The sequence below is a fragment of the Streptomyces sp. NPDC051218 genome (assembly GCF_044455475.1).
Lineage (GTDB): Bacteria > Actinomycetota > Actinomycetes > Streptomycetales > Streptomycetaceae > Streptomyces.
The window spans coordinates 224694-273743 of the sequence record NZ_JBITEU010000009.1 but is presented as its reverse complement, the minus strand read 5'-3'; the positions used below and the strand labels follow the sequence as shown (position 1 = coordinate 273743).

General features: G+C 70.9%; 36 protein-coding genes and 1 riboswitch (1 of these 37 cut by a window edge). Of the genes, 12 read left to right on the top strand and 24 right to left on the bottom strand.

Going from position 1 to position 49050, the window contains the following annotated elements:
• Positions 1–235: 235 nt before the first annotated feature.
• The 7 genes from sucD to ACIBCK_RS26985 form a co-directional block, all read right to left on the bottom strand.
• Complete coding sequence (sucD, locus tag ACIBCK_RS27015) at positions 236–1120, bottom strand: succinate--CoA ligase subunit alpha (protein WP_160506736.1); 885 nt, start codon at positions 1118–1120, stop codon at positions 236–238.
• Positions 1121–1142: 22 nt separating this feature from the next.
• Positions 1143–2321: an ADP-forming succinate--CoA ligase subunit beta gene (sucC, locus tag ACIBCK_RS27010; protein WP_399394301.1), complete on the bottom strand. Its 1179-nt coding sequence runs from the start codon at positions 2319–2321 to the stop codon at positions 1143–1145.
• A gap of 337 nt (positions 2322–2658) precedes the next feature.
• Positions 2659–3576 (bottom strand): hypothetical protein, encoded by a 918-nt coding sequence (locus ACIBCK_RS27005; protein ID WP_399394299.1) that lies wholly within the window; start codon positions 3574–3576, stop codon positions 2659–2661.
• A gap of 139 nt (positions 3577–3715) precedes the next feature.
• Entirely contained in the window at positions 3716–4744 is a 1029-nt protein-coding gene (locus tag ACIBCK_RS27000; protein WP_399394298.1) for a hypothetical protein, read from the bottom strand.
• A gap of 131 nt (positions 4745–4875) precedes the next feature.
• Positions 4876–6018, bottom strand: a complete 1143-nt coding sequence (locus ACIBCK_RS26995; RefSeq protein WP_399394618.1) for a vWA domain-containing protein — start codon at positions 6016–6018, stop codon at positions 4876–4878.
• A gap of 71 nt (positions 6019–6089) precedes the next feature.
• A complete protein-coding gene (locus ACIBCK_RS26990; protein WP_399394296.1) occupies positions 6090–9065 on the bottom strand; it encodes a DUF5682 family protein in 2976 nt (991 codons plus the stop codon).
• 90 nt (positions 9066–9155) lie between these two features.
• Positions 9156–10358, bottom strand: coding sequence for an AAA family ATPase (locus tag ACIBCK_RS26985; protein ID WP_399394295.1), 1203 nt, complete (start codon positions 10356–10358; stop codon positions 9156–9158).
• Positions 10359–10513: 155 nt separating this feature from the next.
• On the opposite strand from ACIBCK_RS26985, the gene ACIBCK_RS26980 reads away from it, so the two are divergent.
• Positions 10514–11899: an SWIM zinc finger family protein gene (locus ACIBCK_RS26980; protein WP_399394294.1), complete on the top strand. Its 1386-nt coding sequence runs from the start codon at positions 10514–10516 to the stop codon at positions 11897–11899.
• Between the two features lie 732 nt (positions 11900–12631).
• Positions 12632–14431 (top strand): DUF5691 domain-containing protein, encoded by a 1800-nt coding sequence (locus tag ACIBCK_RS26975; protein ID WP_399394292.1) that lies wholly within the window; start codon positions 12632–12634, stop codon positions 14429–14431.
• 545 nt (positions 14432–14976) lie between these two features.
• Here the strand turns inward: ACIBCK_RS26975 and ACIBCK_RS26970 are convergent.
• Positions 14977–15393 (bottom strand): cobalamin B12-binding domain-containing protein, encoded by a 417-nt coding sequence (locus tag ACIBCK_RS26970; protein WP_160506729.1) that lies wholly within the window; start codon positions 15391–15393, stop codon positions 14977–14979.
• A 403-nt stretch (positions 15394–15796) separates the two neighbouring features.
• Between ACIBCK_RS26970 and ACIBCK_RS26965 the strand changes: the two genes are divergently transcribed.
• Positions 15797–16654, top strand: a complete 858-nt coding sequence (locus ACIBCK_RS26965) for a lipase family alpha/beta hydrolase (protein WP_399394290.1) — start codon at positions 15797–15799, stop codon at positions 16652–16654.
• Between the two features lie 206 nt (positions 16655–16860).
• The gene (locus ACIBCK_RS26960) at positions 16861–18480 is read left to right on the top strand and encodes a peptidoglycan DD-metalloendopeptidase family protein (RefSeq protein WP_399394288.1); all 1620 of its coding nucleotides are present in this window, start codon (positions 16861–16863) and stop codon (positions 18478–18480) included.
• A 28-nt stretch (positions 18481–18508) separates the two neighbouring features.
• Here the strand turns inward: ACIBCK_RS26960 and pcrA are convergent, their stop codons facing one another.
• Positions 18509–21025, bottom strand: a complete 2517-nt coding sequence (gene pcrA / locus ACIBCK_RS26955; RefSeq protein ID WP_399394286.1) for a DNA helicase PcrA — start codon at positions 21023–21025, stop codon at positions 18509–18511.
• 243 nt (positions 21026–21268) lie between these two features.
• Positions 21269–21426, top strand: a riboswitch (cyclic di-AMP (ydaO/yuaA leader).
• Between the two features lie 7 nt (positions 21427–21433).
• Between pcrA and ACIBCK_RS26950 the strand changes: the two genes are divergently transcribed.
• Positions 21434–22636, top strand: a complete 1203-nt coding sequence (locus tag ACIBCK_RS26950; RefSeq protein WP_399394284.1) for an NlpC/P60 family protein — start codon at positions 21434–21436, stop codon at positions 22634–22636.
• 81 nt (positions 22637–22717) lie between these two features.
• On the opposite strand, the gene ACIBCK_RS26945 is transcribed toward ACIBCK_RS26950, so the two are convergent.
• Positions 22718–23071 (bottom strand): hypothetical protein, encoded by a 354-nt coding sequence (locus ACIBCK_RS26945; protein ID WP_399394283.1) that lies wholly within the window; start codon positions 23069–23071, stop codon positions 22718–22720.
• Between the two features lie 319 nt (positions 23072–23390).
• Between ACIBCK_RS26945 and ACIBCK_RS26940 the strand changes: the two genes are divergently transcribed.
• Positions 23391–24443 carry an NlpC/P60 family protein gene (locus tag ACIBCK_RS26940; RefSeq protein ID WP_399394281.1) on the top strand — a complete coding sequence of 351 codons (1053 nt, stop codon included), beginning with the start codon at positions 23391–23393 and terminating at the stop codon, positions 24441–24443.
• A 55-nt stretch (positions 24444–24498) separates the two neighbouring features.
• Entirely contained in the window at positions 24499–25122 is a 624-nt protein-coding gene (locus tag ACIBCK_RS26935; RefSeq protein WP_399394279.1) for a hypothetical protein, read from the top strand.
• Positions 25123–25201: 79 nt separating this feature from the next.
• Here ACIBCK_RS26935 and ACIBCK_RS26930 read toward each other — a convergent pair whose 3' ends face one another.
• Positions 25202–26038, bottom strand: a complete 837-nt coding sequence (locus ACIBCK_RS26930) for a LuxR C-terminal-related transcriptional regulator (protein ID WP_399394277.1) — start codon at positions 26036–26038, stop codon at positions 25202–25204.
• Positions 26035–27324: a PspC domain-containing protein gene (locus ACIBCK_RS26925; protein ID WP_399394276.1), complete on the bottom strand. Its 1290-nt coding sequence runs from the start codon at positions 27322–27324 to the stop codon at positions 26035–26037. Before ACIBCK_RS26925 ends, ACIBCK_RS26930 begins: the two co-directional genes overlap by 4 nt.
• A 184-nt stretch (positions 27325–27508) precedes the next feature.
• On the opposite strand from ACIBCK_RS26925, the gene ACIBCK_RS26920 reads away from it, so the two are divergent.
• Together ACIBCK_RS26920 and ACIBCK_RS26915 are read left to right on the top strand one after the other, a co-directional pair.
• On the top strand, positions 27509–28846 hold the full coding sequence (locus ACIBCK_RS26920; protein ID WP_399394274.1) for a PspC domain-containing protein: 1338 nt from the start codon (positions 27509–27511) through the stop codon (positions 28844–28846).
• Positions 28833–29066 (top strand): hypothetical protein, encoded by a 234-nt coding sequence (locus tag ACIBCK_RS26915; RefSeq protein ID WP_399394273.1) that lies wholly within the window; start codon positions 28833–28835, stop codon positions 29064–29066. Before ACIBCK_RS26920 ends, ACIBCK_RS26915 begins: the two co-directional genes overlap by 14 nt.
• Positions 29067–29069: 3 nt before the next feature.
• Here ACIBCK_RS26915 and ACIBCK_RS26910 read toward each other — a convergent pair whose 3' ends face one another.
• The 3 genes from ACIBCK_RS26910 to ACIBCK_RS26900 all read right to left on the bottom strand — a co-directional run bounded on the left by ACIBCK_RS26910 (position 29070) and on the right by ACIBCK_RS26900 (position 31947).
• Positions 29070–29594, bottom strand: a complete 525-nt coding sequence (locus ACIBCK_RS26910; protein ID WP_399394271.1) for a DoxX family protein — start codon at positions 29592–29594, stop codon at positions 29070–29072.
• A gap of 132 nt (positions 29595–29726) precedes the next feature.
• Positions 29727–30992, bottom strand: a complete 1266-nt coding sequence (locus ACIBCK_RS26905) for a hypothetical protein (RefSeq protein ID WP_399394270.1) — start codon at positions 30990–30992, stop codon at positions 29727–29729.
• Positions 30993–31161: 169 nt separating this feature from the next.
• Positions 31162–31947, bottom strand: a complete 786-nt coding sequence (locus tag ACIBCK_RS26900; RefSeq protein WP_399394268.1) for a class II aldolase/adducin family protein — start codon at positions 31945–31947, stop codon at positions 31162–31164.
• Positions 31948–32110: 163 nt separating this feature from the next.
• Here ACIBCK_RS26900 and ACIBCK_RS26895 point away from each other — a divergent pair, with 163 nt between their 5' ends.
• Positions 32111–32626 (top strand): pyridoxamine 5'-phosphate oxidase family protein, encoded by a 516-nt coding sequence (locus tag ACIBCK_RS26895; RefSeq protein ID WP_399394266.1) that lies wholly within the window; start codon positions 32111–32113, stop codon positions 32624–32626.
• 74 nt (positions 32627–32700) lie between these two features.
• Here the strand turns inward: ACIBCK_RS26895 and guaA are convergent, their stop codons facing one another.
• Positions 32701–34287 (bottom strand): glutamine-hydrolyzing GMP synthase, encoded by a 1587-nt coding sequence (guaA, locus tag ACIBCK_RS26890; RefSeq protein ID WP_399394265.1) that lies wholly within the window; start codon positions 34285–34287, stop codon positions 32701–32703.
• A gap of 488 nt (positions 34288–34775) precedes the next feature.
• On the opposite strand from guaA, the gene ACIBCK_RS26885 reads away from it, so the two are divergent.
• Positions 34776–35099 (top strand): chorismate mutase, encoded by a 324-nt coding sequence (locus tag ACIBCK_RS26885; protein WP_399394263.1) that lies wholly within the window; start codon positions 34776–34778, stop codon positions 35097–35099.
• A gap of 781 nt (positions 35100–35880) precedes the next feature.
• On the opposite strand, the gene ACIBCK_RS26880 is transcribed toward ACIBCK_RS26885, so the two are convergent.
• Both ACIBCK_RS26880 and ACIBCK_RS26875 read right to left on the bottom strand, forming a co-directional pair.
• Positions 35881–36699 carry a hypothetical protein gene (locus ACIBCK_RS26880; protein WP_399394262.1) on the bottom strand — a complete coding sequence of 273 codons (819 nt, stop codon included), beginning with the start codon at positions 36697–36699 and terminating at the stop codon, positions 35881–35883.
• Positions 36700–36860: 161 nt separating this feature from the next.
• Positions 36861–37274: a hypothetical protein gene (locus ACIBCK_RS26875; protein ID WP_399394260.1), complete on the bottom strand. Its 414-nt coding sequence runs from the start codon at positions 37272–37274 to the stop codon at positions 36861–36863.
• Between the two features lie 236 nt (positions 37275–37510).
• On the opposite strand from ACIBCK_RS26875, the gene ACIBCK_RS26870 reads away from it, so the two are divergent.
• Positions 37511–38518 (top strand): LAETG motif-containing sortase-dependent surface protein, encoded by a 1008-nt coding sequence (locus ACIBCK_RS26870; protein ID WP_399394258.1) that lies wholly within the window; start codon positions 37511–37513, stop codon positions 38516–38518.
• 117 nt (positions 38519–38635) lie between these two features.
• Here the strand turns inward: ACIBCK_RS26870 and ACIBCK_RS26865 are convergent, their stop codons facing one another.
• The 6 genes from ACIBCK_RS26865 to ACIBCK_RS26840 all read right to left on the bottom strand — a co-directional run.
• Positions 38636–40480 (bottom strand): GMC oxidoreductase, encoded by a 1845-nt coding sequence (locus tag ACIBCK_RS26865; protein WP_399394257.1) that lies wholly within the window; start codon positions 40478–40480, stop codon positions 38636–38638.
• Positions 40481–40499: 19 nt separating this feature from the next.
• On the bottom strand, positions 40500–42116 hold the full coding sequence (locus ACIBCK_RS26860; RefSeq protein WP_399394255.1) for a succinic semialdehyde dehydrogenase: 1617 nt from the start codon (positions 42114–42116) through the stop codon (positions 40500–40502).
• 176 nt (positions 42117–42292) lie between these two features.
• Positions 42293–44005, bottom strand: a complete 1713-nt coding sequence (locus tag ACIBCK_RS26855; protein WP_399394254.1) for a serine/threonine-protein kinase — start codon at positions 44003–44005, stop codon at positions 42293–42295.
• A 107-nt stretch (positions 44006–44112) separates the two neighbouring features.
• The gene (locus ACIBCK_RS26850; RefSeq protein ID WP_399394252.1) at positions 44113–45747 is read right to left on the bottom strand and encodes a serine/threonine-protein kinase; all 1635 of its coding nucleotides are present in this window, start codon (positions 45745–45747) and stop codon (positions 44113–44115) included.
• Between the two features lie 103 nt (positions 45748–45850).
• The gene (locus ACIBCK_RS26845; protein ID WP_399394617.1) at positions 45851–47626 is read right to left on the bottom strand and encodes a serine/threonine-protein kinase; all 1776 of its coding nucleotides are present in this window, start codon (positions 47624–47626) and stop codon (positions 45851–45853) included.
• 133 nt (positions 47627–47759) lie between these two features.
• A protein-coding gene (locus ACIBCK_RS26840; protein WP_399394250.1) for a protein kinase crosses the window boundary here: on the bottom strand, positions 47760–49050 show its final stretch. The gene runs 1595 nt beyond the window's last position; only the last 1291 of its 2886 coding nucleotides appear in the window; its start codon lies off the right edge, out of view; the stop codon is at positions 47760–47762.

The following is a 49050-nucleotide window of genomic DNA, read 5'->3' as shown; positions in this document are numbered from 1 at the left end:
AGTCCTTAGGGGCGCGAGGAACTGCGCAGTCCTTAGGGGCGCGAGGAACTGCGCAGTCCTTAGGGGCGCGAGGAACTGCGCAGTCCTTAGGGGCGCGAGGAACTGCGCAGTCCTTAGGGGCGCGGGGAACTGCGCGACCAGCCGCGGACGGCCCGCAGACAAGAAGGTGGGCCCGCACCTCACTTGAGTGAGATGCGGGCCCACCTTCAAAGCTCGTCAAAGCTCAGGCCAAGCTTCAGCCGGCCAGAATCGCGCGCGCCAGCTTGGCCGTCTCGGTCGGCGTCTTGCCGACCTTGACGCCCGCGGCCTCAAGGGCCTCCTTCTTGGCGGCAGCCGTGCCGGAGGAGCCGGAGACGATGGCGCCGGCGTGGCCCATGGTCTTGCCCTCGGGCGCGGTGAAGCCGGCGACGTAGCCGACGACCGGCTTCGTCACGTTGGCCTTGATGTAGTCCGCCGCACGCTCCTCGGCGTCGCCGCCGATCTCGCCGATCATGACGATCAGGTCGGTGTCGGGGTCGGCCTCGAACGCCTCGAGGGCGTCGATGTGCGTCGTACCGATGACCGGGTCGCCACCGATGCCGACGGCCGACGAGAAGCCGATGTCACGGAGCTCGTACATCATCTGGTACGTCAGCGTGCCGGACTTCGAGACCAGGCCGATGCGGCCCGGCTTCGTGATGTCGCCCGGGATGATGCCGGCGTTCGACTGACCCGGGGTGATGAGACCGGGGCAGTTCGGGCCGATGATGCGGGTCTTGTTGCCCTTCGACTTCGCGTACGCCCAGAAGGCGGCGGAGTCGTGGACGGCGATGCCCTCGGTGATGACGACCGCGAGGGGGATCTCGGCGTCGATCGCCTCGACGACGGCGGCCTTGGAGAAGGCCGGCGGCACGAAGAGGACGGACACGTTGGCGCCCGTGGCCTCCATGGCCTCCTTGACCGAGCCGAAGACCGGTACCTCGGTGCCGTCGAAGTCGACCTTGGTGCCGGCCTTGCGCGGGTTCACGCCGCCGACGATGTTCGTGCCGTCACCCAGCATGAGCTTGGTGTGCTTCATGCCCGTGGCACCGGTCATGCCCTGGACGATGACCTTGCTGTCCTTGTTGAGGAAGATAGCCATGGTGGTGTCTTAACCTCTTCCCTTACTTCGCGGCCGCGAGCTCGGCGGCCTTGTCGGCCGCGCCGTCCATGGTGTCCACACGCTGCACGAGCGGGTGGTTGGCGTCGCTCAGGATCTTGCGACCCAGCTCCGCGTTGTTGCCGTCGAGGCGCACGACCAGGGGCTTGGTGACTTCCTCGCCCTTGGACTTGAGCAGCTCGAGCGCCTGGACGATGCCGTTGGCGACCTCGTCACAGGCGGTGATGCCACCGAAGACGTTGACGAAGACGGACTTGACGTCCGGGTCGCCGAGGATGATCTCCAGGCCGTTCGCCATGACCTCGGCCGAGGCGCCGCCGCCGATGTCGAGGAAGTTGGCCGGCTTGACGTTGTCGTGCGCCTCACCGGCGTACGCGACGACGTCCAGGGTGCTCATGACGAGACCCGCGCCGTTGCCGATGATGCCGACCTCGCCGTCGAGCTTCACGTAGTTGAGGTTCTTGGCCTTGGCGGCAGCCTCGAGCGGGTTGGCTGCGTCCTTGTCCTCGAGCGCCTCGTGGTCGGCCTGGCGGAAGTCGGCGTTCTCGTCGAGCGAGACCTTGCCGTCCAGGGCCAGGATGCGGCCGTCCTTGGTCTTGACGAGGGGGTTGACCTCGACGAGGAGCGCGTCCTCGGCGACGAAGGTGTCCCACAGGGTCACCATGGCCTCGGCGACACCCTCGGCCACCTCGGCCGGGAACTTCGCCTGGGCCACGATCTCGCGGGCCTTGTCGATGTTCACGCCCTCGACGGCGTTGACCGGGACCTTCGCGAGGGCCTCGGGGGTCTTCTCCGCGACCTCCTCGATGTCCATGCCGCCCTGCACCGACGCCATGGCGAGGAAGGTGCGGTTGGTGCGGTCGAGGAGGTACGAGACGTAGTACTCCGCCTCGATCTCCGGGGACAGCTCGGCGATCATCACCTTGTGGACCGTGTGGCCCTTGATGTCCATCCCGAGAATGTCCGTCGCGCGAGCGACGGCCTCGTCCGGGGTGTCGGCCAGCTTCACGCCGCCGGCCTTGCCGCGGCCACCGACCTTCACCTGTGCCTTGACGACCGACTTGCCGCCCAGCTTCTCGGTGGCCTCGCGCGCCGCCTCAGGCGTGTCGATGACTTCACCGGCCAGCACCGGTACACCGTGCTTGGCGAAGAGGTCCCTCGCCTGGTACTCGAACAGGTCCACGCGCGTCCGTCCCTTTTCCGTGATCTCGCTGCGATCTCGCTGCTTTGTGGTCAGCTGTCTGCGTGGGCGTGCCGCGGAGGGCAACGTGACTGCGCTGTCACAAGGGAGGCGTAGGACGGAGTCCGGTACGCGGCATGTCCGTCTCGCAGGTTATCGCCGTGGGCCTTGGGTCCCTAAATCGCAGATCACATTTGGGCGGTGATGACTGTCACAGATCGCGGGGGCGGTGGGCTGGGGGCGGAGCAGAGGGGGAGGGGTGGGGGGAGGGGGCGGGAGAAGGGAGCGGCTCCGCGCCGCCGCACGGATGCCGCCCCCGCTCCCTCCCCGGCTCCCGCTCTTAGAGGGCGTGCGTCGTGGGCAGGTAGCTCGGGGTGACCGAGCCGGCCACGCCGTGGACGCCCGTGACGGCGTTCCCGGCGAGCGACTGGGCGTCGGGAGCGACGGTGCCCGTCAGGTCCTGCGCGAAGGGCGCGACCTGGCCGACGACTCCACCGGCGAACGGCTGGACGTCGCCCGTGACGCCGTACGCGAGCTCGCCCGCGCTGCCTCCCACGCCCTGCACGACGGGCCGCACCTGGTCGGTGACGGTCTGCACGAGCGGCGATACGGAGTCGACGACTCCGCCGGCGAACGGCCGCACGTCCTCGCCGACGACACTCTGCACGAACGGCGGGACCTCACCGACGACCCCGTCGGCGAACGGCCGCACGTCACCGACCACGCCCTGCGCCAGGTAACCGACGTCGCCGACGGCCTGCCCGGCGACCGGCACCACACCGTCGACGGCCGTGGCGGCGACGGGCGGCAGCACGGCCGTGGCGGTCTCGTCCACTACGGGGGCGGCGGTCGCCTTGGTGTCGTCGAGGTCGGGGGCGAAGGCGGAGAGGGGGCCGAAGAGGTAGTCGACGGAGTCCTCGGGGGTGCTGACGTCGGCGGTGGTGACGTCCGGGGTGCTGATGTGCGGGGTGCTGACGTCCGGGGTGCTGACGTCCGGGGTGTCGACGGCGGGGGCCTTGGGGAGGTCGGCCTCGGGGGCCTTGGGGGCGGCGGCCTTGGCTTCCGTGACGGTGGACTTCGCCTTGCCCCGGACGGCGGTGACGTCCTCGGCCACGTCGGCGACCGTGTCGGACGCGTTGTCCGGCAGGGCGACGGAGTGCTGCGGCAGCTCGTCCGCGCTGGCCACGGCGGAACCGAGTGCCCAGGCGCCCGTGACACCGGCGGCTATGACGATGGAACGGCGGATGTTCTTGTTCATGCGTGCTTCAGATCCTTCGAACTCTGGCTGTGAATCCGGCCGGACGGGCCCATACGTCTCCATACGTATCGATACGTCCGGTCGGCTGGCAGACCTTTGCCACCCCCGCGCGGCAGGTCTTCGCGGGGAAAGGGCTGCCCTAGCCAGGGAATTCGGGAATGTCCCGGTGTCGTTCGCGGACCGGCGCGGGAACCTGACCGGCCCCGGCACCCTGCAGAAGCCGCACCGGCGCACGGCTGTCGAGCGAGGCGGCACACGGTTCACCGTGCCGCGTCGAACTCCCGTCACCGGCCGACTGCCCACCCAGCGTCCGCGCGGGATCGCCGGGCACCGACGGGAACGGCTCGTGCCCGGTGCGGTGCGCGTGGCCCGAGCCGCCGTCACCATCGCCGTCGCCGCCGGTAGCTGTCGGAATGCCAGTACCTGCGCGAGCGGCAAGGCCGGTGCCTGTGCCTATGCCTGCACCTGTGCCGTCGTACGTGGACTTGGCGCGAGCCCGAGCAGCCGCCTCCGCCTGACCGGCGTGGGGTGACTGCGACTCGGCGTCGACGTCCGCCCCGCTGCCAACCCCAGGCTCCGGAAGCTCAGGCGCGTCAGGCGCACCGGGAACGCCGGGCACGTCAGGGACGCCGGGGAAAGCGGGAATGCCGGGGACGGCAGGTGTGCCGGGCGCGGGCAGTTCAGGTGAGTCGGGAATGACCGGGGGCCTGTGCGCCTCGGGCAACACCCGCTGCGGCGCGCTCTCGACCACTCCGGCGGCCCCTGCCACGACCGGCCGCACGACACTCCGCGCCGTCCGGTCCACGGGCTCGGCGGCATCAGCCACAGGCTCAACGGCAGCACGGCGCACGACCTCACGCCTCTCCTGCCCCTCGCGCACAGCCTTGCGCGCCGTCCCGCCGACGGTCTCACGCACAGGCTCGGCAACCCGCTCACGCACCGGTCCCGCCGGCCACTCTGATGCCGACGCCGGCGTCGGCGTCGGCGGGGCCGCCGACACACGCCTCGCATCCGGCACACCATCCGCCGCATGCGCGCGCTCGCCGCAGAGGAATCCCAGCGCGAGCAACCCGGCGAGCAGCAGCACCACTTGCAGCGCACGCCGCCCGGCCACGGCGCGCGACATGCGCACAGCGGCATCGGGCGGAACGACTGCTGCGGGAGTCAAGACGAGGGATTCCTACTCCGGGAGGCGAGCGGAGGGCGAGCGGGGGGTACGCGGAGGGCGAGCGGAAGATGAGCGGGAGATAAAGCCCGGTGATCCTCGCACGGGCCGCCCGCCTTCGCGCAAGCCCCCTGTTACCGATGCGTATTCATGTCCGGTATGGGCAGTGGGCGCTTTTCGATCGCCGCTGCCATCACCTCCGGGAAGAGATCCGGGGTGCAGGCGAAGGCGGGCGCGTCCAGGGCCGAGAGCGCCGCCGCGTGTTCACGGTCGTACGCGGGTGCCCCCTCGTCGGAGAGCGCGAGCAGCGTCACGAACTGCACACCGGACGCCTTCATCGCCGCGACCCGCTTCAGCATCTCGTTGCGAATACCCCCTTCGTAGAGGTCGCTGATGAGGACGACGATGGTGTCGGCGGGACGGGTGATCTGCGACTGGCAGTACGCGAGCGCCCGGTTGATGTCGGTGCCGCCCCCCAACTGCGTGCCGAACAGGACGTCCACGGGGTCGTCGAGCTGATCGGTCAGGTCGACGACATTCGTGTCGAAGACGACGAGCCGTGTGTTGAGCGACCGCATCGAACCGAGCACGGCACCGAACACCGAGGCGTAGACGACGGACGCGGCCATCGAGCCCGACTGGTCGATGCAGAGGATGACCTCTTTCTTCACGGACTGCGAAGCCCGCCCGTACCCGATGAGGCGCTCGGGCACGATCGTCTTGTACTCCGGCAGGTAGTTCTTGAGGTTGGCCGCAATCGTGCGGTTCCAGTCGATGTCGTGGTGGCGCGGCCGGCTGACGCGGGCGCTGCGGTCGAGCGCGCCGGTGAGGGTGGCGCGGGTACGCGTGGCGAGCCGCTTCTCCAAGTCCTCGACGACCTTGCGTACGACGGCCCGCGCGGTCTCTTTGGTGGTCTCCGGCATGGCCTTGTTAAGGGAGAGAAGGGTCCCCACCAGATGGACGTCGGCCTCCACGGCTTCCAGCATCTCGGGCTCCAGGAGCAGGGTGGACAGCCCCAGCCGCTCGATGGCGTCACGCTGCATGACCTGGACCACGGAGGAGGGGAAGTACGTCCGAATGTCCCCGAGCCAACGCGCCACGGACGGCGCGGACGCCCCGAGCCCCGCCGAACGGTCCCGCCCCCGGTCCTTCGCCCCCGCATCCCCTCCCCCATAAAGAGCACCAAGCGCCCCATCCATCGCCGCATCCCGCCCCCCGAGCTCGCACCCGGTCCCATCGGCGGACCCCCCGCCCAACACAAGCCGCCACCGCCGCATCCGCTCCTGCACAGAATCCGTCACCAGCCCACTCCCCACTCCCGAGCCCACGCCCCGATCACCCCCTGCTGTCACGCCCGACACGATCCCCCCACCCCCACAACCCCGCACCCATCCCCGCCCCTGGCCCCGCCCCCGGCCCCGCCCCCGGCCTCAACTCCCTTCGCCACTCCCGAGCCAGGCGCCACCCTGAAGTCGAGCGCTACCCCGGAGCCCGGCGCCACCCCGGAGCCAGGCGCCACCCCGAAATCGGGCACTACCCCGGAATCGGGCACTACCCCGGAGCCAGGCGACACCCCGGAATCGAGCGTTACCCCTGGCCCAGCCACAGCCACAACCACAACACCAGCCCCAACACCGAACTCCACCCAGGAGCCCCGCACAGCCCCGGCCCGAGGCACAACCGCCGCCCCAGGCCCGGACTCAGCCCCGGAACCAGGCACAACCGTCGGCGCCGCGGACTCGGCCCCGGCACCAGGCACGCCCCCCGAGCCGGCCTCCACCCCGGAGCCACGCGCAGCCCCTAGCCCAGCTCCCGCCCCAGAGCCCCGCACAGCCTCGCCCCGAGCCACCACCCCGCCGCCGCCGGACGCACCCCCAGGGTCCGCACCCCCAGAATCCAGCCCAACCCCCAGCAGCAGACTCAGCACCGGCAGGACCGCGTCCGCGCGCTCGGTGTTCAGGGTCGGGCCGAAGCCAGGTATCCCGGTGGCCTCGGTCGGGCTCGCGTCGCCCGTTGTCGGGCCGCGCCGTACCAGCTCGCCAAGTGTGCGTCGCACTCCCGGTTCGTACGCCGAGAAGGTGCGCCGCAGCAGTGGCAGCACGTCGGTGAAGGCGCGGTCGGGGACGCCGGTCAGCCAGTCGTCGACCAGGCCGAGCAGCCGCTCGTCGTGCACGAGCAACATGCCGCCCCCTGACCCGCCGCCCACGAACCCCTCGATCCAGGCGGCGGCTTCAGCGGGTTCGGTTCCCCGTGACAGGGCGAGCCCCATGAACCGGGCGGCCTCGCCATCGGCCAACTCCCCGCCGTCCATCAAGATCCGCACGCACCGCCCCCGCACCACCCCCGCGACGCTCTCCCGCTCGCCCAGCACCCTCAGCACGCCGTACCACCGCCCCCGCATGCCGGCTCCCGGTGGAGACGGCCGCGGACCGGACGCCCCCGCATCCGCCGGTCCGGCGCCCAGCTCCCCCAGCAGGCCCACCGCCTGGTGGACCGCGTCCACATGCCCCCGCATCTCGAGCGCCGCGTCCTGGTCGAGCCCCGCGCACGCGGGCGGCAGCCCGACGAACACCCGCTCGGCCAGGCCCACGGCCACCTCGCCGAGCGCGGCCGTGTCCGTGCCCCGCACATCCCCGTACCGAAGTGACCGCACCAACGCGGGCAGCGCCTGCGCCAGATGCCCGACGTCCGCGTCCAGCGCCGCCCGGTCCGCGAGGACCCGCATCACCACAGGCAGCGCGTCCGGCAACTCGGCCAGCAGACACCGCTCGGCCAGCGCGGTGACATCGGCCAGCGCCCCGGCCCCGACGGCAGCGGACTCCGCCCGAGCGGTGGCCGCCGCCAGCACGGTCGTCCCCCACACCCCCGCCTCGGCCACCCGCACAGCAAGCTCCGGCTCCCACCGCAGCCGCCACGTCTCCCGGAACGTACCCGTACTCCCCCGCGACTCGACCTGCTCGCCCCAGCCGATCCCGAGCAGCCGGAGGCGGTGCAACAGCCTGCTGCGCGCCGCGTCCGTGTCCTTGCGCAGATCCAGCTCCAACTCCCGCTCCAGAGCCTCCGGTTTGAGCCGCAGCTTCCGCTGGAGGCGCGTGAGATCGCGCTGCAACGGCACCGCAGGCGCCGAGTCAGGCACCTCCCCGAGGACATCCCCGACGACGAGCTTGTCGTGCACGAGGGACAGCGGCACGTCCGAGCCCTCACACATCACCGCCCGGATCGCGTCCGTCGTCTCGGTGAGCCCAGGCAGCGGACGCCCGCGCATCGCGGCGAGCGTGTCCGCGAGGCGCACCGCCTCGATGACATGCGCGGACGATACGAGCCTGTCCTCGTCCCGAAGGAGCCGAGCGACCTTGGTCAGCCATCGCTCGACGGGCCGGTCGGGAGCGCTGAACAGATGCCCGTACCAACCGGGCGACGCGATTCCCGCGCCGTACCCACTGGCCCGCGAGAGGCGGCGGTGAGTCCAGGGCACCCAGGTCATGTCGACCTTCACCTTCGGCAGCCCTTTGAGCAGCGCGCGGTCGGCCGCGACCGTCACCTTCTGCCGCAGCGCGGGCACATGCCATGCCCCGCACACGACCGCGACGTGGTCCGCGCCGAACTCCCGCTGCGCCGCTCGCACCTGGACGCGCATGTACGCCTCGCGCACCAGGTCACGGTCGTGCCCACCCGTCCCGTACTCCTCACGCAGCACCCCCATCGCCTCGCCCAGCGCGTCGAATGGCGCGAAGGCGTCTTCGCTCGCCCCCCGGTGTTCGACCACGTCCTCCCACCACCGCTCCGGATCGTCGTACCCGGCGGTCTCGGCAAGTACCGCGAGCGGATCGATCCGCACCGCAGCCACATCCGCATGCACGTCAGCGCCCACATCCGCGTCCGCACCCGCGTCCGCACCCCCGTCGTCCGGAGCTTTGGACTCGTCCGGCGCGCCTTCCGCCGAATCCTCCGGCCCCTCGGCCACATCCGGCCGCGCCAGCGAATGCGCCGCCGGAAGATCCACGAACCGCACCGGGACCCCCGTCTCCGCAGCCCACTTGATCGCGACCCACTCCGGCGAGAAGTCGGCCAGCGGCCAGAACGCCGACCGACCGGGCTCGTCCACCACGTGCGCCAACAGCGCGACCGGCGGCCGCATCCCCTCCTCCGCCGCGAGCCCCACCAACGCGTCGGCCTCCGGCGGCCCCTCGATCAGCAGCACACGTGGCGCACCCTGCTCAAGCGCCGCACGCACCGCACGCGCCGACCCCGGCCCGTGATGCCTCACCCCGAGCAGCAAAGGCCCCTCGCCAGCCCGAGTCGTCCCCCGCGCCTCGCCGTTCATGTCCGCCCCTCCCCGTCTCCCGCGAACAACACACCGTCACATCACCCACACCCGCAACCGCACTCACACCAGCACCCGCACCCGCACCCGTCACGCACTCACCTCACGGCACGCGCGGTAGAAGTCCTTCCAACCGTCACGCTCACGAACCACCGCCTCCAGGTACTCCTGCCAGATCACCCGGTCCGCCGCCGGGTCGCGTACGACCGCGCCGAGGATTCCCGCCGCGACATCGCCCGGCCGCAGCACGCCGTCCCCGAAGTGCGCGGCCAGCGCGAGCCCGTTGGTCACGACGGATATCGCCTCGGCCGTCGAGAGCGTGCCGCTCGGCGACTTCACCTTCGTACGCCCGTCGGCCGTGACTCCGTCCCGCAGCTCGCGGAAGACGGTGACGACGCGGCGGATCTCGTCGATCCCCTCGGGCCCTGACGGCAGATCGAGCGAGCGCCCGATCTGGTCGACGCGCCGCGCGACGATGTCGACCTCGGCGTCGGCGCTCTCCGGCAGCGGAAGGATCACTGTGTTGAAGCGGCGACGCAGCGCGCTCGACAGATCGTTGACCCCGCGGTCGCGGTTGTTGGCCGTGGCGATGAGGTTGAAGCCGCGCACGGCCTGCACTTCCTGGCCCAACTCCGGTATGGGAAGGGTCTTTTCCGACAGGATCGTGATCAGCGTGTCCTGTACGTCCGCGGGGATGCGGGTCAGCTCCTCGACCCGCGCCGTCATGCCTTCGGACATGGCCCGCATGACAGGGCTCGGCACGAGCGCGTCGCGGCTGGGGCCGTGCGCGAGCAGCTGTGCGTAGTTCCAGCCGTACCGGATCGCCTCCTCCGGCGTTCCGGCCGTGCCCTGCACGAGCAGTGTCGAGTCGCCGCTGACGGCGGCCGCCAGATGCTCGGACACCCACGTCTTCGCGGTGCCGGGCACGCCGAGCAGAAGCAGGGCGCGATCGGTGGCGAGGGTGGTGACGGCGACCTCGACGATGCGGCGCGGCCCCACGTATTTCGGCGAGATCACCGTTCCGTCAGGCAGCGTGCCGCCGAGCAGATACGTCGCGACCGCCCATGGCGAGAGTCGCCAGCGGGCAGGCCGGGGCCGGTCGTCCTGCGCGGCGAGCGCGGCCAGTTCGGCGGCGAAGGCATGCTCGGCATGCGGCCGAAGCGCCTCCGCCTCCCCCGCGGGCGCGGTGGACACGGACGCGAGCTGGTTCTCGGCCGCCGCGGATGTCGAGGTCGCCGCGGTTGTCGAGGTCGTTGAGGTCGTTGAGGTCGTCGAGTCGACGGACACGGTCATGGAGCGATCCCCCTCCAACTCGTCCGGACGCATCTGGCCCGGATGTGATTCCAACCGTGCACCACGCCACTGACAATCGACCCTCGCACGCCGCTGACCTGCACAGACGAGGTGCTCGGGGTCGATTGTCAGTGGTGGGATCTACCTTCGATGACATGACTCAGCAGGGGGTGCGCTGGACGGCGGATCAGGTGCTGGCCTTGGCTCCTGACGCGCCATCACGCAAGGCGGGAAGCAAACTCGGCGTCGCCGGCCCATGGTCGGAGGCGGGTAGTTCGGGCGAGGGGACGGTGTGGGGACTGTGCAAGGGGAGTGGGAGCAGGCCGTATCAGACGGTCGTCGACGTCGCGGGCGTCACCGGCGCCGGGGGTCCGGCGTACAAGTGCAGTTGTCCGAGCCGCAAGTTCCCGTGCAAGCACGCGCTCGGGCTGCTGCTGCTCTGGGCGGGCGAGGACGGGACGGTCGGTGTGGCGCCGGACGCGCAGCCGCCGGGGTGGGCGGAGGAATGGCTGGCGGGGCGCCGTAAGAGAGCAGAGACGAAGCGGACTTCGGATGCGGCGCCGGGCTCGCCGGTCGCTGATCCCGAGGCCGCGCGCCGCAGGGCGGAGCGGCGGGCCGAGCGGGTCACGGTCGGGGTGATGGAGCTTGAGCAGCGCCTCTCCGATCTGCTGCGGGGCGGCATAGCCGCCGCCGAGCAGACGGGGTACGGGCTGTGGGAGGAGACAGCGGCCCGCATGGTCGACGCGCAGGCGCCGGGACTTGCCTCGCGCGTCAGGGAATTGGGCGCCATCCCCTCCTCCGGGCCCGGCTGGCCCGTGCGGATGCTGGAGGAGTGCGCGCTCCTTCACCTCCTCGACCAGGGCTGGCTGCACCGCGAGCGACTGCCGGAGGCCCTGGCCGCCACGGTCCGCTCCCGCATAGGCCTGCCCGCGCCGGCGGAGGGCCCACCGGTGCGGGACCGCTGGCTGGTCCTCGCGCAGTACGACGCGGCGGACAGCAAGCTCACCACCCGCCGGATCTGGCTGTACGGCGCGGAGTCCGGACGGCCGGCCCTACTCCTCTCTTACGGAGCCGCGGGCCGCGCGCCGTCACTCGCGCTGCCGGTGGGCCTCGCGCTGGACGCCGAGCTGACCTCGTACCCGGGCGCCGGTCAGTTGCGGGCCGACCTGGGCGAGCAATTCGGTACTCCCGCGCCGACGGCCATCCGGCCGCGGGGCGTACGAACGGAACAGGCCGCGCAACGCTACGGAGAGGTGCTGCGGGACGACCCATGGCTGGACGCCTGGCCGGTGACGCTGAGCGAAGTCATACCGACTCCGCTCTCGGGGCCCTCACCCGACAGCTGGCAACTGGTGGACGCGGAGGGCGACATGGCACTGCCCGTCACCCCCTCCGCCGCGTCCCGAGCGGGCCTGTGGCGGTTGGTGGCACTCTCCGGAGGCGCTCCGGTGACGGTCTTCGGCGAGTGCGGCCACGAGGGCTTCACCCCTCTTACGGCCTGGCCACCGCATGGAGCGGGGGAGGCGGTGTCCCTGTGCTAGCCGCAACGGGGCGCGCCGGGTCGGTGCGGCGGCACCAGGTATCCCCGAGGCCTGAGGGACCTGGGGGACCTGGCAGGCCTGAGGGACCTGGGGGACCTGGCAGGCCTGAGGGGCCTGGGGGACCTGGGGGGCCTGGCAGGCCTGAGGGACCTGGCGGGCCTGGCAGGCCTGAGGGACCTGGCGGGCCTGGCAGGCCTGAGGGACCTAGGGGACATGGCGGGCCTGAGGGGCTTGGGGGCTTGGGGGGCCTGACGGGCCTGAGAGGCCTGACGGGCCTGAGAGGCCTGGCGGGTCTGAGAGGCCTGGCGGGTCTGAAGGGCCTGGCGGGTCTGAGAGGCCTGGCGGGTCTGAAGGGCCTGGCGGGTCTGAGAGGCCTGGCGGGTCTGAAGGGCCTGGCGGGTCTGAAGGGTTACGGGCCCTGCGCATCCGACGTGCCTGAGGTGTCTACAGGACCGGCGAGACCCGCGGGATCTGAGGTGTCTACAGGGCCTGCGAGACCCGCGGGATCTGCAGGACCTACGGGATCTGCGGGACCTACAGGATCTGCGGGACCTACGGGATCTGCGGGACCTGCAAGGCCATAGCGCCATGGAGAACGGGCGAGGACCGGAGAGAACCGGAGCTGCCCATCCGCCTGAGCTGCCCACCCGCCTGGGCTACCCATCCGTCTGAGCTGCCCACCCGCCTGAGCTACTCGTCCACCTGAGCTACCCGTCCGGGAGAGGAGTCCCCATGACCGGCAACACCACACCCGCCGCGCCCATCTCACCCGCCACCCACCCCGCATCCGCCGCTCCCCCTGAGCCCACCGAAACGACCGGGCGCACCACACCCACAACAGCCACAACACACCCCAAGGCGACCGCACTCGCCGAAGCGGACGTCACCCCCTGGGAAGACCTCGTCACCGCCGCGCTCCTCGGCACCGACCGCCGCACTCCCCCCGTACGCACCCAGGACAAGGACGCACCGACCGTCCTCCTGGACGCGGCCGCAGTGCAGACCGTGCGGCGCAGAGCCGGGCTGTCCCCCGCGCCCGCCGCCACGCCTCCCGAGCCTGCGGCGGACGATCCCAGGCCGCTGGTGCCGCCCCCGGCACGACGCAGACTCGCCACGCTGCTCACGGATCACCCCGGAGCGGGCAGCGGCGGACGCCGGGGCGCGGTGCCAGACCTGATGGAACTTCTGCCCCAGTGGCTGGCGTTGGCCAACGACCGCGGCTTCGCGGCGCCGCCGGAGCTTCTTCCCGCTCTCCTGAACGCGGCCCGCGGGCGCACCGATCTCAGGCCGCAGGCCCTCGCCTTCGCGGGCCCGCGGGCCCTGTGGCTGGCCCGGCTCAACCCGGACTGGAAGTTCGCACTCCGCTCCACTCCGGGCGGCGGTGTGGCCCTGCCGGCCCCGGAAGAGACCGCACAGGTCCAGCAGCTCTGGGAGGAGGGTCTCTTCGCCGAGCGCGTCGCCCTGCTCGGCGCGGTACAGGCCCATGACCCGGCTGCCGCCCGGGGGTTGCTAGCTTCCACCTGGAGCACGGAGCGGGCGGAGGACCGCCTGATGTTCCTGGACTCCCTGCGCACCCACCTGCATGACGCCGACGAGCCGTTCCTGGAGCAGGCCCTCACCGACCGCAGCCGTAACGTACGCGCCACGGCGGCCGAGCTCCTCTCCGCGCTCCCCTCGTCCGCCCTTGCCGCACGGATGGCGGACCGGGCGGCGTCCTGCGTGGCCATCGATCATGCGCAGGGCACGAAGAGCTTGCCGACGCTCACCGTCGAGGCGCCGCACGAGTGCGACGCGGGCATGGAGCGAGACGGCGTCACCCCGAAGCCGCCGACAGGGCGGGGCGAACGCTCCTGGTGGCTGGGCCAGTTGGTGGAGTCCGCTCCGCTCGGCACCTGGCCGGAGCGGCTCGGTGGCCGTACCCCCGCCGAGATCGTGGCGCTTCCCGTGGCCGACGACTGGCGGAGCGAGCTGCACGCCGCGTGGTGCCGTGCGGCCGTGCGCATGCGCGACGCGGTCTGGTCCCGGGCGCTGCTCGGCGTCCCGTCGTCCCCCGACGCGGCGGGGCCCGGCGCGGCATCGCTCGCCGAGCGCGCGAAGCTCCTCGCCGCGCTGCCTGCCGGGGAGCGGGCCGACTGGGTCGCGGGGTTCATCGCGACGCACGGCCTCTCGGAGGCGTTCCAACTGCTCGGCGTGTGCGCGCTGCCCTGGTCGGAGCCGCTGGGCCGGGCGGTGGTGGACGCGCTGAACATCGCGCGGGACGCCGGGAGTTACCCCTGGAGCTTCAGCGGAGTGATGGGCCTGGCGGAGCGCTGCCTTGACCCGGCGGAGGCGGTCCGTCTCGACGCACTGACCGCGATACCGGACGAGCCGGAGGACGCGTCCCCCGGAGCGGGCGGCTACTGGTCGGAGGCCTTCCAGCGCTTGGTCAGTACGTTGCGACTACGCGCGGCAATGCGAGCGGAACTTGGCGCGCCCCCAGAGTCCGAGGGGCTCCCGGAGCACCCGGAGCCCCCGGAGGTGCCGCCATCCTAGAAAACCCGAAAAAGGCGCGAAGGCAGCCACCCACCACCCCCACCGCAACACGAAACCGCCCCCCACCCTGGAGCGAGAGAAGCCGGGCGGAACAACCGCAGCCCGGCGGCCATCAGCCACGCCCCGGCGAACATCAACCACAGCACCGTGGGCGTCAGCCACAGCCCGGAGCGCGGCACCGCAGCACGGCGGACCTCAATCGCAACCCGGCGGCCATCAGCCACACCCCGGCGAACATCAACCACAGCACCGCGGGCGTCAGCCACAACCCGGAGCGCGCCACCGCAGCACGGCGGACCATCAATCGCAACCCGGCGCCAACAGCCACGCCCCGGCGAACATCAACCACAGCACATTGGGCGTCAGCCACAGCCCGGAGCGCGGCACCGCAACCCGGCGGACTCCATCCGCAGCACGGCGGACGACAACCCCGACCCGGCGGGACCCAACCCCAGCCCGGCGGCCATCAGGCCCCCCGCCGGCGCCTGCCATTGCCCGGTGGCGTCACGCACCCCCAGCCCAGCACCGCCCCAGCCCCCCAACCGTCAGGCGCCCGCCGGCTGGCGGACGTTCGCCCTGACCCAGTCCACGATCGATGCCGTCGTCGCACCGGGGGTGAAGATCTCCGCGACGCCCTTCTCCTTTAGCGGCGCGATGTCCGCCTCGGGGATGATGCCGCCGCCGAAGACCTTGATGTCCTCTGCGTCACGCTCCTTGAGGAGCTCGATCACGCGCGCGAAGAGCGTGTTGTGCGCGCCGGAGAGGATGGACAGGCCGATCGCGTCGGCGTCCTCCTGGATCGCGGTGTCCACCACCTGCTCGGGCGTCTGATGCAGGCCGGTGTAGATGACCTCCATACCCGCGTCACGCAGTGCCCTCGCGATCACCTTGGCTCCGCGATCATGACCGTCGAGACCCGGCTTGGCCACCACCACGCGGATCGGACCGGCTGCCACACCCATCACTGCCTCCATGTACCGATATCCATCTGTCCGAGCACTGGCACCCCGTGCCGCACCGGCCGGGGAAGTGAACGAACGTTATCTCCAGCATCTCGCACCGGGCAGTTTCACGGTGGAGAGCGAGGGGGAAATCACACGATGGGACACGTTCACTGCGCGCCGCTCCCGTATTAAGCGGCATTTGGACCGCTCCGGGAGCGCGCAAGGGGAGCCGCAACGAGGTCACCGTGGCACCACGCCGTCAGCCGCACGCCGTGGTGACGCGGCGCATCGGCGATCGCGCCGGCCTGCGGGAAGCCACCGGCGCCGACGGAGCACCGTCGTACGACCTCCGCCACGCCTCCCCACTACGGGCACACGGGGGACAGAGCCGTCCTCCCGCGTGCCGACCGGGAGGTCGACCATGACCATCACGAGGGTCCTGCCCTTTCGCCCGCCCTGCCTCCAGCTGCCCGCCAGACTGGCGGGGCTCTCCATGGCTCTGCTGAAGGCGACCGCTCTCGAGGTGGCGATCCTTGCCGGACACCTCCTCCTCTACCCCTCGGGCATCGCCCAGGAACGCCGGATCATCGCCGAACTGCCGCCTCCCGACGCCGCCCCTCGCCTCCCCGCGGAGAGCCGGCCTCCGGTCGTACTCCTGCACGGCTTCATCGACAACCGCTCGGTCTTCGTCCTCCTGCGCCGCTCCCTGGCCCAGCACGGCGGCCAGCATGTGGAGTCCCTCAACTACTCCCCTCTCACCTGCGACATTCGCACCGCCGCCGAGCTGCTCGGCCGCCACATAGAGGAGATCTGCGAGCGCACGGGCCACCACCGGGTGGACATCGTCGGGCACAGTCTCGGCGGCCTGATAGCCCGCTATTACGCGCAGCGCCTCGGCGGCGACGAGCGCGTCCGCACGCTGGTCACCCTCGGCACCCCGCACGGGGGCACGCGGGTGGTGCCGCTGGCCGACGCGCATCCGATCGTGCGCCAGATGCGCCCCGGCTCCGACCTGATCGAGGAGCTGCGCGAGCCCGCACCGGGCTGCCGGACCCGTTTCGTGAGCTTCTGGAGCGATCTGGACCAGCTGATGGCCCCACTCGAGACCGCCTGCGTCAACCACCCCGACCTGGACGCACAGAACGTACGTGTCTCCGGTATCGGTCATCTCGCCCTGTCCGTGCACCCCGCGGTCGCCGCCGGGATCCGCCAAGCCCTCGATCCGCCCGCTCCGGGGACCGCCGCGACAGGTGCCGAGAACGGACTGACCGTGGCCTGAGGAGCAGCTTTCGCACCGCGCAGGGAAGACAATTCATCGAACGGAGCTCGAACGCAGGGCCAAAGCTGTGCCCGCAGTCCGCCGAAAGACGGCCGAATGCCCGTTTCCTGAGAGCGTGAAACCTGGCGAAGATTGTCGCGCCCGCATACCGCCGGGTACAGTCGCCGCACTGCTCTGCCCCTGCTGCCGAGGCGAAAGAGAAGTTGGTGAACGACCGTCACCCGTCGGGGAGCTCGACACCCCCGGCCTCGGCACCTGCCGACTATGCGCCCTACGCGGCGTATGACCTGCAGGGCACCGAGCACGGCGCCTACGCCGGGTACGACGGCTACGCCACAGGAAGCCTCGACATCACAGGCGGCTACGCGACCGCAGGACCGGACACCGGAAGCTTCGCGGCCGACCCCCTCTTCGGTGACATGCCCGGCAGTTCGTACGACACCGGCCAGTGGTCCACCACAGGGACGCAGCAGACGCTGAACCACGACCCGTACGCCGCGCAGCACCAAGCCGCGTACGACACCGGTGGTTACGAGACCGGCAGCTACGACACCGGCAGTTACGACACCGGCGCCATGTGGTCGACCGGCGGTTATCAGCATCTCGCCGCCGACATCCCCGCACAGCCCGGCGGCCTCGAAGCAACGAGCCAGTGGGACGCCACCGCCTGGAACCAGCCGCAGCAGACCGGCCAGTGGGAGACCCAGGCCTTCGACACCGGCACGTACGACGCGACCGCGTGGAACTCCGGCGGCCAGGACATGACGTACGGGGCCACAGGGACGCACGAGACGCTGGTCACGAACGATCCCCTCGGGACGTACGAAGATCAGGACACGCCCGGAGCGGCCGCCACGTACGAGGCCGACCCGTACGAACATTCGCCCTACGACACCGGGGCCTACGCGGTCGATCCGTACCTCTCCGAGTCACACTCCCCCGAGGCCTACGCCCAACCGACCTCCGCCGAACACGAGTTCACCCCCGACGAGGCTCCCGCCGATGCACTCGGTCCGGTCGAGCCGAGCCGCCGGGGCGCCGCGGGTGACGGCGAGCCGCCGGTCATGGACCGTTCGCACGGCTCCCGTTCGCGGGCCCGTCGCCGCTCCCCCGCCAAGCGCTCCGCGCTCTTCACCGTCGCCGTGCCCTCCGCCTGTGTGATGGGCGTCGCGGGTATCGCCGCCGCTTCCGTGGGTGACTTCGGCGGTGACGAGAAGGAGGCGCAGGCGGCATCGGCCCCTGACCCCGCGTCGGTTCAGCCATCGGCCGCCAACAACAAGCTCGACACGCAGTTGGCTAACCTCTCCGCGGACGCCGGTGACTTCGCCGACCGCGCGAGCCGCACCCAGGAGCGCATCGACCTCAAGGCGGAGAAGGTCGCCGCCGAGAAGAAGGCCGCCGAGGAAGCCGCGCGCAAGGAGCGCCTGCGCCCCAAGTTCGCGCTGCCGGTGAAGCAGCACGGCCTGAGCGCGTACTACGGCCAGGCGGGCATCAACTGGATGTCCGCGCACTCCGGCATCGACTTCCCGGTGTCGTACGGCACCGAGGTGCTCGCCGCCACCGACGGCACGGTCTCCACGAAGTGGAACAGCGCCTACGGCAACATGGCGATCGTGACCGCCAAGGACGGCACGGAGACGTGGTACTGCCACCTCTCCACGCACAAGGTCTCCAGCGGCCCCGTCAAGGCGGGCGACCCCATCGCCTTCTCCGGGAACTCCGGCAACTCCACCGGACCGCACCTGCACTTCGAGGTGCGCCCCGGCGGCGGCTCGGCGATCGACCCGCTGCCGTGGCTGCGCAGCCACGGCCTCGACCCGACGTAACTCCGGCCGCCCCCCGCGGGGTTGGGCGTTACAGCTTCTCCACCGGTGCGTACCGCAGCAGGAGCCGCTTCGGCTTCGGGTCTCCGAAGTCCACCGTCGCCTCGGCGTTGGCGCCCGTCCCCTTCACACCGACCACGGTCCCGAGACCGAACTGGTCGTGCGTGACCCGGTCCCCGACGGCCAGCGCGACCACCGGCTTCTCCGACGTACGGCGCGTGGCGAAGCCCTGCGCGCCCCCGGTGCGCGAGCGCGAGGACGACAAGGAGGAGGCGATCGAGGCCGCGGGCCCGGAGGAAGCCGGTGCGCCGACGGAACCCTTCCGCTTCCAGTCCAGGTGAACCTCCGGGATCTCCTCCAGGAAGCGCGAGGGCGGGTTGTACGAGGGCTGTCCCCAGGCGCTGCGCATCGAGGACCGCGTCAGATAGAGCCGCTCACGCGCGCGCGTGATGCCCACGTACGCGAGGCGGCGCTCCTCCTCCAGCTCCTTTACCTGCCCGAGGGCACGCATGTGCGGGAAGACGCCGTCCTCCATGCCGGTCAGGAAGACGACCGGGAACTCGAGGCCCTTGGCGGTGTGCAGCGTCATCAGCGTGATGACTCCGGAGCCGTCGTCCTCCTCGTCCGGGATCTGGTCCGAGTCGGCGACGAGCGCGACCCGCTCCAGGAACTCGGAGAGCGTGCCGGACACGCCTGTGGCCGCGGCCTCCTCGCCCTCGGTCTCCCCTTCGCCTTCCCCCTCGCCTCCAGCAGTGGCCTCGCCGCTGTCCTGCTCGAACTCCAGCGCCACGGCTGCCAGTTCCTGGAGGTTCTCGATGCGTGTCTCGTCCTGCGGGTCGGTCGAGGCCTGCAACTCGGCGAGATACCCGGTGCGTTCGAGCACGGCCTCCAGGACCACCGCGGGGCCCGCGCCGGACTCGACGACGGTCCGCAGCTCCTCCATCAGCACGTTGAACCGCTTGACGGCGTTGGCCGAGCGGGAGGCCATCCCGTACGCCTCGTCGACGCGCTTCAGCGCCTGCGGGAAGGAGATCTTCTCGCGCTGCGAGAGCGCGTCGATCATCGCTTCCGCGCGGTCGCCGATGCCCCTCTTCGGTACGTTCAGAATGCGCCGCAGCGGGACGGAGTCCTCCGGGTTGGCGAGCACCCGCAGATACGCGAGGACGTCCCGGACCTCCTTGCGCTCGTAGAAGCGGACGCCACCGACGACCTTGTAGGGCAGGCCGACACGGATGAAGATCTCTTCGAAGACACGGGACTGCGCGTTCGTCCGGTAGAAGATCGCGACGTCGCCCGCCTTCGCGTCGCCCGCGTCGGTGAGCCGGTCGATCTCGTCGGCGACGAACTGCGCCTCGTCGTGCTCGGTGTCGGCGACGTAACCCGTGATGCCGGCGCCCGCGCCCGCGTTGGTCCACAGGTTCTTGGGGCGGCGGCTTTCGTTGCGCTCGATGACGGCGTTGGCCGCGGTCAGGATCGTCTGCGTGGAGCGGTAGTTCTGCTCCAGGAGGATCGTCGTCGCGTTCGGGTAGTCCTCCTCGAACTGGAGGATGTTGCGGATCGTCGCGCCGCGGAAGGCGTAGATCGACTGGTCCGCGTCACCCACGACACACAGCTCGGCGGGGTCGTCCCCCTCGCCTCCGGAGGGGCCGACCAGCTCGCGCACCAGGGCGTACTGGGCGTGATTGGTGTCCTGGTACTCGTCGACCATCACGTGGCGGAAGCGGCGGCGGTAGTGCTCGGCGACGTCCGGGAACGCGCGGAACATGTGGACCGTCGTCATGATCAGGTCGTCGAAGTCGAGGGCGTTCGCCTCGCGCAGTCGCGACTGGTACATCGCGTACGCCTGGGCGAGCGTCTTCTCGAAGCCGTCGGCGGCCTGCCCGGCGAAGGCCTCCTCGTCGATCAGCTCGTTCTTCAGGTTCGAGATCTTGGCGCTGAAGGACTTCGGCGGGAACTTCTTCGGGTCGATGTCCAGATCGCGGCAGACCAGCGCCATCAGCCGCTTGGAGTCCGCGGCGTCGTAGATCGAGAAGGACGAGGTGAAGCCGAGCTTCTTCGACTCGCGGCGCAGGATGCGGACACACGCGCTGTGGAACGTCGACACCCACATCGCGTTGGCCCGCGGCCCGACGAGCTGCTCGACGCGCTCCTTCATCTCGCCCGCGGCCTTGTTCGTGAACGTGATCGCCAGGATCTGTCCCGGGTGCACGTGCCGCTCGGCCAGGAGATACGCGATGCGGTGCGTCAGGACCCGGGTCTTGCCGGAGCCGGCGCCCGCGACGATGAGCAGCGGGGAGTCCGCGTGCACGACGGCCGCGCGCTGGTTCTCGTTCAGCCCGTCGAGCAGGGCGGCCGGGTCCAGCACGGGGCGGGGGGCGCCGCCGCGGTAGTGCGCGTCCCGGGGCACGGGCGCGTCGAACTTCCCGTCGAACAGATCATGCGGAACGGATTCCGGCGCACTGTCCTCGGGCGGCGGCGGGGGCTCCCCCTCCGAGGCCCGCGAGGGCTGGAGGTCCGCCAGGAAGCTGTCATCAAAGAGGCTGCTCATCGCCTCCCGAGTCTAGGCGGCCCCACTGACAACCCGCCCCGGGTTCCGGTCACGTCACTCCGCTTACGCCCCGCTCGCGGACGGTAACTCTCCGCTTCGGCACGACGTGCGCGCGTCAAGAGCTTCGTAAAGTAACGAAAACGTATCGGGCATATCGAACATCAACCTTCACACGGGCCACACGAGTTGGCTAGCGTGCTCCGCGGGCTGCTCGTACTCCCACCGGCGAACCCCGCCGGGAACGGGTGGCCTCCGCCGAGTTCGATCTCCTCGGAGCCGGGGACCCACGATGAACTTGGGGTGAATCGGTCCCGTACGAAGTACGGGACTGTAGGGCAACCTTCCGGAACCACCCGCCCGAACCCGACAGCTAACCCGGTAGGCGGTCTACGGAAGGAGTCGCCTCCCTTGGCGTCGCACCGCAAGCCGCGGACCCGCATTGCCGGCCTACGCACCGCCCCCGCCCTCGGCATCACGACGGCGGCCCTGACCTCCGTGGCCCTCCTGTCGCAGAGCGCGCAGGCGGCACCGTCCGCGCCCGGGAAGCCCAGCCTCGAAGAGGTGCAGAAGAAGGTCGACGACCTCTACCAGCAGGCGGGTGTGGCCACCCAGAAGTACAACTCGGTCAAGGAGCGCACCGACAAGCAGCGCAAGAAGGTCGACACCCTTCTCGACGATGTGGCCGAGCGCACCGACAAGCTGAACGAGGCCCGCCAGGAGCTGGGCACGTTCGCCGCGGCCCAGTACCGCACCGGCGGGGTCTCCGACACCGCCACGATGATGCTCGCCGAAGACCCGCAGGGGTACTTCGCCCAGAACCACCTGTCGGACCGGCTGACCGCGCGCCAGAAGAAGGCGGTCGACGACTACCAGACGCAGCAGGCCTCGGCGACGAAGCAGCGTACGAAGGCAGCCGAGAGCCTGGAGACGCTGAGCGACTCGCGGGACGAGCTCAAGACGAGCAAGAAGACCGTCCAGAAGAAGCTGGGCCAGGCGCGCACGCTGCTCTCGGATCTGACGGCCGAGGAGAAGGCGCGGCTCGCGGCGATCGAGAAGAAGAAGGAAGAAGAGGCCAAGCGCAAGGCCGCCGAGCTGGCCCGCAAGCAGGAGGCCGAGGCGGAGGCCAAGCGCAAGGCGGCGGAAGAGGCCGCGGCCAAGGAGCGCGAGAAGGACAAGGAGACCCCTGACGCGGGCTCCGGTTCGGACACGGGCTCGGGCACCGGCTCCGGCGCGGGCTCCGGTGACACGGACAGCGGTTACGCGACGAAGGCCGCGAAGGTGATCAACTTCGCCGAGGCCCAGATCGGCAAGCCGTACGTGTGGGGCGCCACAGGCCCCGACTCCTACGACTGCTCCGGGCTCACCCAGGACGCGTGGAAGGCCGCGGGGATCTCCCTGCCGCGTACGACGTGGGACCAGGTGAAGGTCGGCTCGACCGTGAAGACCGCCGATGCCAAGCCGGGTGACCTGGTCTTCTTCTACGACGACATCAGCCACGTGGGGATCTACATCGGCGACGGCAAGATGATCCACGCCCCGAAGCCGGGTGCGAACGTCCGCGTCGAGTCGATCTACTACATGCCGATCCACAGCGTGGTCCGCCCCGCGTAACCGGCACACCCTCGCTCCGTCACACCCTCACGAGAAACGGCCCTCCACGCGCGCGTGGAGGGCCGTTTCTCGTCGGTGGCGTCAGGTCCACAGGACCGCGATGAAGATGTTCACGACGGTCAGCAACCCGACGGCGCCGAACATCCCCTTGTCCACCTTCTCCTCGTCGCGCTTCACGTAGACCAGCGCGAGGATCACGATCAGGACGGCCATCTTGATGCCGATCTTGATGTTGTTGACGGGGTTGTCGTCCGCCTGGTTCAGGCCCACCAGGATCACGCCCGTGACGAGCATCGTGAGCGCGCCGTGCAGCATCGCGGGGCTGAAGCGGGCCGTGCCTTGGCCCATCTGCTTCATCTGGGTGAGGAAGCCGCCCAGGAGGGAGGCGATGCCGATGATGTGCAGGCCGACGAAGAGATGGGTGAGAACGTCCATGGTTCCGGAGCCTAGCCGGGGCCTTATCACCGCCCCGTAGCCAGGTGGGTCCCGAGCACCGCATCGGTCACGCGCCGATGCGAAGGGCGCCGGTCCGGCGGTTCGCACGGTCACGCGTGGCCACTGGACAACGCACTTCCGTCAGTTGCGCACAATCCGTCACTAACCCGTGACGGTCAGGTTTAGCGTCCTTCGTCAGGTGACCGGCTCCCCACCGCCGTCCGGACCAGGGGCGGCAGTCGGCCACCACCGCCGAGAATCCGGCGGCGGCCCGCTCCCCCTGTGCGGGCCGCTGCCGGAACCATAAGGAGCCCTCTACGTGGCAGCGCACCGCAAGCCGAAACAGCGCTCGCTCAGTGGCCATACGGCCCGCACCGCCGCCACCATCGCCCTCGCCGGGGCCGCCACGGCCACCGCCTTCGACGGCACGGGACATGCGGACCCGCGGCTCGGCCCGGCCGAGGTGAAGGCCAAGGTCGACGCGCTCTACCGCGAGGCCGAGGTCGCCACCGAGAAGTACAACGGCGCCAAGGAGAAGGCCGAGAGCGCCGAGAAGTCCCTGAGCGAGCTGCGTGACGAAGCGGCCCGCAAGACGGAGAAGCTCAACTCGGCGCGGGAGGGGCTCGGTTCGATCGCCACCGCGCAGTACCGGAGCGGCGGCATCGACCCGTCCGTCCAGCTCGCGCTCTCCTCCGACCCCGACCAGTACCTCGAACGCGCCGCGCTCGCCGACCGGGCCGACAGCCGCCAGGCCGCGACCGTCGCCGGCGTACAGAAGCAGCTCCAGGAGATCGACCAGCTGCGCACCGAGGCCGACGGCACCCTGACGCATCTCAAGTCCCGCCAGGCGGAGCTGAGCAAGCACAAGAAGACGGTCAACGGAAAGCTCGGCGCGGCCAAGCGGCTCCTGGCGCAGCTCACCGACGACCAGCGGGCGGAGCTCACGGGCGGGGACCGGGCATCCCGCGACGCGGGCCGTGACGGCGCTGCGGGCGCCCCTGACGCCCCCGCCAAGGCCCCCAACTCCCGTGCCTCAGCGGCCGTCTCGTACGCCTACAGCGCGCTCGGCAGCCCGTACGTGTGGGGAGCCACCGGACCCAACGCCTTCGACTGCTCGGGGCTCACTCAGGCCGCCTACCGGTCGGCGGGGGTCGGTCTGCCGCGCACGACATACGCGCAGATCGCCGCGGGCGAACGCATCCCGCGCTCCCAACTCCAGCCAGGCGACCTGGTCTTCTTCTACCAGGGCATCAGCCACGTGGGCCTGTATGTGGGCAATGGCCAGATGATCCACGCCCCGAACCCGAGCGCGCCGGTACGCCTCGCACCGATCAGCCAGATGCCGTTCGCGGGGGCTACGCGGGTGGCGTGAGGAGGGGGGTGGGCAACGGGCAGGGGGACGCAGGTCCGCAGGTACTGTCAGGGCCATGCCCCGCCGTACGCTGCCGCCACCTCCGCCACCCGCCTACCTGCGCACCTGGCCGGACCGCAACGCGCTCCTGCACGACCGCGGCAGGGCGCTGGAGGAACTGCGCAGGCGGATCCTGGGCGTGCACCGCCTCCTGCTGCTCTGGCTGTTCGCGCTCGGCTGCGTCAGCGGCTGGGCACTCCTGACGGTGCCCCTCGAGATGATCGAGGACCAGGATGTGATGGCCGTCGTCATGGTCCCGCTCTGCGCGATCCTGGGTCTGGGAGCCATGGCCCCCTGTGTCTACGGAGTCGTCGCCGGCATCCGCAACGACCGCAAGGCCCGCGAACTCACCGACAGCTGGCTGGCGCTCGACAGCGACCCGGCATCGGACTCCGCGCTGCGCTCCCCCGGCCTCAGCCTCTGCTGGCTCCTCTCGTCCCTCCTCGTGTGCGCGCTCGGCCTGTGGGCGTCCTTCGCGGCCGCCGCCTACGCCGAGCCCGGCCGGGACTCGTACAGCGACGTCGTACTCGGCATGGGAACAGGCCTCATCCTGTGGCTGACGGGCCTCATCGGCATCACCAAGGCGGCGGGCCACTACCGCTGGGCGATACGGAAGTTGGCGCCCGCCCCCGGCCGCTGACGGCGCGCAACGCCGCTAGCCGAACAGGTCAGCCAGCCGGGCACCCGGGGAGCCGGGCAAGGCCGCGCCGCCCCGGCCCTCAGACCAGCCGCCTCGCCGTCGCCCACCGCGTCAGCTCGTGCCGGTTGGACAGCTGGAGCTTGCGCAGGACCGCCGACACATGCGACTCGACCGTCTTCACGGAGATGAACAGCTGCTTGGCGATCTCCTTGTACGCGTACCCACGCGCGATGAGCCGCAGCACCTCGCGCTCGCGCTGCGTGAGGCGGTCCAGGTCCTCGTCGACCGGGGGCGCGTCGGTCGACGCGAAGGCGTCGAGGACGAACCCGGCGAGCCGCGGCGAGAACACCGCGTCCCCGTCCTGCACACGGAAGATGGAGTCGACCAGGTCGGTGCCGGTGATCGTCTTGGTGACGTAGCCGCGGGCGCCACCTCGGATGACCCCGATGACGTCCTCCGCGGCATCCGACACGGAGAGCGCGAGGAACCGCACAGGCCGCTCGGCATCGGACATCAACGGCGCGCAGCGGCGCAGCACTTCGACACCGCCGCCGCCCGGAAGATGCACATCGAGGAGGACGACCTCGGGGCGCGTCGTCGTGATGACCGTGACCGCCTGGTCGACGTCCGCGGCCTCGCCGACGACCTCGACGCCGGTGATCGCGGTCCTGCCGATCTCCGCCTGGACGCCCGTACGGAACATCCGGTGGTCGTCGACGAGGACGACACGCGCACGGCGGCCTTCCTGATCCCCGCCTACGCCGGCACCGGCACCGGCACCGGCTGCAGCGTCGGCAGGCGCGTCAGCGGGCTGAGCCGACTCGGGCGCCCCTGCCGACGTGTTCGGTTCGGCCGCGGACGGCTCCGCCGTGCCCTCTCCACCCCTGCATACCCCGGGCCCACTCGCGTCGCTCATGTCGTCGCCGTCCTCTCCATCTCCAGCTCGACTTCCGTGCCGCCCCCCGGCACCGCGCGCAGCCGCGCCGTGCCGCCGTTGCGCTGCATACGGCCGATGATCGATTCTCGTACGCCCATGCGGTCGTCCGGCACGGAATCCAGATCGAAGCCGGGGCCACGGTCCCGGACGGACACGAACACCGTCTCCCCGTCGACTTCGGCGAAGACCTGCACCGCGCCGCCCTCGCCACCGTACTTGGCGGCGTTCACCATTGCTTCGCGCGCGGCCTGCATCTGCGCCGTGAGCGGGTCGTCCAGCGGACAGTCGCCGACGATGACGACCTCGATGGGAACGCCGTGCTTGTCCTCCACCTCCGCCGCGTTCCGCCGGACCGCTTCGGCGAGGGTGTCGGGCTCGTCCGCCTCGTCCTTGCCCGTGCCCTCCGGTTTGTAGAGCCACTGACGCAGGTCGCGCTCCTGGGCGCGGGCCAGGCGGCGCACCTCTCCGGCGTTCTCCGCGTTGCGCTGGATCAGGGTCAGGGTGTGCAGGACCGAGTCGTGCACATGAGCGGCGACCTCCGCCCGCTCCTGGGCACGGATGCGCATCAGCCGCTCCTCGGAGAGGTCCTGCATCATGCGCACGAGATAGGGGCCGGCGAGCAGCGCGACGCCGACGAGGACGGCGAGCGCGGCCTGCAGCACCGAGCTGAGGTGCGAGGTGGACCCCTGCAGCACGACTATGCCGGAGACTCCGGCGCCGACCAGCAGCACTCCCGCCCCGGCGCGGGCGATGGTCAGGGTGCGCCTGCGACGGCCGACGGCCATCCAGCGGGCCCGGCGGGCGTTGTCGGCCTGACGCCAGACCAGGGCGACACCGGCGGCGACGAGCAGCGTCGGCCAGAGATAGGCCTTGGTCGAACTGCCCAGGTCCACGTTGCCGACGAAGACCATGGCGACGATGACCATCGCGAGCAACGCGACGAGCTGCCCCTTGTCCGGCTTGCGGGCCACGAGTCTGCGTCGCCCGTCGGGCGATATCTCCGCGGTGACGGGTGAGGGCGGCCGCTGGGCGTCGACGCCGCCGACTCCCAGCGGCACGAAGAACCAGAACGCCGCGTACAACAGCGCGCCGAGCCCGTCCGCCATGAAAAGGCCGACGAAGATCAGCCGCACCCACACGACGGGAAGACCGAGATGGCCTGCGAGGCCGCGCGCGACACCGCCGAGCCAACGGCCGTCACCGCTGCGATAGAGCTTTCGCAGCGGCCGTTCGTCTTCGATGGATACTGCTGCGGCTTCCGGCATGTCTCCGATATTCACACGCGTACGCGTGCGCGGGCATCAGGGTCGACCCCCGAGACGTCCCTGATCTACGACCCGGACGGCAGGGGTCCGGAGGTCGGGGCAGGGGTGTGTCAGGGACGATCTCAGGGTTCGGCCAGGGTTGTCCCGACTGCCGCGGCGGCCTTTGGCCCGTCACCATGGACACATGACAGACGAGCAGCCCGCCGGGACGGGCCCGCAGGCCGCGCCGCGCGATCCCCTCACCGCCACGCCGCGGGAGCCGGGCGGGCCGATGGTCGTGCGGACCTTCCGCCGCGACCGCCGGCACAAAAAGCTGGGCGGCGTGTGCGCGGGGCTCGGTCAGCACTGCGACATGGATCCGGTGATCTTCCGGATCGGGCTCGCGCTCCTCTCCGTCACCAGCGGGCTCGGCCTTGTCTTCTACGGCTTCGCGTGGCTGTTCGTCCCCTTCGACGACGAGGAGGAGAACGAGGCGCGCAGGCTCCTCTCCGGCCGGGTGGACGGCCAGGCCCTGACGGCCGTGCTCTTCGCGCTCGTCGGCTGCGGGGTCTTCCTCTCCCTCCTGAACAACGGCGGTGCGCTCACCTTCGCGACCGGCCTCGCGCTGCTCCTCGCGGGTGCGGGGTATTGGTCGCAGCAGCGCGGCACGACCGACCCCGACCCGGTGGCGGCCCAGGCCGCGGCGGATGCCCCGCCCGAGGCGAAGGCGCCACCGGTGGCAGGCGCCCCCTCCTGGTGGCGGGACCCGATCATCAAGGACGGCACGCACGACGGGATCTCGGGCTATTTCTGGGGGCCCGAGGGAGTGACCGTCGAGTATCAGCCCGACCCCCCGCACGGGCCGATACGGCCGCGGCAGCCCGATGCGCCGCAGCCGCCCAAGCCACGGGGCCCGCGCTGGATCGGCGGCCTCATCTTCCTGGGAGCGCTGCTCGCCGGCGGTCTCGGCACCGGCCTCACGTGGGCGGATCAGTCGCTCGGCACCAGCCTGCAGACCGGCCTCGCGCTCGCGCTCGCTGTGTTCGGCATCGGCATCGCGCTCAGCGCCTTCCTCGGGCGCACCGGCGTGGGCTCGATCGTGCTCGCGGTGATCACGGCCGGGCTGCTCGCGGGCTCGGCCGCACTGCCCAAGGACATCACCACCACCTGGGCGGAGACGGAGTGGAAACCGACGGCGGTGGAGCAGGTCCGGCCCCAGTACGAACTGGGGACAGGTGTCGGCACGCTCGACCTGACCCGCGCCGGCCCCGGCAAGGGACAGACCCTGAGCACCAGCGCCGAGGCGGGAGCAGGCCGGCTGAAGGTGATCCTGCCGCGGAGCAGCACGGTGGAGCTGGACATCGAAGTGGGCGTCGGCGACATCCAGTTGCCGGACGACCGCAAGGGGGACGTGGACATCACTCCGGGCAAGGAGAAGTCGGTGACGTTGGACCCGGCCGCGGGCAGCAAGGACGGCGGCACGCTCGAGCTGCACGTCGAGGTGGGCATCGGACAGGTGGAGGTGAGCCGTGCTACGTCATGAGTTCCATCCCGGCAAGCTGGTCCTTGGTCTGTTCCTGCTGATAGCGGCCATCGCCTACGCGGGCGACGCGGGCGGCATCTGGGAGACGCCCTGGTTCGTGGCGTTCCCGCTCCTGCTGGCGGGGCTGCTGCTCGCGGGCGCGGCGGCTGCGGTGTCGTACGGCATACGCGGGCGGCCCACCGCCCGCGCGAAGGGCCGGGCGGACTCCACGGAGGCCTGACGCTCAGCCGAGCCCCGAGCGGTATCTGCGACGGGTCGCGATCATCGCGTCGACCGAGAAGATGGCGGCTCCGGCCAGGATCAGGGGGAGCCACGCCATCAGGTAGGCCAGGTCGTTGCCGTAGTAGTACGGCTCGATGGACCAGCTCATGGTCAGCCAGAGGCTGAGCGAGATCAGCGCGCCGCCGAGCGCGGCGATCCGGGCGAACAGGCCGATGAGGGTGCCGATGCCGACGGCGAGTTCACCGAGGGCGATGGCGTAGCCGAAGCCGACGGGGCTCTTGAGGGCGAGGTCGACGAGTTCCGGGATGGCGGAGAGGCCGCGGATGTCCCGCATCTGCTGGCCGATGGACCCGTCTCCGTCGGCCGACATGAAGGCGCTGTCGGTGAGCTTGTCCAGGCCCGCGTAGATGAAGGTGACGCCGAGGAAGATCCGGAGCGGGAGCAGGGCGTATCGGGAGGCGCTCTCCCTCCAGCCGGTGCTTCTGACGTAGCTGGTGTGGCTGTCGGTGCGCATGCCGTGAGCCATCGCTCTCGCCGCCTCTCCCGTTGACCCGCTTCGCCCATGAACCCGTCTTCTGACGATACGTACGAACAGGGGGGCCTGCTCAGTGGCTTGCACCGAATTCGCGAGGACCGGCCCGGCGTCGGGCCGGGGCGCTCAGTCCGTGACGTCGATCGTGCAGCGGTTCGTCTCCACACCCGCCGCGGTGATCACCTGGACGTCGACGCGCCCCGGCTCCACGTCGACCGGAACGGGGACGGTCAGGGCCGTGTCGGTCGGGTTGGTGAACCCGCCGGGGACGGGGACCAGTGGCACATGGACGTGGACGGTTCCGATGCGAACGACCATCCGGGCGAGACGATCGGCGGTCTGTGCGCCGGGAGGCACGAATCCGGCGCCGCGGACCTCGATGTCGTCGCCCGTACGAATGGGGGCGTCGAGATCACCCGCCTCCCGGGCGCGCACCACGGAGAGGATCACGGGCCGGCCGCCCTCGGCGTACTTGCCCGCGAGGTACGTCGCCGCCGACACCAGGACGAGGAGGGCGAGCCCCCACGGCAGGTCGGGCAGCTGCTCGGGGCGGCGCGCGAGGCGTACGGCCGCGAAGATCATGGCTGCCGCGCTGACCAGGATGTACTGCGCGTCCGCGAAGCTGCCGCGGCCCGCGTCGTCGGTGAGCAGGTCGGCGGCCCGGGGCCGGTCGGCGGGCACCTTCTGCAGCCGCTGGCCCAGGACGCGCAGGCCCACCACACGGCGTACGAGCACAGCGACCCCGCAGGCCACGGCGAGGACGGTCAGGGCGCCGGCGGCGCGGCCGAGGTCGAGCCCGGCGATCAGCTCGTCGCGCTCACGGTGTCCCGAGGCCCCCGCGAGCTCCCCGACGAGGACGAGTACGGCGAAGACGACGAGGATGACCCAACAGGCGGCCACCGCGCGGGAGGTGGAGAGGCGGTTGTCCTCCCCGACCAACGGCGCGAGCATGCCGCCGCGCGCCCGGTGCACGTATCCGGCGCCGGTCAGGAGACCACCGACGACCACGGCCGCGAGCAACCCGGCGGTCCGGGCGATGCTCCACCCGGTGCCGATCGCGGTGAGCGCCTGGACCAGGAGCAGCACACCCACGGCCACCCAGATCACGGCGGCCGTACGGCGCCAGAGCAGGCCGAGCCAGGCCTCGCCCTCGGCCCTTCCCCGTTCGGCGACGGCGCGCGCGGACTGGGTCAGCTCGTCCGACACCCACTGCCGGGAAGCGCCCGCCGAGTGGGCGACCGCCGCGGGCAGCCCCTGCCCCGCCGCCAGCTCGTCACGCTTGGCGAGGAACGCCGCCACGGCACGCCGATGCCCCTCGCGTGCGCCGTGCGGGCAGTCGCCGCATGTGCAGCCGCCCCCGTGTGCGCCCTGCCGCGCCTCCTGCACCGCCACCGCGTACGCCGCCTTCCCCGCCCTCGTTCGAGCACCGAAACGTGAACTTCCTTGCGATGAAAGGGGATTGTGCCGTACTGGAAGACGATCGGGTTCCCCGGGTCAGGTCAGCGAGGGTGATTTCCCCGTACGCGCGTTGACGGCGGGGGCTGTCGGCTCGGGGTTGGGCTCAGGCCAGCAGATCGGGTTCGCTGCGGCTGATGTCCTGCCAGAGGGACTGGTAGTTGATCCACGCGACGAGATCGCTGCCGAGCTGCTCGCGCGTCGCCACCGCCTGCTTGTGGCCGATGAGGATCGGGCGGCCCGCGGCCCGAGCGCTCAGCTGTACCTGGCAGGAGCGCTCCATCGTGAGGAACCACCAGGCGGCGGCGTCGACGGAGTCGCCGACCGTGAGCAGCCCGTGGTTGCGCAGGATGACGGCCTTGTGGTCGCCGAGCGCGGTGGCGATCCGCCGGCCCTCGTCGGCGTCCACGACGACGCCTGTGTAGCCGTCGTACAGCGCATGGCTCTCGTAGAAGGCGCAGGACTCCTGGGTGATCGGGTCGAGGAGTTCGCCGAGTGTGGACAGGGCGCGGCCGTGCAGCGAGTGGCAGTGTGCGACGGCGACGACGTCCGGCCGTGCCAGGTGCGCCTGCGCGTGGACGGTGAAGGCGGCCTGATTGACGTGGTGGCGGCCCTCGACGACCTGCCCCTCCGCGTTGGCGAGGACCAGATCGCCCACGGTGACGTGCTTGAAGGGCATCCCGAAGGGGTTCACCCAGAAACAGTCCTCGTGCTCCGGGTCCCGCGCCGTGATGTGCCCGGACACCCCGTCCTCGTATCCGAGGCGCCCGAAGATGCGCAGTGCCCCCGCGAGCCGTTCCTTGCGGTGCCGCCGTTCGTCCGCCAACGAGTCGTGCACCGGCGGCATCGCGAACTGCAACCGCTCGACGGGTATCGGTGTGGGCGCCTGCATGTGTCCTCCATTCCTGACTGTACGGAGCGGAAGTTACCGCCGGTCAGCGCAGGAAGACAGGGGATCCCTGTGAAGAGAGTGCGCAATCGGGGCGCGGGGCCGGGGCCGGATCGGCGCGACAAGCCGGACAGGAGGTGTCAGGTATCGACGCGACACTCACCGTATGACGACGAACACGGCGACCAACACGAGGAAGCACACCACGACGAACTGGGCATTCTTCAGCGCGGCGGAACCGCCCTTCGCGCGGACGGCCGAGGAGCGGTTCGGCCTGTTCACGCATCACGTCCTCGCCACACTCCGCAAGGACGGATCACCGCGGACGACCGGACTCGAAGTGCGTTTCCTGTACGGGGAGTTGTGGCTCGGCATGATGCCGGGCTCGATGAAGGCCCTCGACCTGCGCCGCGATCCGCGCTTCTCGATCCAGGCGAACCCGGGGCCGGGCACGGAGATGGCCAGCGGCGACATCCGGATCTCGGGGCTGGCGATCGAGGTGAAGGACCCCAAGGTCATCGCGCGGTACACGGGCGAGGTGGACCCGCCGGACCCGGACGCGTTCCACCTCTTCCGTACGGAGCTGACGGAGGTGGTCCGGACGTCGATCGAGGACGAGAAGTACATGGTGGTGCAGGTGTGGAAGCCGGGCGCCCCGACGTGGACGACCAGGCGGGCCTGACGTACGGAGACGGCGCCGCCCACCACGGTGGACGGCGCCGTATCAGCGCTGCGGGATGGCTCGCGCCGGGAGTGCTACTCCCACTCGATGGTGCCCGGCGGCTTGCTCGTCACGTCGAGGACGACGCGGTTGACGTCGGCGACCTCGTTCGTGATGCGCGTCGAGATCTTCGCGAGGACCTCGTACGGCATGCGGGTCCAGTCGGCCGTCATGGCGTCCTCGGAGGAGACGGGCCGCAGCACGATCGGGTGGCCGTACGTCCGGCCGTCGCCCTGCACGCCCACGCTGCGCACGTCCGCGAGCAGCACGACCGGGCACTGCCAGATCTCACGGTCGAGACCGGCCGCGGTCAGCTCCTCGCGGGCGATCGCGTCGGCGTCACGGAGCAGGTCCAGGCGCTCCTTGGTGACGTCACCGACGATGCGGATGCCGAGACCGGGGCCCGGGAAGGGCTGGCGCTGGACGATCTCGTCCGGCAGGCCGAGCTCCTGGCCGACCATGCGCACCTCGTCCTTGAAGAGCTGGCGCAGCGGCTCGATCAGCTGGAACTCGAGGTCCTCGGGGAGGCCGCCCACGTTGTGGTGGGACTTGATGTTCGCGGTGCCGGTGCCGCCGCCGGACTCGACGACGTCGGGGTAGAGCGTGCCCTGGACGAGGAACTCGACGGGCTGGTCGTTCGGCGCCTCGGCGATGATCTCCGCCTGGGCCTGCTCGAAGACGCGGATGAACTCGCGACCGATGATCTTCCGCTTCTCCTCGGGGTCGGAGACACCGGCGAGGGCGCTGAGGAAGCGCTCCTGCGCGTCGACGACCTTGAGCTGCACGCCAGTGGCCGCGACGAAGTCCTTCTCGACCTGCTCGGTCTCGCCCTTGCGCATCAGACCGTGGTCGACGTACACGCAGGTCAGCTGCGAACCGATGGCCTTCTGCACCAGGGCGGCGGCCACGGCGGAGTCGACGCCGCCGGACAGGCCGCAGATCGCGCGCTTGTTGCCGACCTGCTCGCGGATCGCGGCGAGCTGCTCCTCGACGATGTTGCCGGTGGTCCAGTCGGGCTTCAGGCCCGCGCCCCGATAGAGGAAGTGCTCGAGCACCTGCTGGCCGTGCGTGGAGTGCATGACCTCGGGGTGGTACTGCACGCCGTACAGCTTCTTCTCGTCGTCCTCGAAGGCCGCGACCGGCACGACGTCCGTGGACGCGGTGACGGAGAAGCCCTCGGGCGCCGCGCTGCACGCGTCGCCGTGCGACATCCAGACGGACTGCTCGGTCGGAGTGCCCTCGAAGAGCGTCGAGCCGGGCTTGGAGACGGCCAGCGGCGTACGGCCGTACTCCCGCGCCCCGGTGTTGTCGACGGTGCCGCCGAGGGTGGTCGCCATCAGCTGGAAGCCGTAGCACATGCCGAAGACGGGGACGCCGGCCTCGAAGATCGCGCGGTCCAGGCGCGGGGCCTCGTCCGCGTACACCGACGAGGGGCCACCGGAGAGGATGATCGCGGCAGGCTTCTTGGCGAGCATCTCGGAGACCGGCATGCTGCTCGGCACGATCTCGCTGTAGATGCGGGCCTCACGGACGCGGCGGGCGATGAGCTGGGCGTACTGCGCTCCGAAGTCGACGACCAGAACGGTGTCGGGGGCGGCGGCAGCGGGGGACGCTGATGGCACGGCGGCGGCCTTCCGGCGTTGAGCGTGAGCTTGAGCGATGAGCTGGGGCTCGTGCGTGAGCAGGGGGTCTGTTTTGTCGATTCTAACGGGCTCACGGACACCCCATTCGTCGCATCCGACGGAGCGCACCCGTCCCGCTCCCCGGGGCGACCCGGGGCAGCCGCGCGCCCGTGGCTCAGCGCGATGCGGTCTGTGCGCTGCGTGGCGGCTCGGATGCTGAGACGTCGACGCCGACGTCTCAGCATCCGAGCCGCCACGGAACCCGTGTTGACCGGGCACGCGCACGTGGGGGCATACTGGCCTCGTGACCAAGCACCTCAGCTTCCTCTTTACCTATGGCAACCGGCCCGCCGGCTGCCATGGTCGAGCTGCTTGATCCACTGACAAGCGACTTCCCAGGCGCCCCGGGCCGACAAGGCCCGGGGCGTTCTGTCATTTCCGGACCTTGTCGCTCCGGGGCACTCCACTCCACCGACGAGGAGCCCCACATGACCACCGCCACCACCGCCACCATCGCCACGACCGCCACGACCGGTAAGACCGACAAGACCGGCGCCCGCACCCCCGAGGCCGCCGATGTGATCGAAGGCGCACGTGACCGCATCGACGCACTCGACGACCGCATCATCGGTCTCGTCCAGGAACGGATGGCCGTGTCGGCCGTCATCCAGGAGGCCCGCATCAGTTCCGGCGGCCGTCGGGTCAACCTCTCCCGCGAGATGGAGGTCCTCGCCCACTACAGGGACGCGCTCGGCAAGCCCGGTACGTCGCTCGCGATGACGCTCCTCGAACTGTGCAGGGGCCGGGTCTGAGCGCCTCCCGGCACGGCACCTCCCGGCGCACTGCGGTCACCCTCCCGGCACACCGCGGTCACCACGGTCACCACCGGATCTGAGTTCGGGTCCGCTCTCACCCGTACGGCGCGTGACCAGGCCCGGAGGGGCTTCGTTGGTCCCGATGTCCGTGCCAGCCAGGGGCGGGCACGGAAAAACCACGCGTGGCTCCGCTGGAGCGATGAGGCGCACACCTCGTGTGCGCCGTGGGACCTCGCTCCAGAGACGTGACCGGACGGCAGGGGACAGCAGCCCGGTCACCCAGGGAACGGTCGGCTTCGGGGACGCCCGAAGCCGACCGGCCTCGACCGGCCTCTCCCAGCCGGTCACCCTCCCAACCGTCTCCCGGTCCCCAAGTCCCTCAGCTGATTCGGCTCCTCCGTCCCCACACGAAGACCCGGCTGTCCCGATTCGTCTGGATCATGCCGAACTGGTTGCGCGGGTCACGGCGCATCCAGCACGATGCGTAGCAGAACCGGCGCGCGTACAGCACTGCACAACTTTATTGCCATTGGTCGAGACCACCCGTGCGCCCCTCGTGCGCCGGGTAGGCCACCGGCGCTCCTCAGGCCCGCGGCGCACTCCCCCCGGCGCCGCTCCGTGGCACCGACGCTGCCCTGACGTCGGTGCTGACGGCCAAGGGCCCCGCGGATCCGTCCCGCGGGGCCCTTCGCTCTGCCCGCCGGTCTCACTGCTCCGGCGTCGCTGCTTGTCTCCGACCTTCGCTACTTCTCTCCGGCCTGCACTACTCCAGCCGTCGCTACTTCGCTCCGGCCTTCCCCGCCAGCTTCGCGAGCTGGGCGGTGACGATCGCGTCGGCCACCTTCGGATCGCCCGTCGTCGCGTCACGGAACTTCTCCGACAGCCCGGCGGCCTCGCCCTCCTCGTCGGCGCGGGACGCCTCCGGGTCGAAGACGTTCGAGGCGCGGAAGGCGACCAGCGTCGAGCCGCTGCGGACGACCGTGACGCGGTCCCGGTGCAGGAACTTCCCGGTCCGGCTCGCGAGCTTGTACGAGACCGCCTCGTCGCCGTCGACCGGTCCGGGCTGCGGCCTGACGCCGATGTACCGACGTCCGCCGTCCCCGAACGTGGCGCACTTCTTCGACTTCGTCGCCCCACGCAGGGTGTCCATGGTGTTCTCGGCGTCGGCCTTGCCGTACGCGAGGAGCACGACCTCGGTCGTCGTGGTGTTCGCGACGTCGGTGCTGCTCAGCGTGCGGGTGACGTGCGCCTTCGACTTCGCCGGGGCGGCAGCCGTGAGCATCTCGGCCAGCGGGCGGCACTCGGTCGGGTTCACGCGCCCCGCCGACGGCCGCGCCTTGTCCTCGGCCTCTCCTGAGGCCTCTCCTGTGGTCTCTCCTGTGACCTCTCCCGGACCGGCCTCGACCTTGTACTTCTTCACGTCACCCGAGGCGAGCGCCGCCTTCTCCAGCTTTGCCAGTGCAGAGTTCGCGTCCGCCCGCGCGGGCTTCTCGTCCTTGCCGTCACCGTCGCCGCCGCTACCGCTGCACGCCGCCGTCAGGCCGAGCACCGCCACGGTCGAGACGGCCACCACGCCACGCGACACAGCTGACTTCACGTTTCCGCTCCCCCAATTTCGTACGTCGTTTCGTACGCATCGTGCGGAGTCACCCGCACCCCTTCTACGACGGAAGATCGTTACGAGCGGTTCCCGCACCCACGCCCGCCCCGACCACGCCCCGCTCGACCACGCCCCGCCCGACCAGGCCCCCGACCCGGCTACTGCCAGATCCAGAAGCGGAACGGGCTCAGGAAAACGATCGCCAGCGCCATGCCGCCCACCACGATCACCACGCTCCACACCCGGCGCCTGCGCTCCGAACGCGCGTCGCGCCCGGGCCCGATCGGCGCCGCACGCCACTCGTCAGGCCGCCACGCCCCGGCGGCGCCCTCTCCCCGCGCCGCCTTGCGCTTCCTGCGCCGGCGGCCCAGCGCACGGGATTCCGCGGCTTGTTGGCGCGCCGCCTCCTCGTCGAGGCGCCGCAGCCGTTCGGCCACCATGCGCGCCCGCGCGGACGGCTCCTTCGGCGCCGACGTACGGATCTCGCGCAGACTGTCGCGCTCGAACCGTTCCCACACGTCGTCCGGTATGTGGTCCGGTATTCGGTCCGGTCTTTCGCCCTGCTCCCCCACGCCACCCCTCCTGCTGCCTGCCGATCCGTCGAGCGGAGGAATTTCTACGGCACCCGGCAACGGACGCACAAGCCGTGTGATCCAAACCACATAAGAATTCTGTGAGTTCGAGGACAACCATTCACAGGGGACGCAGGTCATCCATGCGTAACAACGGCCACACCCGCGACCCCACCGCGGAGGCCTCCACCTCCGTGTCACCCACCAGGTGATACGCCGGACTCCCTGAGGTCTTCATGAAGCTTCGTCGTGTCATGGCCGCCGCGGCCGCGACCGCTGCCATAGCCCCGATCGCGCTGCTGTCGGCTCCCGCCGCCTTCGCGACCGAGGACACCACGCCGGCCCCGAGCGCGACGGCCACCGAGTCGGCCACGCCCAGCGCGACGGCCACCCCGACCGAGAAGCCCACCGAGTCGGCGACGCCGACCCCGTCGGCCACCGAGTCGACCACCGCATCGCCGACCGCGTCGGCCACCGAGACGGGCAAGCCCACCGAGGAGCCCACCGAGTCCGAGGAGCCGACCGACGAGCCGACCGTGGAGCCCACGGACTGCGCCGTCGACGACGAAGGCCAGGACACGGACTCGAAGCTGGAGATCGGCCTCTCGGGCCTGCCCGGCAAGATCGTCGCGGGCAGCGGCTGGCACCAGTTCAAGCTGACCGCGTCGAACCCGAGCGACGAGGACCTCGGTGAGGTCCAGTGGCTCGCCATGGTGGACAACTACGCGGAGAACGAGAAGGACTGGCTCGCCAACTACGCGCAGATCCAGTACTTCAACCCCGAGAGCAAGGCCTGGGAGTCCATCACGGACGAGGTCTCGGGCGGCCTCTACTTCGGCACCACCGAACTGGGTGCCAAGGAGAAGGTCGACATCAAGCTGCGCCTCAACGTCAGCGCCAAGGCCCCGGCCGGCGACGGCTACGCGCTCGGCCTCGGCGGCTACCTCGACTCCGAGGAGAACTGCGTGCACAACGCCTTCTCCTTCTACGAGTTCACGGTCCTGAAGGCCGGCAGCGAGAACGAGAACCCGGGTGAGGCCGACGAGAGCACGGGCGGCAAGACGCCCAACGGTGGCAAGACGCCCACCGGCGGCGCCAAGGACATCCCGGTCACCGGCAACCTCGCCGAGACCGGCTCCAGCTCCATGCTGCCGACCATCGGCCTCGTCGGCGGCGTCGCCGTCATCGCCGGTGCCGGCGCGGTCTTCGTCGTCCGCCGCAAGAAGGCCGACGCCACCGCGTAAGCACGCCGGTCGGCCGCTGGGCCGCTAGGCCGGAAACGGCACCTCAAGCACGCGAAAGGACCTGCGCTCGGAGGGGGGCGCAGGTCCTTTCGCGTATCCGGCCTCGATGCCGCCCGGCTACTTCTTCGTCGGCATCGCCGGCATCCCCAGGAACGGAAGCCTCAGCGCGCCGAACGCGTTCGCCGGTACCGCCGGGGACTTCGGCTCGACGGCGGCGAGACGCACGTACTGGGAGCCCTGTGCGGGGCGGGTGTCCTCGGCGCCCTTGTTGGGCCAGAACGACATCGCGCGCTCCGCCTGTGCGGTGATCGTCAGGGACGGGTTCACGCCCAGGTTCGCCGTGATCGCTGCGCCGTCGACGACCGAGATGCCGGGATGGCCGTAGAGGCGGTGGTAGGGGTCGATGACCCCGGTGTCCGCGCTGTCGCCGATCGGGCAGCCGCCCAGGAAGTGCGCGGTCAGCGGAGTGCCCATCAGCTCACCCACGTTCGAACCCGCGAAGCCGTTGATCTCCTTGGCGAGCAGCGTCGCGGCCTCGGTCGCCTCGGGGATCTGCGTCGGGTTGGGCGCGCCGTGGCCCTGCCGTGCGGTCAGCAGGCCCTTGCCGATGCCCTTCTCCTTGCGGTACGTGGTCAGGGAGTTGTCGAGCGTCTGCATGACCAGGCCGATGATGGTCCGCTCCGACCAGCGCCGATTGGAAAGCGAACGGACCGTCAGCCAGGGGTGCTTGGCGACATTGCCGAGCCACCCGGCGACGCGTGCCTTGCCGCCCTTGATGCTGTACGGCACTTGCAGGACCGTCATGCCGCCCATGGCGTTGGACTTCTTGCCGTAGCGGACCGGCTCGATGTGCGTGGTGGCGTTCGGGTGGATCGACGAGGTGATCGCGACGCCCTTGGTGAAGTCCACCTTCTCGGCGCCGTGCTGCTTGCGGTAGCGGCGGTCGGTGGTCTGGGAGCCCACCAGCGCCTCGGAGTTGGTGCGGGTCAGCGCGCCGAGCCGACCCGAGATGCGCGGCAGCAGGCCGGTGTCCTTCATGCGGTGCAGGAGCGTCTGCGTGCCGTAGGTGCCCGCCGCGACGACCACGTGTCGGGCCGTGAACGTGCGTCCGTTGCCCTTGCGCTTGGCGTCGGTGGGCAGGGTGGCGACGGCGAAACCGCCCCGCGAGTCCTCGGTGACGGTGACGACGGACGTCATCGGGTGGATGACCGCGCCGGCCTTCTCCGCCAGGTAGAGGTAGTTCTCGTTGAGGGTGTTCTTCGCGCCGTGCCGACAGCCCGTCATGCACTCGCCGCATTCGCTGCAGGCCCTGCGGGAGGGCCCCGCTCCCCCGAAGTAGGGATCGGGAACTTCCTCGCCGGGCTTGGCCGTTGTCGTACCTGAGGCGTCGTGCTCGTCTCCGAAGAAGACGCCGACCGGCGCCATGTGGAAGCTGTCGCCCACTCCCATGGCCTGGGCGGTCGCCTTCAGGTGGATGTCGGACGGAGTCGTGGTCGGGTTGAGCCGCACCCCGAGCATGCGCTTGGCCTGCTCGTAGTAGGGGGCGAGCTCGTTCTGCCAGTCCGTGATGTCCTTCCACTGCGGGTCGTTGAAGAACGGCGCGGGGGGTACGTAGAGCGTGTTCGCGTAGTTCAGCGAACCTCCGCCGACGCCCGCCCCCGCCAGCACCATCACGTTGCCGAGCAGATGAATGCGCTGGATGCCGTAGAGGCCGAGCGCCGGTGCCCAGAGGTAGTTCTTGAGGTCCCAGGAGTTCTTCGGGAGCGACTCACGGGTGAAGCGGCGCCCCGCTTCGAGCACGCCGACGCGGTAGCCCTTCTCCGTCAGACGCAGGGCGGAGACGGAGCCGCCGAAGCCTGATCCGACGACGAGGACGTCGTAGTCGTACGACGCTTCGCCGCCCCCGCTGTGCCCACCCGTCTCACCGTCCGCCTGGTTCTGGACAGAGCTCTCCTGTGACATTGACTCTCCTCGTTGAGATCTAGCGCAGGCGCAGGGACTTCATGACCTTCAGGCTCAGGCTCATGAACGCCGCGTACTTCTCGTCGTCCATGCCGAAGGACGGCGCGAGCGGCATCAGCCGCTGGTGCGCGACCGTCTGCGCCTCGGTGAACTTCAGGATGCCCTCGGAGCCGTGCCTGCGGCCGAGGCCCGAGTCCTTCATGCCGCCCATCGGCGACTGCACGCTGCCGTAGGCGGGGGCGAAGCCCTCGTTCACGTTGACCGTGCCGGTGCGCAGGCGGGCGGCGATCTTGCGTCCGCGGCTGCCGTCCTTCGTCCAGACCGAGGAATTGAGGCCGTACGACGTGGAGTTGGCGAGGTCGACGGCTTCGTTCTCGTCGGTGAAGCGGTAGATGGAGACGACCGGGCCGAAGGTCTCCTCGCCGCATACGGCCATCGGGGACTCGACGCCGTCCAGGATCGTCGGCTCGAAGAAGAACGGGCCGATGTCGGGCCGTGCGACGCCGCCCGCGATCAGCGTGGCACCCTTGGCTACCGCCTCGTCGACGTGCCGCTTGGTGGTCTCCAGCTGCCGCTCGCCGACCAGCGAGCCCATCTCCGCGCCGTACGCGAGGGAGCGGCCGAGGCGCATCGCCTTCGTACGCGTGGCGAAGCGCTCCACGAACTCGTCGGCGATCGACTCATGGACGTACAGCCGCTCGATGGAGATGCACAGCTGGCCCGCGGAGGAGAAGCAGGCGCGCACGGCGCCCGCGGCGGCCTTGTCGATGTCGGCGTCGTGGAGCACCAGCATGGCGTTCTTGCCGCCCAGTTCGAGCGAGACGCCGACGAGGCGGCCCGCAGCGCCCTGCGCGACCTCACGGCCGGTGCGGGTGGAGCCAGTGAAGGAGACGTAGTCGGCATGCTTGACGATCTCGGGCCCGACGACGGGCCCGTCACCGATGACGACCTGGAAGACCTCGGCGGGCAGCCCCGCCTCGATGATCAGGTCACGCGCCCACAGAGCGGTCAGGCAGGTCTCCGTGTCGGGCTTCATCACCAGGGCGTTGCCCGCGACGAGCGCGGGAAGTGCGTCACCGATGGACAGCTCGAAGGGGTAGTTCCAGGGCGCGATCTGGCCGACCACACCGCGCGGCTGACGGTTCTCGGTGACCTTCGTGAGGGTCGGTACGACGCCGGTGTGCCGCTTGGGGTTCAGGTACGCGGGAGCCTTGCGGCCGTAGTGCCGGGCGGCGACGACGACGGCCTGCAGCTCCTCGTGCGCGTGCAGCCGGGCCTTGCCGGTCTCCAGCTGGATGAGGTCGAGGACCTCGGCCTGGCGCTGCAGGACCAGGTCGTGGAAGCGGAGCAGGACCGCGGCGCGGCGGCGGACGGGGGTGCGCTCCCAGGCGATCTGGGCGACCCGGGCGCGCTCGAAGGCGGTGGCCACGTCATCGGGGGTGGACTCGGGCAGGTCGGCCAGCTTCTCGCCGGTGAACGGCATGTGGTTGGCGGTCCGGCCCGAACCGATCACATCTCGGGTGAGCTGCGCGATGAGCTCGGGAGTCACCACGTCGGCGGCGGTGCGCGCGCCTTCGGGAGCGGTGGCTATCGGGTTCGTTCCGAGGGGCACTGCGATGGCCTGCGAGTCCGTCATGGTGGTGAGCGTAGGCCCAGGTCAGGGTTTTGGGTACCCGTCGGTAATCCACTTTCACCGGGCGGACACACGGTGCCAGCGTTCACTGGCGGCAAAGGGCCTGATCAGGGGGTTAATGGGAGTTGATCAAGAGGGGACGCGAAAATTCACGCGTCCCCCTCGCCGACCGCGGTGGGTCAGAGCTTGTCGATCTCCAGATTCGCGATGGCGGTCCTTGCGACCTCGCGGCCCCGCTCGGTGAAGTCCCCCTTGCCGGGATAGTCGATCCACAGCCGGTACATGTTCCCGGACTCGGTCCGGTAGTAGAAGATCTTGGCCTCGTGCGGCTGCTCGGACTCCGAGTCGGTGTACTTGACCGTGTTCTCGGCCGCGTCCCGCTCCTTGTACGTGCTGTCCTTCGTCGTTCCGTCGGGGACGGGATCACCGGCCATGCTGCTGAACTTGGACTCGCCGCTCGCCTTGAAGTCCTCCATGTCGGCGTACGCCTGGGAGGCGGCCGACCCGAGGATCTCCTTGGTGGTGTCCTTCTTCTCTGTGAGATCGAGCGTGATGAAGACGGCCCCGCTGGGATCGGTGTATCTGATCCAGGTCTTGTCCGAGTCGACGTCGTCCGGCTTGCTCTCCACGTAGTGCTGCGGCGCGGAGACGGTGGCGGCGACCACCTTCGCCTCGTGGTCCTTCCAGCCCTCCGCCTCCGACCCCGCGAAGGGGTTCACCGCGATCAGGACGCCCGCCGCCACGGCCGCGACGACCACCCCCGCGATGGCGGCCAGCGCCTTGCGGCTGACGAAGACGCCCTTGCCGCCCCCGCCCGCGTCACCGGCGACCGTGACGACCCGCGTGGGCGCGGGCTCCGGCGGCTTCGCCGCTTCCTCCAGGAGGGCGCGGACCTGCGCGGCACGCGGGCGCTGGGCCGGGTCCTTGGCCAGGAGGCCGTTGATCGCCTGCGCGAGCGGACCCGAGGCCGATGCGGGCGCCGCCGGGGTCGCGTTCAGGACGGACTGCAGCGTCGCGGGGGTGTTGTTGCGCCGGAACGGCGACACGCCCTCCGTGGTGGCGTAGAGGACCACGCCGAGCGACCAGAGGTCCGACGCCGGGCCGGGGCGCTGGCCCAACACCCGCTCCGGGGCGATGAATTCGGGCGAGCCGACGAAGCCGCCCGTGTCCGTCAGGTTCGTCTCGCCCTCGATCTGGGCGATGCCGAAGTCGGTGAGGACGACGCGGTCGTGCTGCCCAAGCATCACGTTGTCCGGCTTGACGTCACGGTGCAGGATGCCCGCCTGGTGGGCCGCGTCCAGCGCGCCGAGCACCTCCAGGCCGATGCGGGCGGCGTCGCGGGCACCCAGGGTGCCCTCCTGGAGCGCGGCGCCGAGCGAACGGCCCTGCACCAGCTCCATGACGATCCACGGCTGGCCGTCCTCCACCGCCACGTCGTGGACGTTGACCACGGCCGGGTGGTCGAGGCGGGCCGCGGCGCGCGCCTCGCGGCGCATCCGCTCGAAGACGTTGGCGCGCTCGCGCTCGGGCAGGTGGTCGGGGATGCGGGGTTCCTTGACGGCGACCTCGCGGTCCACCGTCTCGTCCTTCGCACGCCAGACCGTGCCCATGCCGCCGTGGCCGAGCTTGGACAGCAGGCGGTAGCGGCCCGCGATCAGGCGCCCCGCGCCCGGGTCCGGGTCGGACGGCTGATGCGGCACCACCTGGGTGGGCTGGGCGTAGGGCGACGGGGGCGGCGTCGGCGCGCCGGGCTGCTGCGGGCCGGAAGCGCCGGGCTGCTGCGGGCCCGCCGGGTGCTGCGCGGTCGGCTGGTACGGCTGTGGCTGTGGCGGCTGCAGTCCGTAAGTGGTCGGTTCGTACGGACCGTAGGAGGCTCCCCCGTCATTACTCATGCGCACATCATCACCTTGCCGACAGCCCCCGTTCCACCCGGGTCACTGACTTGTGACCGGGGTGATGCACCGGGGGGATGCACCGGGGGGATGCACCGGGGGGAACTTCACCGGCGTACGAAAGAGTCGACCGCCGTGTCGAAGTACCGCCGGCCCTCCTCCGCCCTGCCGACCGGCGCCGAGACCCACACGTCGAACATTCGGCCGCCCTCCTCCCAGCACAGGTCGTACGTGTGCCGGTCGCCCTCCGCGGCCGTGAAGCCGTCCCAGCTGAACTGCCACAGGGCCGCGGGCCTTCCGTTGTGCGAGGTCTCCGTGACCTCGCCGTCCCGGTAACCCGGGTTGTTCTCCGGCCCCTTGGCGTCGGAGCGGCGCTGCACGGCGAGCGGGCCGCCCGGCTCCGGGGCCGACTCCTTGATGCCGATACGGAAGGTGCCGCCCGCCGACTTGTAGAAGGTGCGGGGCCCTTGCACCTCGCGCCTGAAGCCCTCGGGCACCGCGAGCGTGAAGCCGCGGGGGTCCTGCGTCACGCGGTAGCCATCCGGGGCTTCAGGGGCGGAGGGCTTGGGGGTGCGGGAGCCGCGGGTGACCGTCACCGTCGGGGTCGGCGACGGCGAGGGGCTCACCGTATTCGTCGCCGCGGACTGCGTGGCCGTGGCCGTGGGTTCACCGCCGTCACCGCTACCGTCCCTGCTCGTCAGGAGCGCGGCGGACACCCCGGCCCCGGCCACCGCGGCCACCAGCGCGGCGGCGAGCAGCATGGCCCGGCGGCGGCGACGGGAAGGCTCCGCGGGCCGCGCGGGCGGGCGCGTGGGCAGATCACGGTAGGTGGGCGTGTAGCCGCCGGGCCGCCCGCCCGGCAGCGCCGATGGCTGGCCGCCGGCCAGGCCCGCGGGCGTCGACGGCATCCGTCCCGTCTCGACGTACGTCCGCAGCAGCCGCTCGGCGTCCTGCGCGCCGAGCCGCCGGTCCGGGTCGCGTTCGAGGAGCCCGAGGATGACGGGCAGCAGCGGGGCGGCGGCGGGCGGCGGGCGGATCTCGTCGAAGACGACGGCATGCAGCACACCGCTGATCGAGTCCCGGCGGAAGGGCGACTCACCGGTCATCGCCGTGACGAGCAGCGCGCCGAGCGACCAGAGATCGGACTCGGGCCCCGTACGCTCGCCCGACATCCGCTCGGGCGCGGTGTATTCGGGCGAGCCCACGAACGACCCGATCTCCGTGAGCGTCGTCGCCCCGCTGACCTGCGCGATCCCGAAGTCGGTGAGGACGACCCTGCCGGTCGCCTCCTCCATGAGGACGTTCGCGGGTTTGATGTCGCGGTGCAGGACCCCGGCTCCGTGCGCGACGCGCAGCGCGCCCAGCAGGGCGATCCCCATGCGGGCGACCTCCCGCGCGCTCATCGGACCCGTCCGCGCGATCCGCCCTGCCAGCGAACCGCCCTCGATCAACTCCATGACGATGTACGGGTGGTCGCTCTGCACGACGACGTCGTGGACGACGATGATGTGCGGATGTCTGAGCTGCGCCGCCGCCCGCGCCTCGCGCAGGGTCCGTTCGCGCTGCTGCGCCGCGTCGGATTCGGAGAGCGTGTCGTCGAGGGCGAGTTCCTTGACGGCGACCCGGCGGCCGAGGAACTGATCCGTGGCCTGCCAGACCACACCCATGCCACCCCTGCCGAGCCGCGCGTCCAGGCGGTAACGGCCAGCTATGACCCGGGCGTTGTCCCCCACGCTCCCCATGCGGCCATCATGCCCCACAGGTGTGCGGACGCACCCTGTCGGCCTGCGGTGCGGGCTGGTTCCGGCCGTTCGTCCCACCCATCCCGGCCGCGGGCGAGCGCGTTCAGCCCTCCCGCCAGCCCCGGAGCATCGCGTCGAACTGCTGGCGCGCCGTGTTCCAGTCCGCCGCGGGGGACGACATGTAGATCACGTACTCGACGCCGTCAAGGCTGAGATACGACTGCTCGATCGCGCGACGTGGGCCCGCGGTCGTGTCGTTCGCGCCGGCCGTCCAGCTGAACTCCCACAGCGCGCCCGGCCGGTCGCGGAAGGTGTTCTGGTCCAGCTGCAGCCGCTTGTAGCGGGGCAGCTTGATGCTGAGGTTCTTCTCCAGGTCGAGCTGGTGCGTGTAGGGGCTCTCCCACGTGGAGTTGCGGTCGATCGCGATGCGTACGAAGTGGCGTCCGTGGTCGGGCGTGTAGTCGATCTGGTTGCCGTCGGCCTCGCGCTCCCAGCCCTTGGGCAGCATCATGCTGAAGCCCTCGGCGTCCTTCACCCGGTGCCAGTTCTTCGGGATGCCGCCGACGGTCTCGCCCTGCTCCTCGTCGCTGGACTGCTGGGCCGTGCCGTCGTCGCCGTCCGCGTAGTGCAGGTAGCCCGCGGTTCCGCCGCCGAGCAGCAGGACCGCCGCCACGGCCGCGACGATCGCGGACCGCTTGCGGCGCTTCGGGGGGTTGGTGGCGGGGCTGGCGTGGGGGTGGGTGTGAGCGTGGGACGGGGGCTGGTGGGTGCCCTGGACGACGGTGCCGGAGGAGACGGAGGAACCGGCGGTGTTACCGGTCCCGTGCCCGTTCCCGTTCCTCTGCCCGCTCCCGCTTCCGCTCCCGGTGACGACGGTGCCGGGCTCCGCGGAATGGTGGCCGAACGGCGGAGTGTGGGCCTGCTGCTGGGTACGCGGCTGCCCGTACGGCTGCGGCTGTGCCTGCTGATGGGGCTGGGGCTGCGGCTGGGGCTGCGGCTGGGGCTGGGGCTGATGGGACGTGGCGTGGATCTGCGTCGGCACATACGCCTGCGCCGAGCTCGGCCTGCGCCCCTCGGCCGCCTCGGCGAGCATCAGCTCGGCGACCTCCGCGGTCGGGCGGGTCTCCGGGTCCTTGCGCAGGAGCGCGCCGATGACAGGGGCGAGCACCCCCGCGTACTCGGCCGGCGCGGGCTCCTCCGTGACCACGGCCTGCATGGTGCCAAGCGGCGACGTGCGCCGGAACGGGGAGTTCCCCTCGACCGCCGTGTACAGCGTGGCGCCGAGCGCCCACAGGTCGGACGCGGGGCCGGGGTTGGCGCCGCTGACCCGCTCGGGCGCCAGATAGTCGACGGAGCCGACGACCTCGCCGGTCCGCGTGATCGTCGAGTCCCCCTCGATCGCGGCGATCCCGAAGTCGGTGAGCAGGATGCGCCGGTCGTCGGCCAGGAGTACGTTGCCGGGCTTGACGTCGCGGTGCAGGACCCCGGCGGCGTGCGCGGCGCGCAGGGCCTTCAGCGTCCACAGGCCGATGCGGGCGGCCTCGACGGGGTCGATGCGGCCCCGCTCCTTGACGGCGTCGGCGAGCGAGCAGCCCTCGACCAGCTCCATCACGATCCAGGGGCGGTCGTCGTACTCCAGGACGTCGTGGACGGTGACGACCGCGGGGTGGTTGATCCGGGCGGCGGCCCGCGCCTCCGCGTGCGTACGGGCGAAGAGGATCGCGCGGTCGGCCTCCTGCACGAACTGTGCCGCCGTCAGCTCCTTGACGGCGACGGCCCGGTGCAGCACCTCGTCCCGTGCGCGCCACACCCGGCCCATGCCACCGCGGCCGATGGACTCTCCGAGCCGGTAGCGGCCCGCGAGGAGCAGGCCCTGCATCTGATTCACGTTCCCCCGCATTGGTTCTGACATGGCCCAGATTAGGGAGCGGTCGGCGTACGGGGAACCTCCGGGGGTGCTCGGAGACCTCACTGTGACGCGCGACGCAACGGCGACGGGCGTGACCTGACGCTCAATCGGTGACCTCGTAGGTCGACGAGGCCTGCTCGTAGAGCCGGTCCACTTCGTCGCGCTCGCCCTCGGGCCCACGGATCTGTACGACGTGATACTTCCCGCCGACGATCATCGCGAGATTGCGTACGAAGATCTCACCGCCGCCCGGACCCTGCCAGGTGAACTGCCCCTCGCCCATGACCCGTCCGCCCACGTCGATCCTGCGCATGCCCGAGGACTCCGCCCAGGTCGAGTCGCGGAACGGCTGCAGTTCGCGCTCGTGCTCGCGCTGGTACTTCATGGGGTCGCTGCCGTACTCGTCCGTGCCGTCCCGTCCCGGCACGACGATGAGCTCGAAGTCGCCCCGCGCGTACACGACTTGGCCCCGGTCGTTCTTGGGCTGCCGGTCCCAGCCGCTCGCGACGGCGATCCGGAAGCCCTCGGCGTCCTTGCGGAGGGTGAAACCCTGGGGGACCTCGGGCCCGCTGGTCTGCGGCTTCTGCGAGCTCGGGCTCTTCTCGGGCTTGTCACTGGGCTCGCCGGACTTGCCGTCCTTGCCGTCCTTGCCGTCGTCCTCGCTGGGGCGGGCGCTTGAGCTGCTGCCGGTGTCGGGGGCCTGGCTGGTGCCGGGGTCGCCCACGGAGCCGGCGCGCTCGCCGCCCTCGTTCTCCCCCGCCTTGGGCATGAAGACCAGGGCGTACGCGACTGCCGCGGCGAGGCCGACCAGGATGAGGAGGAGCAGGAGCCGCCCCAGGGAACGCGGGCGGCCCGTACCGCTCCGCTTGGGCGCTGGGCGGTTGGGTGCGGGGCGGTTGGGCGCTTGGGCGGCGGCTGTCCGCTTGGGCGTGGGGGCCGCGGTGGCCGGGTGCCTGGATTCGCGGCCCTCCCGGCTCTCCCGGCCTCGCTTGTGCTTGCGGCGCCCGTTCTGCCGGGGGTTGGCCGCCGGGGCGGCGGGTGCGGCGGCGCGCCTCTTCCTACGCCGAACGAGATCACCGCGGCGGCGTACGACGGGCAGGCGGCGGGCGTCGAACGGCGGCGCCGGCACGACGTTCGCACCGGCCTCCGGCTCGGGCGCGGAACGGACCAACGACCGCAGCCAGCCGCTCAGTTCCTCGATGTCGAGCCGCTCGGTCGGGTCCTGGCGCAGCAACGACTCGACGACGGGCCGCAGCGGCCCGCACTCCTCCGCGTAGGCGGGCGGCTCGGCGCAGACCAACTGGACGAGCTCGAAGGTGCTCTCCTCCGGGTAGGGCGCGTGGCCCTGCACCGCCCGGAACAGCAAGGCGCCGAGCGCCCAGAGGTCGGTGGCG

Bases quoted from the DNA above. Each gene is read 5' to 3' on its own strand.
- sucD (WP_160506736.1), bottom strand. From the start codon at position 1,120: ATGGCTATCTTCCTCAACAAGGACAGCAAGGTCATCGTCCAGGGCATG.
- ACIBCK_RS27005 (WP_399394299.1), bottom strand. From the start codon at position 3,576: ATGAACAAGAACATCCGCCGTTCCATCGTCATAGCCGCCGGTGTCACG.
- ACIBCK_RS26995 (WP_399394618.1), bottom strand. From the start codon at position 6,018: ATGCGGCGGTGGCGGCTTGTGTTGGGCGGGGGGTCCGCCGATGGGACC.
- ACIBCK_RS26990 (WP_399394296.1), bottom strand. From the start codon at position 9,065: ATGAACGGCGAGGCGCGGGGGACGACTCGGGCTGGCGAGGGGCCTTTG.
- ACIBCK_RS26985 (WP_399394295.1), bottom strand. From the start codon at position 10,358: ATGACCGTGTCCGTCGACTCGACGACCTCAACGACCTCAACGACCTCG.
- ACIBCK_RS26980 (WP_399394294.1), top strand. From the start codon at position 10,514: ATGACTCAGCAGGGGGTGCGCTGGACGGCGGATCAGGTGCTGGCCTTG.
- ACIBCK_RS26975 (WP_399394292.1), top strand. From the start codon at position 12,632: ATGACCGGCAACACCACACCCGCCGCGCCCATCTCACCCGCCACCCAC.
- ACIBCK_RS26970 (WP_160506729.1), bottom strand. From the start codon at position 15,393: ATGGGTGTGGCAGCCGGTCCGATCCGCGTGGTGGTGGCCAAGCCGGGT.
- ACIBCK_RS26965 (WP_399394290.1), top strand. From the start codon at position 15,797: ATGACCATCACGAGGGTCCTGCCCTTTCGCCCGCCCTGCCTCCAGCTG.
- pcrA (WP_399394286.1), bottom strand. From the start codon at position 21,025: ATGAGCAGCCTCTTTGATGACAGCTTCCTGGCGGACCTCCAGCCCTCG.
- ACIBCK_RS26945 (WP_399394283.1), bottom strand. From the start codon at position 23,071: ATGGACGTTCTCACCCATCTCTTCGTCGGCCTGCACATCATCGGCATC.
- ACIBCK_RS26935 (WP_399394279.1), top strand. From the start codon at position 24,499: ATGCCCCGCCGTACGCTGCCGCCACCTCCGCCACCCGCCTACCTGCGC.
- ACIBCK_RS26930 (WP_399394277.1), bottom strand. From the start codon at position 26,038: ATGAGCGACGCGAGTGGGCCCGGGGTATGCAGGGGTGGAGAGGGCACG.
- ACIBCK_RS26925 (WP_399394276.1), bottom strand. From the start codon at position 27,324: ATGCCGGAAGCCGCAGCAGTATCCATCGAAGACGAACGGCCGCTGCGA.
- ACIBCK_RS26920 (WP_399394274.1), top strand. From the start codon at position 27,509: ATGACAGACGAGCAGCCCGCCGGGACGGGCCCGCAGGCCGCGCCGCGC.
- ACIBCK_RS26910 (WP_399394271.1), bottom strand. From the start codon at position 29,594: ATGGCTCACGGCATGCGCACCGACAGCCACACCAGCTACGTCAGAAGC.
- ACIBCK_RS26900 (WP_399394268.1), bottom strand. From the start codon at position 31,947: ATGCAGGCGCCCACACCGATACCCGTCGAGCGGTTGCAGTTCGCGATG.
- ACIBCK_RS26895 (WP_399394266.1), top strand. From the start codon at position 32,111: ATGACGACGAACACGGCGACCAACACGAGGAAGCACACCACGACGAAC.
- ACIBCK_RS26885 (WP_399394263.1), top strand. From the start codon at position 34,776: ATGACCACCGCCACCACCGCCACCATCGCCACGACCGCCACGACCGGT.
- ACIBCK_RS26870 (WP_399394258.1), top strand. From the start codon at position 37,511: ATGAAGCTTCGTCGTGTCATGGCCGCCGCGGCCGCGACCGCTGCCATA.
- ACIBCK_RS26865 (WP_399394257.1), bottom strand. From the start codon at position 40,480: ATGTCACAGGAGAGCTCTGTCCAGAACCAGGCGGACGGTGAGACGGGT.
- ACIBCK_RS26860 (WP_399394255.1), bottom strand. From the start codon at position 42,116: ATGACGGACTCGCAGGCCATCGCAGTGCCCCTCGGAACGAACCCGATA.
- ACIBCK_RS26855 (WP_399394254.1), bottom strand. From the start codon at position 44,005: ATGAGTAATGACGGGGGAGCCTCCTACGGTCCGTACGAACCGACCACT.
- ACIBCK_RS26850 (WP_399394252.1), bottom strand. From the start codon at position 45,747: ATGGGGAGCGTGGGGGACAACGCCCGGGTCATAGCTGGCCGTTACCGC.
- ACIBCK_RS26845 (WP_399394617.1), bottom strand. From the start codon at position 47,626: ATGCAGGGCCTGCTCCTCGCGGGCCGCTACCGGCTCGGAGAGTCCATC.